Below are 57,281 nucleotides of genomic sequence, written 5' to 3'. Positions count from 1 at the left end.
CGCGTCCGCCGACCGCCTCGAAGGCGAGGTCGACCTTGGAGGACTCCGCGATCCAGCTGCGGCCGGCCCGGATGCCCTCCTGGATGGCGGTACGGGAGAGGTCGTCGGCGAGCACCACCGTCTGGGGCAGGCCCACGACCTGGGGCTCGCGGTGGGCGTCGCTGTGGCCGACGGCGGGCAGCCAGCGGCCGTCGCCGCGGGAGGCGGCCACCAGAGTGTTGTCCCACTCGGAGATCGTGACCTCGTCGTCGGGGGTGAAGTCCGCGTTCCACACCTCGACCGCGTCGGCCTCGTTGAAGCCGAACTTCCAGTTGCAGCCGACACAGGTGCCGTGCGGATGGGCCGGGATCACCAGGCCGCCGGCCTGCCGGACCTTGCGGGCGAACTGGCCGAAGCGGTTGTCCCGGGCGCGGTAGCGCCAGTCGATGAAGACGCCGGGGTCGGTGCCGAGGGCGACCACATGGCCGTTGCGCGTGGTGATCTCCTCACCGGTGAGGATCAGCAGGTCATCGCCCCACAGGCCCTCGAACGCGGCATGCGCCGACGTCGTGTTGTGCTCGGTGGTGGTGATGAAGTCCAGCCCCGCGGCGCGGGCGGCGGCGACCAGCTCGGCCGGGGTGCGCTTGCCGTCGGAGTACACAGTGTGCAGATGCGAGTCGCCCCGGTACCAGGCGCGGCCCCGGCCCTTCGCCCGCTGCGGCGGGTAGACCGGCTTCGGCGTGGTGCCGGGCGCGCCGTACCGCAGGGTGACGGTGACCTTGTAGTCCAGGCCCTGCGGGGCGACCGTGTACGGCCCCAGCACCACATGCCAGGTGCCCGCCTTGACCGGCCCCGCCAGATAGCCGGGGGTGGCCTCCTCGGCGCTGATGGCGAACTCCGTACGCGCTCCGCCGGACCAGCCGCGGAAGCCGCGGCCGCCCAGCTCCGTGCCGCGCTCGTCGAAGATGCCGATGTCGCAGGCGTTGCCCTGCGTGCCGGCCGGGACGGTCGGCTTGTCGTACGCGTACGACACGGCGATCTCGCGCACCCCGCGCGGGACCTCGACCGGCACGTAGACGAAGTCGGGCGCGCCGGTGGGCAGATGCCCGCTGAGGGTCTTGGTCTGCTCCGGGCCGTCGGCCGTGCTCGCCGCGTCGGCCTCGGTGAAGGTCATGGGATCGAGTGTCAGCACACCCGCCGCGCCCGCAAGCGCGGAGAGCCTGAGTACATCGCGTCGCTGCATGAGGTGCCCCCCCAGAGTCGAGAGTGCCGTCCGACACCCGCGTGACACCGTTGTACGCGTGGGTGACACGCGCGGAAAGCCCTGTGGATAACTCCATGGCCGAGAGGGAACGGGCACCCCCGCCCCCGCCCCGCCGCCCCTCAGCGCGTCGGGCGAAGTCCGCTACGGTTCGGCAGCGCCCCGAAGGAGCGCGGGGCTGTGTCGATGTGCGGCGCCGTCGTGGGCGCGACCGGCCACGACGGCGCCGCAGACGGCCGACGACGCATCGCGGCGCTTCCAGCGGAGCGCTTAGCCCGGCGATCCGCCCGCCCCCGCCCGGCTCTTCGAGCGCCGCCCGCCCGGCGATCCGCGTGCCCCCGCCAAGTCCCTTCCGGGCGAAGGCCGTCGGCGCCCAGTGCGTGTAGCCCGCACGTTCCACCGCGCCGTATTCCCGCCCACGGCCCGCGGCCGCCGTGATCAGACCCACAAAACCGCAGGCCCGGGCCGTCTGGCGGTGTCCCATACCGCTCGTATGCTCGGAGGATGACCACGAGCGCGCAGGGAAACGAACCGGGTGCCCCGACTGGCTCCGCCGCCCCCACAGCCAACGCGATGCGCCGTGCGCTCAAGCGCGCCCGCGACGGCGTGGCGCTGGACACCGCCGAGGCGGCGGTGCTGCTCCAGGCGCGCGGCGACGACCTGCGGGAGCTGATGGCCTCCGCCGCCCGGGTCCGCGACGCGGGCCTGGAGGCGGCCGGTCGCCCCGGGGTCATCACCTACTCGCGCAGCGTCTTCATCCCGCTCACCCGGCTGTGCCGGGACAAGTGTCACTACTGCACCTTCGCGACCGTCCCCGGCAAGCTGCGCCGCGCGGGTCACGGAATGTATCTGTCGCCCGACGAGGTCCTGGCCATCGCCCGCCGGGGCGCCGAAATGGGCTGCAAGGAAGCGCTGATCACGCTCGGCGACCGTCCCGAGGACCGCTGGCCCGAGGCGCGCGAATGGCTGGAGGCCGAGGGGTACGACGACACCATCGCGTACGTACGGGCCATGGCCATCCGCATCCTGGAGGAGACGGGCCTGCTGCCCCACCTCAACCCCGGCGCGATGACCTGGACCGACTTCCAGCGGCTCAAGCCCGTCGCCCCCTCCATGGGCATGATGCTGGAGACCACCGCCGAGCGGCTGTGGAGCGAGCCCGGCGGCCCCCACTACGGCTCGCCCGACAAGGAGCCGGCGGTGCGGCTGCGGGTGCTGGAGGACGCCGGGCGCAGCTCCGTCCCGTTCACCAGCGGGCTGCTGATCGGGATCGGCGAGACGCATGAGGAGCGGGCGGATTCGCTGTTCGCGCTGCGCCGCGTCTCCCGCTCGTACCACGGCATCCAGGAAGTCATCGTCCAGAACTTCCGCGCCAAGCCGGACACCGCCATGCGGGGGATGCCGGACGCCGAGCTGGACGACCTGGTGGCCACCGTCGCCGTCGCCCGCCACATCCTGGGCCCGTCCGCCTGCATCCAGGCGCCGCCCAACCTGGTGGACGCGGAGTACGAGCAGCTCATCGGGGCCGGTATCGACGACTGGGGCGGCGTCTCCCCGCTCACCCCGGACCACGTCAACCCCGAGCGCCCCTGGCCCCAGGTGGACGAGCTGGCCGAGCGCTCCGCGGCGGCCGGCTTCCGGCTGCGCGAACGGCTCGCGGTCTACCCCGAGTACGTCCGGCGCGGCGAACCCTGGCTCGACCCCCGGCTGCTGCCGCATGTCACCGCGCTCGCCGACCCCGAGACCGGCCTGGCCCGCGAGGACGCGATCCCCACCGGGCTGCCCTGGCAGGAGCCCGACGAGGCGTTCAGCGCCTCCGGCCGCACCGATCTGCACCGCGCCATCGACACCGAGGGCCGCACCGGTGACCGCCGTAAGGACTTCGACGAGGTCTATGGCGACTGGGAGGCGCTGCGCGAGGCCGCCGCCCCCGGGATGGTCCCCTCCCGGATCGACGCCGACGTCAAGGCCGCGCTGGCCCAGGCCGCCGACGACCCGACCCGGCTGACCGATCCCGAGGCGCTGGCCCTGCTCCACGCCGAGGGCCCGGCGCTGGACGCCCTGTGCCGCATCGCGGACGATCTGCGCCGGGCGACCGTCGGCGACGACGTCACCTACATCGTCACCCGGAACATCAACTTCACCAATGTCTGCTACACCGGCTGCCGCTTCTGCGCCTTCGCCCAGCGCCGCACCGACGCCGACGCCTACACCCTCTCCCTGAACCAGGTCGCCGACCGTGCCCAGCAGGCGTGGGACGTGGGCGCGGTGGAAGTCTGCATGCAGGGCGGCATCCACCCGGATCTGCCCGGCACCGCGTACTTCGACATCGCACGCGCCGTCAAGGAGCGCGTGCCCGGCATGCACGTCCACGCCTTCTCCCCTATGGAGGTCGTCAACGGGGCGACCCGCACCGGAATGTCCATCCGCGAATGGCTGACGGCGGCGCGCGAGGCGGGCCTGGACACCATCCCCGGCACGGCCGCCGAGATCCTGGACGACGAGGTGCGCTGGGTCCTCACCAAGGGCAAGCTGCCGACGGCCACCTGGGTCGAGGTCGTCAAGACGGCACATGAGCTGGGCATCCGGTCCTCGTCCACGATGATGTACGGCCATGTGGACCAGCCCCGCCACTGGCTGGCCCATCTGCGGCTGCTCGCCGAGATCCAGCAGGAGACGGGCGGCTTCACCGAATTCGTCACCCTCCCCTTCATCCACACCAACGCCCCCGTCTACCTCGCCGGTATCGCCCGCCCCGGCCCCACCACCCGCGACAACCGCGCCGTCACGGCCATGGCACGCATCCTGCTCCACCCCCACATCCCCAACATCCAGACCAGCTGGGTGAAGCTGGGCACGGAAGGCGCCGCCGAGATGCTGCGCTCCGGCGCCAACGACCTGGGCGGCACCCTTATGGAGGAGACCATCTCCCGTATGGCGGGCTCCTCCTACGGCTCCTACCGCTCCATCCAGGACCTGGTGGCCATCGCCGAGCTGGCCGGCCGCCCGGCCCGCGCCCGCACCACCACCTACGGCCCCGTCCCCGAGGACCGCCAGGCCGCCGCCCTCGCCTCGGACGGCCATCTGCCGGAGCTGCTGCCGGTGCTGGGGGACTGACCCCCGGGCCTGCGCTTCCCGGGCGCGCCGCGCGGATACTTCGCGGCGCGCCGCGCGGATACGCTGCCATGGGGCGCGTGGGGAAGGTGGACCCATGGCAGGGCGGCGAGCACCGGGCGCTCACCGCCTCCGTGGACGAGTCCGTGCACAGCGTCCCCGAGGTGATGGCCGCCATCAGCGCCCAGTTCGCGCAAGCGGGCCATCCGCTGAAGTCCTTCGACAAGCTGCCGGCGACCTACCGGCAGCGCCGCCACGAGGCCGACGCGGCGGCGCGGCAGCCCGCGCCGCAGCCGCCGGAGGGGGCGGCGGGCGGCCCCCAGCCGTCGGCGTCGAGCGCGTTCGCCGTCCGGGCGGGTCTTGCCGGGCTCGGCATGGTGCCGGGCGCCGGGGCGTTCGCCGGGGCAGCCGAACCGGACCGGATCGCCCAGGCCGCCGACCGCGCGCGGGCCAGGCTCAGCGCCCGCCTCCGCGGCCATGACGATGTGGACCTGGTGATATCGCCCCTGGACGCGCTCACCGGCCGGACGGAGCTCGGCCGGACGGCGCTCGGATAAGGGCTTTCGGCGCGCGGCTGACATTCGGTGAGGGAATTCGCATTCTCGGAATGCGACCGTCCGTCGTCTTCTCCGTGATGACGCCTTCACAATCCGCCGCGGCCAAGAGGCGATCATTAGGTGTCCATTACAGTTCAAAGACAGTTCAGGGCCATTCACGCAGCGAAGAAAAGAGGCATAGGTCGTGACCGCAACCGCCAGCGCAGCGACCGGCGTATGGGGCCGCGCCGAACAGCAGGACTTCCGCAGCCGGGTGCGCGGCTGTCTGCTCGGCGGGGCCATCGGGGACGCGCTGGGGGCGGCCGTGGAGTTCGCCTCCCTGGACGAGATCAGGGCGGCACACGGACCCGAGGGCGTGACGGACTTCCTGCCCGCCTATGGCGGCCGCGGACGGGTCACCGACGACACCCAGATGACGCTGTTCACGGTGGATGGACTGATACGGGCGCAGGTGCGCCGCGACACCGGGGCCTGGCACCCGCCCACCGACATCCACTCCGCCCACCGCCGCTGGTACTCCACCCAGCGCGACTGGGGCCCCGATGAGCGCCGTAAGGACGCCGGCTGGCTGGCCCGCGAGGAGTGGCTGTACGCCCAGCGGTCCCCGGGCCGGGCCTGTATCACCGGGCTCGCCGACGAGACCATGGGCACCCTGGAGCGGCCCAAGAACCCCGACTCCAAGGGATGCGGCGCCGTGATGCGCTCCGCGCCCTTCGGACTCCTGGTGGGCTGGGAGCCGCAGCTGGTCTTCCAGCTGGCCATCGAGTGCGCGGCCCAGACCCACGGCCATCCCACCGGCTATCTCTCGGCCGGTGCCTTCGCCCTCATCGTGCACGGCCTCGCGCGCGGCGAGGCGCTGGACGGAGCCGTCCAGCGCGCCCTCGCCCACCTGGCCACCCGCCCCGGCCACGAGGAGACCAGCCATGCGCTGCGGCACGCCCTCGGCACCGTACGGCAGGGCCTGCCGACCCCCGAGCGCGTCGCCTCGCTCGGCGAGGGCTGGACCGGGGAGGAGGCCCTGGCGATGGGCCTGTACTGCGCCCTGGTCGCCGAGGACGTCCGCCATGGACTGCTGCTGGCGGTCAACCACGGCGGGGACAGCGACTCCACGGCGGCCATCTGCGGCAATTTGCTGGGCGCGCTGCACGGCGAGACGGCGCTGCCGCCCGCCTGGCTGGCGGAGGTCGAGGGGCGCGGCACGATCCTGGAGCTGGCCGACGACTTCGCCATGGAGATGACCCAGGGCCCGGCCCTGCACGGCCCCGGCAGCTCCTCCCCGGCCTGGCTCACCCGCTACCCGCGCGCGTAGGTCCGATCCGCGCCCGCACCGGCGGTGGTCCGCCGGTGCCCCAGGGCCCCGGTCCCCTCCCAGGGACGCCATGGACGCCTTACGGCGCGCAGCGTCAGATACGCGGCCACGCCCAGGAAGGCGACGCCGATCAGTGGATAGACGGCGGTCAGCAGCATCTGGGCGGGGTTCTGGTGGAGCTCCACCCGGGCGGGTCGGCTGTGGGGCGCGTACCAGAGCATGAAGGAGCAGAACAGCAGCCCGGTCACCACCGTCCAGCCCGTCCACCCCGCCGTGCGCCGCCGCACCGCCTCCACCGCGAGCAGCAGGACCATCGGGACGGCCCACACCCAGTGGTGCGACCAGGAGACCGGGCTGACCATGAGGGCGGTCACCGCGCAGGTCAGGGCGGCCCAGGCGCGGGCGTTCGGCAGGCGGCCGTCGTCGGTCAGCTGGGCGGCCACCGCCGTGGCCAGGCCCACACAGCCGATCAGCGCGGCCGCCGCGAGCCACCACATGCCCGGGTCGGGGGTGTGCAGCACACGCGCGAGGGCGCCCTTGAGGTTCTGGTTGCCCGCGCCCTCGACATCGCCGGGGCGGTCGGTCGCGAAGACGACCTCGGTCCAGAAGCGCCGGGAGTCATGCGGCAGAGCCAGGGCCGAGAACGCGACCGTAAGGACGAAGGCGGCGGTCGCGACGGCCGCGCGCCGCAGATGGTCGTTCAGGAAGCGCCGCGGCGGCGGGCCGCTTCCGGGCCCGGTGCGCCTTAGGGCCGCCCCGGCCGCCCGCAGCCGCTGGAGGCCGAGGAGGAGTCCGGCCAGTCCCAGGAAGACCACGAAGAGACCCGGGGTGAGCTTGATGCCGGTGGCGACGCCCGTCCCCACCCCCGCCCAGCGGTGGCCCGCCCGGCGGGTCAGATCCCACAGCACCAGCGCCGTGACCAGCAGATTGATCTGCCCGTAGCGCAGGGTCGTCCACACCGGCTCGCACCACACCCCGACGGCGGCCAGGGTCAGGACGGCGGCCGGTCGTGGCACCCGCGCGGGCAGTCCGGTCAGCCGCAGCGACAGATGGGCCACGGCGACCATCAGGACGAGATTGACGGCCGTCCCGAAGGTCCGCAGGACGCCGGTGCTCATCACGGTCAGCGGGGTGAAGAGGAGGGCGGCGAACGGCGGATAGGTATTGGGGAGATTGTGCTCAGTCGCCCGCATGTCATACAGATCCACCGCATTGCGTACGGTCCATCCCTCGGCCCGGTAGACCAGCAGATCGACCATCGACACCTGGGCGGCCCGCTGCGCGATCCAGAACCCGGTGAAGGAGAGCAGGCAGAAGACCGCCGCGCACAGGACCGGCCGGCGCAGCACGAGGGCGCGGGCCCGGTGGATCCGGGAGTCGGTGATCGTCTGGGTGGCGGTCACGGGGGCTCCAGAGGTCCCTGAGGACGGCGGCTCGGTGGGGCGGGGCGAGTCGGGTCCGGGTGGTGCGGTCGGTGCGGTTGCTGCGGTCGGGCTCGGACGGCCGACCATAGTACGTTCCGGATGAGAACCGCAGGTGAGCAAAAGGTTGCCTGGACTGCCGGGATCGCCCCACCCCCACCCCGGCCCCGCGTTCCACTTCCGCTCCGCCGGGGGCGTACGGCCGTAAGGTGGGCCGGTGCCTGCCTCCGCTGCCGTCATACGCGATGCCACCCACGCCGACCTGGACGCCATCGCCGCGATCTTCGGTCACTACGTCACCGAGACCGTCGTCACCTTCGAAGAGACCCCGCCCACCGTCGAGGACTGGGCGCGGCGGCTCGCGGAGCTGACCGACCGGGGCCTGCCGTTCCTCGTCGCCGAGGTCGACGACGGCCGTACGGCCTCCGAAGACGACAGCCTTACGGTCGTCGGATACGCCTACGCCGGGCCCTGGCGCCCCAAGCCCGCGTACCGCCACACCGCCGAGGACGCCATCTACCTCGCCCCCGGGCGGACCGGCGCGGGGCTCGGGGCCGCGCTGCTCGACGCCCTGCTCATCCGCTGTGCCGAGGCGGGCGTACGGCAGGTCGTCGCGGTCATCGCCGACTCCGGCAGCGACGCCTCGGCCGCCCTGCACCGGCGCTTCGGCTTCCGCCCGGCGGGCCTGCTGGCCGGGGTCGGTCACAAGCACGGACGCTGGATCGACACCCACCTCATGCAGTGCGACCTGACGGCCCGCGCCAACACATAGACGGCACGCACCCATAGACGGCGCGCGCCGACGAACAGACAGAACCGGGCCGCCGGTCACCCCACGATGGGTGGTGACCGGCGACCCGGTTCAAGGCCGCCGCGCGGAAGGCATCAGTCCGTGGCGCCCGCGACCGACTTGCGGCCGTCCGCGTCGCCCTGTTCCGGCACCGACAGCGCGGCACTCGCCGAACCCGGCCCGTCGTCATCCGAGTTGAGCGAGGCGAGGATGGCATCGCGCTCCGGGGTGTCCTCCGGCTTGATGTAGCCGATGACGATGAAGAGCACGAGCGAGACCGCGAGCGGGACGGAGATCTGGTACTCCAGGTTGACGCCTCCGTCGATCGCGTCGTTGATCGGGTAGTTGACCAGGTAGAAGGCGATCAGCCCCATGGCCCAGCTGACCAGCGCCGCCGTCGGACCCGACTTGCGGAAGGTGGCCAGCATGCCGAGCATCAGCGGGATCGCGATCGGTCCCATGAGCCCGGCGACCCACTTGATCACGACGGTGATGATGTCCCCGAAGAAGTCCGAGTTGACCTGGGTGGCGATGGCCATCGACAGGGCCAGGAAGAGCAGCGTGGTGTAGCGGGCCGCGAGCAGCCCGGTGCGGGAGGACCATTCCCGTACGGACTTGAAGACGGCGGGCATGATGTCCCGGGTCACCACGGCCGCGATCGCGTTGGCGTCCGAGGAGCACATCGCCATGGTGTGCGAGAAGAAGCCGACGATCACCAGGCCCAGCAGACCGTGCGGCAGCAGGTGTTCGGCCATCTCGGCGTACGAGTCTGCGGGCTTGTCCGTCTTGATGATCAGCGGCGCGACCCACATCGGGAAGAACAGCACCAGCGGCCAGACGAACCACAGGACGGCCGACAGCCGGGCCGAGCGCTTGGCGGAGTGGGCGCTGTCGGTCGCCATGTAGCGCTGCGCCTGGTTCCACATGCCGCCGTTGTACTCGAAGGTCTTGATGAAGAGGTACGCGAGCAGGAAGACCAGGGTGTACGGGCCCACGGTGGGCTGGTGGTGGCTGTCGGGGAGGTCGTCCCAGACGGTCCAGAAAGTGCTGAAGCCGTCCAGCTCGTTGAGCACGGCGATCAGCATCGAGATGCCCGCCACGAACTGGATGATGAACTGGCCGAGTTCGGTGAGCGCGTCGGCCCACAGACCGCCGACCGTGCAGTAGACGGCGGTGACCGCGCCCGTGATCAGGATGCCCTGGTTGAGCGAGACACCGGTGAAGATGGAGAGCAGGGTGGCGATGGCCGCCCACTTGGCACCCACGTCCACGATCTTCAACAGCACCCCGGACCAGGCCAGCGCCTGCTGCGTGGGCAGGTTGTAGCGATTCTTCAGATATTCGAGCGGCGAGGCCACCTTGAGCCTGCTGCGCACCCGGTTCAGGCGCGGCGCGAAGAGGCTGGCGCCGATCGCGATGCCGATGGCGATGGGGAAAGACCAGGTGACATAGGAGGTGATGCCGTATTGGTAGGCGATGGCCGCGTATCCCGTGAACATCACCGCGCTGTAGCCGGACATGTGGTGCGAGATTCCGGACAGCCACCAGGGCATCTTGCCGCCCGCGGTGAAGAAGTCGCTGACGTTGTCCACACGCTTGTGGGACCAGAGGCCGATGCCGACCATGACACCGAAGTAGCCGATCAGTACGACCCAGTCGAGACTGTTCATGTCCCCTCCCAGGGGTCCGCCATATGAACGGGAGCGCACTTCGCCGCGACGTTCGTCATGGGCGGTTCCCCCGAGCGGGAGCGGGGTACTTCCGGGATTGAACCGCTCGTTCGGGTGACCGGTCAAGGGTTCTATAGGTCACGAATGTGAACGCAGATCAGAAAGAGAGACGATTTTACGTTTTCTTGACCCGGTGGAGTGTTGTCGTGCGCATCGTCACGAACCCACCATGATCTGGCACTTCGTCAGACGCACGCCCACCGATCGCTGGGTCGTACGGGAGCGGGATCCCGAAAGGCCGGACAGGAGTCGCGCTAACGCATCAGTTCACCGGCGTTCACCAGCAGCGACTGCCCGGTGATCGCCCGGGCCCGGTCGGAGGCCAGGAACACGGCGGCCTCCGCCACATCGCCGTCCGTCGCCAGCTCCGGCAGGGCCATCCGGTCGGTGAGCCGGCTCAGCACCTCGGCCTCGCTCACGCCCTCGGTCTGCGCGGTGAAGGTCACGTACGCCTGCACCGGCGGCCCCCACATCCAGCCGGGCTGCACGGTGTTGACCCGTATCCGGTGCGGACCCAGCTCACGCGCGAGCGCGTACATGGCGGAGGTCAGCGCGCCCTTGGAGGCGGCGTACGCGGTCTGGCGCAGCTCGGTGGGGGCGGCGGACGACGACTGGGTGCCGATCAGTACCACCGAGCCGCCGTTCCGCTTCAGCGCGGGGAGGCAGGCGCGGGTCATCCGGAGCGTCCCGAGCAGGTTGATGTCCACCACCCGGGCCCAGGAGGCGAAGTCGGCGTCCTCCAGCCCGCCGAAGTGGCTGTCCAGCGCGGCCACATGGACCACGGCGTCGATCCGGCCGAAGCGGTCGAGGGCGAGTGCGGCGAGGGCCTCGCACTGCGCCTCGTCCGCGATGTCGGTGGGCCGCCAGGCGGTGCGCTCACCGCCCGGATCGACGTCCTCCGCCACCTTCGGCAGCCGCTCCTCGGTCCGCGCCCCGAGCACCACCCGGGCCCCGTCCCGGACGCACGCGGCCACCACCCGGGCCCCCAGCCCGGGTCCGACCCCGGAGACGACGACGGTCTTGCCCCGCAGCGGCATGGCGGTCCCTCCCGTATCTGGCGTCGCGTCAGATTAGGGGTGCGGCCGCGAGATGGCCAGAGCGCCACCGGCCCCGTTTCGCCGTCCGATTCCGCGCACTTGATGCGGACGCACCCCTCCCCAACTGACGTCACGTCAGCTACACCTGGGGGACATGACGAGCGACGCGTACGCGGAACTGGCCTCCGTCGGCCCGTACGGGGTGCGCCCGGGCCATGCCCTGATCACCCTGGTCGAGCCGCATCCGGGCCATGAGTACGCCTACAACCGCTGGTACGAGGACGACCACTTCATCGCGGGCGCGATGGCCATGCCGTGGATCTACGCGGGCCGCCGCTGGGTCGCCACCCGCGAGCTCCAGCTGCTGCGCTACCCCGAGAAGTCGGCGATCGCCCAGCCGGTGACCGCCGGCTGCTACCTCTCCGTCTACTGGCTCACCGAGGGGCGCTACGCGGACCACATGCGGTGGACGGTGGGCATCAACAAGCGGCTCCTCCGGGACGGGCGGGTCTACCAGGACCGTACGCACATCTTCACGGCCTTCCAGGACCACGAGGCCACCGTCTACCGGGACGGGGCGGCCGGGCCGCGTGACCACCACGCGCTGGACCACCCCTACGCCGGACTGGCGCTGGAGGTGATCGAGAGCGAGGGCCCGGAGCAGCGGGAGGAACTGCTCGCATGGCTCCGATCCAGACATCTGCCGCGCCGGCTCGCGGGCTCGCCCGCCGCGATGGTGACGGTCTTCCGGCCCACCCCGCTGCCCTCGGACCGGATGTCGTATGTGAAGCAGGTCGAGGGGGTCGACACCCGGCTGACCCTCCTGTGGTTCCTGGAGTCCGATCCCCGGGAATGCTGGGACCCCTGTTTCACCGGTCTGGACGGCGAAGTGGCCGAGGCCGGTCTCGGCCGGGTGGAATTCATGGCGCCGTTCATTCCGACGATTCCCGGTACGGACCAATACGTGGCGGAACTCCGCTGAGGCGGCGACGCGGGAAAGCGCCGGAAACGGCGAGAGCCCTCTCGGCAGGGACGGCGACCGGTCGAGAGGGCTCGGGTGCGGGCTTGGCGCTCCGCGCCGCCGACCGCGCTACCACGGCCGGGTGTCGCGGAGATCAGTCGAGGTCGAAGGCGCCTCGGCTGACGTCGGACACAAAGGCCGACCACGATGCGGGGGCGAAGCTGAGCGTCGGTCCGTGGGGGTCCTTGGAGTCGCGCACGGCGATCTCGCTGATGACCGGGGAGGAGATTTCCACGCAAGCGCCGTTTCCGGCCGAGTACGAGGATTTCACCCACATGCTCGTCTTTCCCTGCTGAATGGACACGATTGCTCCGATGCATTGTGTAGATGAGACGCACCCCCGATTGGAGGCGTCACCGACGTTACTCGGCAACATCGTCTGGAAAGCGGGCCATTCACTCGACCGGGTGGCATATTCCCGTGGCCTCTTCCACGGCGAGGCACGGAGGTGTAGCCTCCACCCTTCGCCGTTCGCGCCGGAGCGTTTCCGCGCCTCCTCAGTCCGCCGGAGCCGCCTCGCTCTCCGCCCGGTGCCGGCGGGCGTGCTCCTGGGCCACCTCGGTGATGAACTGGCGGCTCTGGTCCGCGTTCAGCGCCTGGGCCCGCAGATGCTCGTACATCATGCTGTAGCTCTGCACATCGCTGAGCTTCTCCAGATACAGGTCGCTGGTCACGCCCTCGAGATAGACGACGCTGGTGTCCGACTCGTCCGAGAACTCCAGGATGGTGAACTGCCCGCTCATCCCCGGGTGCGACCCCATGTCGAAGGGCAGCGCCTGCACCGTCACATGGGGCTCATGGCTCATCCGGACCAGATAGTCCAGCTGATCGCTCATGATCTTGGAGTTGCCGACCACCCGCCGCATCGCCGCCTCGTCCACCACCGCCCACAGCCGCAGCGGGGCCAGCGGATCGGTGATCCGCTCCTGGCGCCTGAGCCGGACCTGCACCCGCTGGGCGATCTGGTCCTGCGGGGCCTCCGGCAGAGCGCCGCTGATCACCGCCTCCGCGTACTCCGGGGTCTGCAAGAGGCCCGGCAGCACCTGGGGTTCGTAGACCCGCAGCGACGCCGCGTCCGTCTCGAAGCCGATGTAGACGCTGTACGGAACATCGCCGAAGGCGTTCCACCAGCCCTGCTGGCGCGACTCCTTCGCCATTTGCATCAGCGAATCGACCAGCGCCTTGTCCTCCACCTTGTAGGTGCGGCACAGGTCGCGCACATCGCGCTGACTGATGCTGCGGCGCCCGTTCTCCAGTCGGCTGATCTTCGACTGGGAGACCATCAGCTCCTCAGCCACCTCCTCCGCCGTCATGCCCTTCTCCTGGCGGAGCCTGCGCAGTTCCTGGCCCAACCGGCGTCGCCGGACAGTGGGGCCGACGTTCGATGTCACGGGACGTGCACCTCCGGCTTCGTACTGCTGATTTATGCTGCTCAGCAGCCTGCCACTACCGGACGGGGCCGCGCTGGGAAATGGCCGCACAAGGGCGGCCGCACATCGGTGGGCGAACGCGCGCGCGGGGCGGTGGGACGGCCGGTCGTCCAAATCGGCCGTCCCACCACCCCGCGCGCTTCAGCGGCTCCCGAACCGGGTCAGTGGGGACTGCGGTGCGGTCGGTGGAGCGTCAGTGGTGCTCGGTGCTGCTCGGAGCCGGACGGTGGCGCTCCGCCCCGGACGGTGCCGGGAGCGGTCTCCGCCGCCCCGCTGACGGGCTGTTGGTGCGTTCGACGGGCTGGGTGGTGCGTGATGGTGCGATGGTGCCCCGAAGGGGCCTCAGCGCGCTCCGACGCGGGCCATGTTCCCGCGACGGGACGGCTGGGCCGGAACGCCGGCCGCGGGCTCCGCCGCGGCGCGCGTCCCCGCCTGTCGGCCCGCGGCCGGTGCGCGCCGTGGCTGCGCCGCGACACCGTTCTGCACGTCCATCACGGCGTGCGCCACGAGACCGCCCATCGGGTCGTGCCGGATCAGATCCCGGAGCCTGGAGCGCGAGGAACGCCCCTCGTTCCCGGGATACAAGTGCTTGCCGAGCCCGACCGCGTGGGCCAGGGCGGCGAGCGCGGCGGTCCGCGGGTCCGGCGGTACGCCGGTGCGGATCGCGCTGTCCAGCCGGGCCCTGATCTCCCGGCTGATCGCCGTGTCCGTCGCCTGGTAGCGCGTCGTCGGCAGTACGCCACACATCTGGCCCGCGACGGCATGCACCATGCCGCAGCGCTCCAGGTGCGTGAGGTACGTCTGGCGCAGCCCCAGCCGGGGCCCGCCGATCCAGTGGACCGCGCGCACCGGGCTGCCGCGTCGGCGCAGCAACTCCAGTGCGGAGTCCAGAGTCGGATCTCCGGTCGGCCGTGGCAGCACCACGGCGATACGATCCCCGTCAGGGGCTATCCGTCCGGCCAGGGCCAGCTCTACTAGCTGTGCCCCGGCAAGACCGAGGTCGAGCGACTGCGGCTGCGCCGTGGTACCCGTGGTCGGGTCCAAAGCGAGCAGCAGAAGCTCCTCCGGAATTGTTCTGCGGCTCCTGCCCATCCATGCCTCCCCGCGTGGATGAATGACAGGGTGACCCCTCTCACATTGGTCTGTCGAGAGTGCCTGGGGGGTTTGGGTGGGAACCAGTAGGTATGTCGTTCTCGTCTAGCAGGTGGGCGGGCACCTGAAGACGCTCTCCGGCTGTGGCGATGCGCGATCGCGTGCCGGACACACAGGACACTGGTAGAGGTTGGGCTGCGGGACGTGACGCCATGGGGCGTAGGGCGTCCCGCGACACATATCGAGGAGGCATCGGTGGCGGGCGAGTCCCCCGGCAGGTCGGATCAGCAGAAGTCGTCGGGGGAGACGGCTAGGGGAGAGAGCGATCCGAGGCTCGCGATCTCGCGCGAAGCGGAGGCGGGCCAGGGCTCGACGGCGGTCGCCGTCGTGTCCGACGACCTCCGGTCGGGTTCCGAGGAGCCGGAGTCGGCTCCTGACGAGCTCGGGGTGACCTCCGAGGCGAAAGCCGAAGCGGAGGCGGAAGCGGAACCGGAGGCACCGGCGGTCGACCGGGGCGACGCGAAGGTTTCTGGTGTTCGCGATAGTGAACAGGGCGAAGGTTCCGGGACGTCGGAGGCGAAGGTAGAGCCGGAGGCGGACGGCGGTGGGCCGGACGGATCCCCCAAGGGGGGCGCGGCCGGGCCCGACGCGGAGCGGGAAGCGGACGAGGACGGTGCGGACGGCGCCGATGACTCCAACGGCTCCGATGGCGCTGACGACTCTGATGACGCGGATGCCGACGCGAAGGTTGAGAGCGCGTCCGAAGCCGGGGCGGACGAGGGCGGCGACGAGCCGTCGAAGTCGTCGGTGGATCAGCGGACGGCCGTCTTCCGTACGGTGAAGCCCAAGGAGGGCGCCGACGCGAAGGTTGAGGGTGCGTCCGAGACCGAGACCGAGACCGGGGCCGGGGCGGATGAGGGCGGCGATGAGTCGTCGAAGTCGTCGGTGGATCAGCGGACGGCCGTCTTCCGTACGGTGAAGCCCAAGGCGGACGCCGAGGGCAAGGACAAGGGCAAGGACAAGAGGGGCGAGTCCGAGAAGGGCGAGCCTGAGAAGGGCGAGGCCAAGAAGAAGGAAGAGGCCGAGGCGGACGAGCCCAAGGGTGAGTCCGGTAAGGCCGCCGCGTCCGACGCGGACGACGACGCGCCCGCCAAGCCGATCGACCGCCCGACGGCCGCCTTCGGCGTGCTCCCCGAGAAGCCCGGAAAGGGCGACAAGGGCGACAAGAAGGGCGTCGACCAGCCGACCACCGCCTTCAAGGCGGTCAACCCCCCGGCCGACAGCAAGACGGCCGACAGCAAGACGGCAGACAGCAAGACGACCGGCGGCAAGACCGCCGACAAGGCGTCCGACGCGAAGGCGTCCGGCAAGAAGCCCGTCGGCGAGTCGGACAACGAGCGGACCAGCAAGTTCGTCCCGCTGCGGTCCCCCGACGACCCGGCCCCGCCGAAGCCCTCCGCCGCGCCCGCCGCCCCGAAGGCCCCCGCCGCCCCGCCCGCGGCGCTCCCCGAGGCCGAGCGGACCAAGCAGCAGCCGCTGCCGCCGCTGACCCCGGACGGCAAGCAGCCCGCGCCGCTCGACCTGCTGGCGCAGCTGACCAACACGCCGCCCAAGCCCGAGACGCCGCTGCGGACGGCGGTTCGCCGGGTCAAGATCTGGACGCCGCTGGCCGTGCTGCTGGTGATCATCCTGGGCGTCGTCCAGGCGCTGCGGCCGCTGCCGGATCCGTCGCTGAAGCTCACCTCGGACGCCAGCTACCGCTTCGGCGGCGGCGCGCTGTCCATGCCCTGGCCCGACCAGGGGCAGTCCGCCGCCGAGGTCGAGGGCGTGGGGAGCCTGGGCACCTCCGGCGAGCAGAAGCCCGTGCCGATCGCCAGCGTCACCAAGGTCATGACGGCCTATGTGGTGCTCAAGGACCATCCGCTGAAGGGCGACGCGGAGGGCCCGAAGATCAAGATCGACGGGCAGGCGGCCGAGGAGGCGAAGTCCGCCGACGAGTCGCGGGCGGAGGTCAAGGAGGGGCAGTCCTTCACCCAGCACCAGCTGCTCCAGCTGCTGCTGATCAACTCCAGCAACAACATCGCCCGGCTGCTCGCCCGCTGGGACGCCGGATCGCTCGACGCGTTCGTGAAGAAGATGAACGACGCGGCCGAGAGCCTGGGGATGAAGCACACCACCTACACCGACCCCAGCGGTCTGAAGGAGTCCACCAAGTCCACCGCGGCCGACCAGCTGAAGCTGGCGAAGGCGGCGATGCAGTCCGACGCGTTCCGCGCGGTCGTGGCCACGCCCAACACCGAGATCCCGGGGCTTCCGGACCGGATCTACAACAACAACAATCTGCTGGTGAAGCCTGGCGTGATCGGTATCAAGACCGGTTCGTCCACCCCGGCCGGCGGTGCCCTGATGTGGGGCGCCGTGCGGACGATCGACGGCAAGAAGCAGCGGATCCTCGGTGTGGTCCTCGAGCAGCGCGCGACCACCACGCTGGACGCCAGCCTCCAGCTCGCGCAGACCAACAGCTACAAGCTGATCACCGCCGTGCAGGACGCGCTCACCTCGGCCACCGTCATCAAGAAGGGTGATGTCGTCGGCCAGGTCGACGACGGCCTCGGCGGCACCACGCCGGTCGTCGCCACCAAGGATCTGAAGGCGGTCGGCTGGTCCGGTCTGACGGTGGACATCAAGATCGGCGACGGCGGTAAGACGGTGCCGCACTCGGCCAAGGCGGGCACGGTCGTCGGCGAGGTGACCGTGGGCACGGGCCCCGGACAGCTCACGGCGCCGGTGGCCCTTCAGGATGACCTGTCCGAGCCGTCGTTCGGCGCGAAACTGACCCGTATCGGCTGACCCACTGGGGAAGTGGGATAGAGGGGACGAGAGGAAGCGGCCCCGGCGCGAAACGCCGCCGGGGCCCGAGCCGGATCGGGGCCGCCCGAGCGTGCTAGCGTCGCCTGGGTCCCCGGCCTGGACCCACCGCGGAACCGGAGTGACCCGGCGCGGGGTTGAGGACGATGGGGCAGACCTCGGGGGAAGACGGGGAGAGCCGCAGTGACCACCGTGGATCCGACACGGGCCGATGAAAGCGGGGGCTCGGAGGAGAGCACCGCCGCACGAATACGCGTACCCACACAGCGCTGGCCGGCCGAGCCGACCGGCCCGGCGGAGGCGGAGCGCGAGAGCCGCCAGGCCGCTTCGGGCGGGCTGCTCCAGCGCGCCCGGACGGCCCTGCGCCATCCGGTTCCGGCCGCCCATCGCCATCCGGTTCTGGCCGCCCTGGCCGCCGCCGCGCTGCTGCATCTGCTGTGGGTGGCGCTGCTCGCGAACAGCGGCGGTGACCTCGCCGCGCAGGACGCCTGGGCGGAGTTCGCCCTCCAGCACCCGGACCTGGCGTACAACCTGGCCTGGTACGGCGGGATGCACCCGGTCTCGTACAGCGTCATCTCGCCGTATCTGATGGCGGTGCTCGGGGTCCGCTCGACGATGGTGATCGCGGGGACACTGTCCGCCGGGCTGCTCGCACTGCTGCTGGTGCGCAGCCGTGCCGTGCGGCGGCCGATGTGGCCCGCCATGTACGGCGCGTTCGCGCTGACCTGCAACGCCATCTCGGGCCGGGTGACCTTCGGGCTCGGCGCGATGTTCGGGCTCGCGGCCGTGGCCGTGATCTTCGCCTGGCCCCGGCGGTGGCGCTCCCGGCACTGGCACCACAAGACCGGACGGTTCGTCCTGGCCGCCGTGCTGTCGGCGCTGGCGACCATGTCCAGCCCGGTGGCCGGTCTGTTCGTGGGCGTCGTGGCCGCCGGGCTGTGGCTGACCAAGCGCCGCCCCGCGGCGTACGCGCTCGGGGTCACCCCGGTCGTGGTGGTCGGCCTGTCGGCCTGGCTGTTCCCGTTCTCCGGTGAGCAGCCGATGGGCATCGGGTCGGTGATCCTGCCGTTCATCACCGGTGCCGCCGCGCTGATGTGCGTGCCGCGCACCTGGTCGACGGTGCGGGTCGGGGCCGGGCTCTACTGCCTGGGAGTGGTGCTCACCTGGGCGATCCCCTCCCAGATCGGCACCAATATCTCCCGCCTCGGCATGATCTTCGGCGGTGTGGTGCTGATCGCCGCGCTGCCCGCGGTGCGCAAGCCGCCGCGCGCCGAGCTGCGCACGACGCGCGCGGGCCGCCGCTGGACCGTTCTGGTGCTGGCGCTCGCGACCGTCACGGTGTGGCAGGGGGTCAAGACCGCCGACGACGTGATCCACACCGCCCCCTCGGCGTCCTGGGCCCGTGAGCTGGCGCCGCTGGTCGACCGGCTCAAGCGGGAGAAGGCCGACCGGGGCCGGGTCGAGGTGGTTCCGGTGCGCAGCCACCGCGAGTCCTCCGCGCTCGCCCCGTACGTCAATCTGGCGCGCGGCTGGAACCGGCAGCGCGACCTGGACCGGAACCCGATCTTCTACGGCGAGGACACCCTCACCCCGGTCAGCTACCACGAATGGCTCAAGCGCTGGGCGGTGCACTATGTGGTGCTGCCCGCGGACGACCCGGACACCGCGGCGGAGCAGGAGGCCGAGCTGCTCGGCACCAAGCTGCCGTATCTGCGCGAGGTCTGGTCGGACGCCAACTGGAAGCTGTACGAGGTCAAGGACCCGACGCAGATCGCCGACCCGCCCGCCACCGTGCGGCGCGCGGGCGCCGACCAGCTGGTGCTGTCGGTCCGCGCCAAGGGCCCGGTGCTCATCCGCATCCCGTACTCGCCGTGGCTGGGCCTGGTGGACAAGGACGGGCACAGCGTCCGGGCCCCGAAGGGGGAGGGCGACCGGCTGCCGATCAACCGCGAGGGCTGCCTCACCAAGCAGACCGAGGGCGGGGAGGAGGGCCAGCCGGAGGACGAGTGGACGGTGCTGCACGCCCCCCGGCCCGGCATCTACCGCATAACGGGCAAGTACCAGCTGCCGCGCGGCACGCCCTGCCCGGACGAGATGGCTCCCTGAGCACGGCCGACGGCAGATCGGTTCCCTGGCCCGGTCAGTCGCGGACCGGCATCATGCGCGGCGCCCTGGTCAGCCTCAGCCGCAGACCGTCGACAGCCAGGGCTGGTCGGGGGTGTCGCGCAGGCTCTGGCGGATCCTCTCCAGGCTGCGCAGCAGCCCGTCCGGCGGCTTGCCGGTGTCGCTGAGGTAGGCCAGCGCGGCGCGCTGGAAGGCCACCCGCATCCGGGTGGGCATGGCGTCGGAGGCGTCCAGGCACAGCGACGTCGAGTCCTGGAGGGTCGTCGCGATCTTCCGGCCCACGGCGTCGTCGCCCTGGGCGTCCAGCCGGACGTCGCGGTTGGCGAAGAACGGGTGGGTGCTGTTTTCTGCGGTCTTCTCGCCCCACGCCCGCTGGGCGTCGGCCGAAATCAGATAGCGCATCAGCTCCTGGGCCTGCGGGGTGTCGCGGAACATCGCGGCGAAGTCCCCCGATACCTCCCGGGCGGTGGATCGCCGGTCGGTGCCGGGGAGGAGCCCGGGGGAGAAGGCGAAGACCGCCTCGGTGGGATTGGGGTAGCCGCTGCGGATGAACGACCCCTGGTGCTCCAGCGCGCACGGCGGGTGCGCCCCGAACAGCTTCGCGCCCGCCTCGCGGAAGTCCGTGATCAGCGCGGTGCGCGCGGTGGCCTTGCCGAAGAGCGAGCCCCAGCTCCGCCAGGCCCGCTCGACCCGGGGGTCCGTCCACGGCAGTCCGCCGGTGGCCCAGTCCTGGTAGACGGATCGGCCCTGCTGCTGGAGGAGCAGATCCTCGATCCAGTCGGTGCCGGGCCAGCCGGAGGCCGCGTCGTCGCCCATGCCGACGCACCACTGGCGGCCGTCGGCGGCGAGGGCGGGCAGCGTGCCCGGGCGGCGGTCGCGGTCGTACCACACGATGCTCTTCAGATCGGCCTTGACCGCGATCCCGTACACCGGCCCTCCGGCGCTCAGCCGGGGCTTCCACAGCTCTCCGTAGGCCCCGCGCTCCCGGCTGGGGATCACTCCGTCCAGCGGGGTCAGCTGGCGCTGCCGGGCGTACGCGGCCAGCTCGCCCGTGCTGGGCAGCACGGCGATGTCGGGCGGGGTCCCGGAGGCCACCTCCGAGGCCAGTACCTCGCGCAGCGCGGTGGTGCCCTGATAGTCCACATGGATGCCGGTACGCCGGGTGAACGTGTCCAACAGCCCCCGGAACGCCTCGCCCTCTTTGCCGGTCCACGACGCGAGCACGCTGACGCTGCCGCGCGACTGCCAGCCGCTCGTATCGCCCGCGCCCACGACACACAGCAGCACCATCCACAGCCCGAGGACCGTGGCCGTGGCGTGACCGGACCGCTTCGCGGCGCTCATCGGGGCTGGAACCGGTACTCGTCGATACGCGGCTGGAGGCCGACCAGGATCAGGGCGGCCAGCACGGCGCCGCCCACGGGTATCCAGCCGACCGCACCGGCCTGCCAATGCGCGTTCCGCATCGTCCTCGCGACCTCCCTGGCGGTGGGGCCGCCGGTGCGGCCGATGTCCGATTGCGTCAGGCTGGCCCGGGCCGACTCCAGCCGGTCCTGGGTCTGATACGTGAACACCGCCAGCGGCAGCAGGGCGACGAGCAGCGCGGTCGCCGCCGCCAGCCAGGGATTGACCAGTCGCCGGAAGCGGTGCCGCAGAAAGCGCTGGGTGTGGACCAGCAGCGCCGCCAGCGTGAGGAACAGCCCCGGCACCAGCAGCCACCAGGCGAACGCCAGCAGCCAGCCGAACGAGGTCTGGTCGTCGAGCACGTCGAACTGCCGCTGCTGCACCGCCTTCAGACGGTCGAGGACACCGCTGTGGTCGTGCCGCAGTATGGAGTAGGCGTACCGCAGGTAGGCGTCCCTGAGCGTGGGGTTCTCGCGGTTCGCGTACGCCTGCTCGACGGTGTCGCCGTAGGACGTCACCAGCGCCGTCGAGGTGCGCAGGGCACCGCGCGCCGACTCGCCCCCGATGGTGCTCTTGGACACCTGGGTCAGGCTCTGCTTGGCCGTGGACAGCTTGTCGCGGTACTCCTCGCTGAGCCCCTCGAACTCCGCCGTGGGGCTGGAGATGCTGCGCCGCGCCTCCTCGTACGAGGCGTTCAGCGCGTCGATGGCGGCGGCCACCTGCAGTATCGCCGGGGTGGACCGGTCGGTTACCGCCTTGGAGTTGCGGCTGACGCCGTAGTACGCGGCCAGCAGCGTGGCCACGGCCACCGCCGTGACCACGAGCAGGGCGATCAGCCGACGCACCAGGAAGGCCCGGGTGGTGCTCATAACGCGCCGCCCACGCCGTCCGCTTGACCCACTTGACCCGGTTCGCCCGGTTCGCCGTCCAGGGGAGCGTTGCACTGCTGGCAGAACCCGGCGGTGGCGGGCGACCGGCGCCCGCAGGCCGGGCAGAGGACATCCGCGGCGGGCGGCGCGACCGGCTCCGGGCGGTCCCTCCCCAGGAAGGGGGCGCTCTCCTCCGACACGACGATCACCGAGTTGAGGTCCAGCGGCCGGATGGGCTCGCGGATCCGCACCTCACCGGTGGCCGCGTCGACGATGTGGACCAGCCCGCTCAGCCGGGCCAGCATCTTCTCGCTGCCCAGCTGATGGGCCAGCTGGACGGCGCGCCCCCACTGGCGGCGGGCCCGCTCCCGGTCACCCGCCTCGTACGCGTCGCAGCCCGCGGTGATCGCGTGACCCAGCTCGGAGTCGGCGTCGTAGTGCGCCAGCCGGGGGTCGATACGGGACGACAGCAGCACATCGTCCGTCCACTGGACCAGCACCGACTCCGGCTCGGGCGGCGGCAGCGCGGTGTCGCCCTCCACCGCCAGCTCCACGGCGGCCAGCTCCACGTCCTCGCCCATCGGATCGCGCCGCGGATCGGCGAGCACGGACACCTGGTACTCGCGGGTCTCGTCGCCCCACGCCCTGGTGGTCCACTCCCAGGTGCGCTCATCGGGGCGGACGCCCTCGTCGGTGAGGTCCGCCCGGGTGGGGTGCACCTGCTTGACGAAGCCGACCCGGCTGCCCGCCCGGGTGCGGATCCGGATCCGCACCCCGGCCAGCGCCTTGGCCATCGAGGCGGAGACCATCTCCTCGAACTCGGCGTCCAGCGCCGAGTCCTTCAGGACCGCGTCGGCCCGGCCGTGCAGCCGGTGCGCGATCCGCTTCAGCTCGGTGGCGTCCCAGCCGTCGCCGATCCCGCGCGCGTCACAGGTGAAATGCGGGGCACAGGCGTCCAGCACCTGCTCCAGATAGCCGGGCGGGTCGTGTTCGTTGCGGCCGTCGGTGAGCAGCAGGGTGTGCCGGATCGCGGCGGGCTGCCGCAGGTGGAGCCGCCGGGCGAGGTCCAGCCAGGAGCCGATCGCGGTGCCGCCGACCGCGGGCAGCCGGGCCGCCACCCGGGCGGCGGCGGCCTTGGTGTCCGGCCCCGCCACCGCCATGCCGCCGGTGAACGGATAGACCACCTGGGCCTGTTCGGTGCCCTCGACGATCGCGAAGCGGGTGCCGTCGCGCAGTATGCCGACCGCCGTGGCGGTGGCCCGCCGCGCCGCCGCGATCTTCGTCGGCGGCCAGCTCATCGACATCGAGCAGTCGATGACGATGACCTCCGAGGTGGCGGTACGGGCCGCCGCCGGGCCCAGGCCGTGGGCCCGCACGCTGACGATGGCGTGCATCTCGGTGCGGCCCGCGGAGGCGGGCAGGTACTTGTTCTGGTGCACCCGCAGGGTGAGGGCCGGGCCCCCGTCCGCGCCCCCTGGGCCGTACCGCCTTCTGTGGTCCTCGCTCATCTGATCCCCCTGTCAGACGCGGCTCATGGGCCGGATGGCATTCGCGCGGTCGATCAGCACCCCGAGCGCCTCGGGGCTGTCCGCCTGCCGGGCCAGCCGGCGCAGCGTCAGCTCCAATTCCCCGCGCAGCGCGTTTTCGTCCTCCCACTCCCCATACACCAGCGACGCGGGTTCGGTTCCCCTCCGGGGCGCTTCCGCCGCCAGATCGGCGCGCCCCTTCCGTACCCAGCGCCCCTTCCGTACGCGCTCCTTCCGTACGCGCCCCTTCCGTACCCAGCGCCATGAACGGGCCTGCCCAGCGGGCTCACCCATCCGCTCCCCGGCGCCGGACCGCCGCTCCGCCCAGTCCAGCGTCACCTCCAGCGACTCCGCCGTCAGCCGGTCCCGGGCCGGGCCGGACTCGCGCCCCTCGTCCAGATACAGCCGCGGCAGCCGCGTGCGGACCTCCGCCAGGTCCTCGGCCGTCGGCAGGGCGTCGGGGTGGCCCAGCCGCCCCGACAGCACCCGCACGATGGCGATCCGCGCGGCGTCGTAGTGGCGGGAGACCTTCGGCACCCCGCCGAGGATCTCCACCGCGCCGCCCCGGTCGCCCGCCGCGAGCCGGAGCCGGGCCAGCCCGAAGGCGGCGCTGCCCTGCGAGCGGTTGCGCTGCCACACCGCCTCGTAGAACCGCTTGGCGGCCTCATGGTCGCCCAGGTGCTCGGCGCAGTACCCCAGCGCCAGCTTGGGCGCGTACTCCCCGGGCAGGGCGCTGTACACCTCGTCGAACTCCCGCCGGGCGTCGGCCACCGCGCCGTCCGCGAGCCGCAGCAGGGCGCGGTGCCAGGACAGCCGCCAGTCGTACGGGGCGGCGGAGCCGATCAACTCGACGGCGATCGCCAACTCCTCCGCCGCCGCGTCCCGTTCGCCCAGCTCCAGATAGGCGCGGCAGACGCGCAGCCGGATCTCGGCGGAGGGGCGGGGGAAGGCGTGCAGCTGCTCGATCAGCCGCCGGGGCCCGCTGTCGGTCGGGACGCCCAGCAGCGCCGCGCCGGGATCCGCCGCGTCCGGGAACGGCACCGGCAGCCCGAGCGGCACCCGCTCGGGCCGGGGCAGCCCGGACGCCAGCAGCGGGCGCGGCTCCTCGTCCAGCCAGCGCTCCAGGTCCGGGATCCGGCCCAGCGAGGAGTCCAGCAGCGCCGAGGTCGGTGCGAAGAGCGTGGACGGCTCCGGCTGCTCCCGGCTCAGCCGCAGCGAGTGGATCTCCCGCAGCACGCCCCACAACTGCTCGGACATCTCCGCGGCCGAACCGAACCGCCGCTCCGGGTCGGCCGCGGTGGCGCGGGCCAGCACCCGGCGGTAGGACTCGGCGCCCAGGCCCGGCGGCCGCTGGGCCGGCCGGGCGGCCTTGTCCGAGAGCTCCTCGAGCGTCCTGCCGACCCCGAAGAGGTCATGCCGCTCGGTGAGGGCGGAGGCGCCCCGGGCCAGCACCTCGGGGGCGGCGAACGCCTCGGTGATCACCGGCGGCCCGCCGTCCCGCTGGCCCAGCCGCCACACCGCGCCGAGGTCGATCACCTTGATCCGGTCCTCGTAGTGCATCACATTGCTCGGCTTGAGATCGCAGTACAGCAGCTTCTCGCCGTGCAGATAGCCCACCGCGCGCAGCACCAGACAGCCGTAGGCCAGGATGTGCTCGTACAGCCGCGGCCCGTCGTACGGCTTCACCGCGTCCGCGATGTGGTCCTTGATCTGGGCGAGGGTCATCCCGCCGACGAACTCCATCACGATGTAGCCCGTCAGCGCGCCGTCGTCGCGGGGATCGGGCTGGGTGACGTAGTTGATGATCCGGACGATGCCGGGGTGGTCGAGCATGGTCAGATAGCGGCGCTCCTCGACCGCCGTCCGCAGGGCCGCCTCGTCCTCGTTGTTGATCAGGCCCTTGATGGCCACGGGCTGGTCGTCCAGCTGGGTGTCCTCGGCGAGATAGACCCAGCCGAGCCCGCCGTACCCCACGCAGCCGACTACCCGGTACTGATCGCCCAGCAGATCTCCGGGGCTCAGCCGCGGGGTGAAGTCGAACGGGTGGCGGCAGCGCGGGCAGTAGCCCCGGGAGAGCGCGGACTGCCCGGCGTAGGGCGCGCCCACGATCTCGTCGCACCCCTCCCAGCCGCAGGTCTGGCCGCGCGATGGCGGATGCGGATCGTCCATCACCAGGTCGCGCAGCGAGGGCAGTTCGACGCGGGGCAGGTCCAGCAGGCCCTCGCCCGCCGGCCGCACCGTGAACTTCCGCGCCACATCGCGGCGGCGGGCCCGGGCCGTGGTCGCGGTGGACTCGGACGCCAGAACAGCCGTCCCGGCGGGCGGGGGAGCGGGATCCGGGGCGGCGGGCAGGGGTCTGCGGCCGCACTCCGAGCAGAACCCCCGGGCGTTGATCCGGCCCAGGCCCTCGCCGCGGCAGTCGGTGCGGCCGCAGACCGTCCCATCCGTCGGGTCCGTCATGGCGCCTCCCCCTCCGGCGGTGTGTGCACGGCGGCCACGAACCGGTCGACGGCGCGGCGGGCCTCCGGCAGATCGCAGGGCACCTCGGCCAGCAGCCGCACCGCGGCGCGGTGCAGCGGGATCAGCTCGGCCCGCTCGGATTCGGCCTTGGTCCCGAGCATCGCCGTGTACGACACCAGCTGCCACTTCAGCTCCTGGACCGCGGGCTGCTGGGCGTCGATCACCCGCAGCGTCTCCTCGGCCCGCTCGGCGACCGTCCGCACCGAGTGCTCGAACGCGGCCAGCTTGGCGACGATGCGGTGGGAGCGCAGCTCGGGGTCGGAGCGCAGCCGGGTCAGATTGATCCGCAGGGCCGTGGCGTCCTCGGCGTCCGATAAGGACGAGCGGCGCGCCCCGCGCTCGGCCGTCTCGTGCTCGCGGTCGGCGGCGAGCGCCACCCGCCCGGCGAGTTCGTCCAGCCAGGCGTCGATCCGGGCCGCTTCGGGGCGGAACAGCCGCTCGGCCAGCCGCAGTCCGCTCGATTGGGGGTCGCGGAAGACCAGCAGCAGCCGGCTGCCCCGGTCGGCGAGCAGCTTCATGAAGCCGACCAGCGCCTCCGGGTCGCGGGCGCGGTCCACGCCGACGGCCACGATGGTGAGCGGCACCGCGTTGGCCCGGACCCGGCTGAGCGGGGAGGTGTCGCCGGGCGAGCGCAGATCCATCCGGTCCGCGACCCGCAGCGCGACCTCGGTGTCGGTGCGCTTGGTGACGTCGATGGCCAGGTCCACGCTGCCCAGCGGCGGTACGGTGCCGTGCGGCGCGGCCGAGACCGCCTCGTCGGGGCCGCCGCCCGACAGCTCGCGGTCGGCGAGCGTGATGGCGCGGCTGAGCGCCTCGTACCGCGCGTGGTCGTCGTCCTCGATGACCACGGTCTCCACGTCCGTGATGCCCGGGCGCCCGGTCAGGGGCTCCCGGCGCAGCCATACGGCGAGCCGCTGGGCGAAGCCGATGTCCTGGACGCCGGTGGTCAGCGGGGAGACCAGCGGCCGGTCCACCCCGGGATCCCCGCGTACCCAGCGGTGGACCACCGGCAGATGGCGCACGATCGTCTCGACCGGGATCATGTAGGAGACGCTGAGGCGCTCGGCGGAGGGCACGTCGACCGGATCGTCGTACCGGCTGACGACCATGCCGATGACATGCCGCGTCGCCTCGTCCTCCACCCCGGCGCCGCTGAAGCCCTTACGGACCACATCCCGGGGCGACTTGGGGTCGAGGCCCACCCACTCCGCCCGGGGGCCGACCCGCCCGGCGGTCTTCGCGCGCAGATAGTGGCCGTTGTCGAGCCCCTTGGGGAAGCCGCCCATCCACACCGGCCGGCCGAGCACCGGCGGCAGCCGGTAGAGCGGCGCGGCGTGCTCGGCGGGCTGCGGCCGGCCCAGCCGCAGCAGTGCCACATCGCCGCATCCGTCGGAGCGCTGGGGCACCCAGCAGCCGTCGGCGACGCGCGCGGGGACGGGCCGGGCCTCGTGCACCTCGACCAGCTCGACCAGCACCTCGGTGGCGGGCACCGGGAGCCCGTCGTCGGGGATCACATGGGCGCACGTCAGCACCGTCTCGCTGCCCAGGAGGATTCCGGCGCCCAGGACGTCACCGGCCGAACTACGGATCCTCACCCGCCATGTGCCCCCGTTGGAGGTCGCATCGGCGGTAATGCCCATTTCCGCCCCCATGCGGCAAGAGCATACGCCCGAGAGGTACGGAAGTGACCCGTCCGTCCGATGGGTCACGGGAACGGGTGAGGGACGGGGCCCGGGGCCGGAGAGGGGCGGGGCCCGCGCCGGAGAGGGGCGTGCCGGGGCCGTACGGGGCGGGACGGCAGGCCCCGCGCGTCCGGTGCGCGGCGCCGCCGGTCCCGCGCGCCCGGCCAATCGGGTGACGTGGCGTTACCTCTCCTTGTGGCGGGCTACGTCGGATGGATTACTGAAAGTGTGCGGTGGAACCCCCGTCGTTTCTTTCGGCGCTGGGGGCGCCGCGTCCTCGCCGGAGCCGGGCGCCAGGCGTACCGCGAGGAGGACCGGGCGGGTGCCCCAAAGCCCGCGGTCGCGCGCCGGACTCCCGTGAGCGCGAGCGGGTCCAGCCCGCCCGGTCCCGTCCACGCCCCGCCCTCACCCAGGAGGCAATGCGCCATGCCCATCACACCCAATCAGGGGTCCAGCGCCGGCGGACAGACCGTCGTCATCACCGGCAGCAACCTCGGCGGTGCCACGGCCGTGCACTTCGGCAGCAAACTGGCCACCATCACCGCCAACAACGCCACCTCCGTGACGGTCACCACGCCGTCCGGCAGCGGGGTGGTGCCGGTGACCGTGACCACGCCCGGCGGTACCAGCAACCCGCTGAACTTCTACTACGTCGGCCCGCCCTTCAAGTCCTCGCTGAGCGACAGTTCGGGACCGCTCGCGGGCGGTAACGTCGTCACCATCAACGGCACCGGGCTGTCGACCGCGAGCGCCGTGCACTTCGGCGCCAACTCCGCGACGCCGACCGTCGTCTCCGACAGCCAGATCACCGTGGCCGTACCGGCCGGTGCCGCGGCAGGGGCGGTCGGGGTGACCGTCACCACCGCGGGCGGCAGCAACAACGGCTTCTCCTACACCTATGTGGCCACCCCGACGGTCTCCGGCTTCACGCCCGCCTCGGGCCCGCCCTCCGGCGGCACCTCGGTGACCATCAGCGGCACCAACCTGACCACCACCCAGTCGGTGACCTTCGGCGGCAACGCGGCGCCGTTCACCGTGATCAGCGACAGCAGCGTGTCGGCGGTCTCGCCGCCCACCGCGGACGGGGCGCCCGGCCCCGCCGACATCACGGTCACCACCCTGGCCGGCAACGCCACCGCCCCGACCCCGTTCCAGTACGTGGCCGGTCCGGGCATCTGATCACCGTGGGACGACCCGCCAGAAGGAGAACCCCCTTGAGTACCCCTCAAGCCACAGGTACAGGCACCGGTCCCTCGACGGCCATGGCGTCCCCTCCTGTGATCAGTTCCGTGAGCCCCGCCGCCGGTTCGCCCGGCGGCGGGACCCAGGTCACCCTGACCGGAAGCAACTTCACCCAGGCCACGGTGGTCCGCTTCGGCCCGAACCTCGCCTTGTCGTTCACCGTCGTCTCCGCCACGCAGATCACGGCGGTGGCGCCGCCGGGCAGTGGCGTGGTGCAGGTCACGGTGACGACGCCGGGTGGGACGAGCAATGGGGTGGCGTACAGCTATGTGGTGGCGCCGGTGCCCGTGCTGACGTCCGTCTTCCCGGGGCAGGGGCCGGTCGGTGGCGGCAATATGGTCACGTTGACGGGGAGTGGCTTCACGGGCGCGACGGCGGTGCGCTTCGGTTCGACCCCCGCCTCGTCGTTCACGGTGCTCTCCGCGACGCAGATCACGGCGGTGGCCCCGCCGGGCAGTGGCACGGTGCAGGTCACGGTGACCACGCCGGGTGGGACGAGCAATGGGGTGGCGTACAGCTATGTGGTGGCGCCGGTGCCCGTGCTCACCTCCGTCTCCCCGGGGCAGGGTCCGGTGGGTGGTGGGAACACGGTGACGCTCACCGGTAGCGGCCTTACGGGCGTCACGGCGGTCACCTTCGGCGCCACGCCCGCCTCGTCATTCACCGTGGGCTCGGCCACCCAGATCACCGCGGTCGCCCCGCCGGGGGCCGCCGGGCCGGTGCAGATCACCGTGACCGGGCCGGGCGGCACCAGCAACGGGGTCACGTACTTCTACGTCGGCGTCCCCACCCTCACTTCCGCCGCACCCGCCCAGGGCCCCACCCCCGGCGGTACGACCGTCACCCTCACCGGCACCAATCTCCTCGGCGCGACGGCGGTCAGGTTCGGGGCCGTCAACGCGACCTCCTTCACGGTGGTGTCGGCCACGCAGATCACGGCGGTGGCGCCGCCGGGCAGCGGCACCGTGCAGATCACCGTGGTGACGCCGGGCGGCACCAGCAACGGCGTCCCGTACACGTATGTCGCCACCCCCGTTCTCACCGGCCTGTCGCCGACCGTAGGGCCGCTCGACACCGGGACCACGGTCACGCTCTTCGGCAGCGGTCTCACCACGACCGGCTCGGTGCTCTTCGGCTCCACACCCGCCTCCTTCACCGTCGTCTCCGACACCTGGGTCACCGCCATCGCGCCGTCCGGGCCCGCCGGGCCGGTGAACGTGCGGGTCACCACGCCCGGCGGCAGCAGCAACAGCGTCGTCTACACCCGTGTGGGGCCGCCCGGGATCTAGGAGCCAGGAGGAGTTAGGAGCCAAGGCCCGGGGCCGCCGCGCCGGCGCGCAGTGGCCGGTCGGCGCACGGCCGGGACCACCACACGCCCTCGCCGTGCGTCAGCCGGGGCAGGACCCGTTCGAAACCGTGCACCCGGCGGACCGGGATCTCGCCCCGCAGCAGCCACCCCGTGGCACCGTCCACGCTCTCGCCGATGTCCGCCTCGGCGGCGGCGAGATGGGCGGTGACCGCGGCGAGCGTCGCGGCCGGAAGCTCCAGCTCGAAGGCGTGGTACGGCTCGTAGACCCGCCACCCCGCCCGCTCCAGGGCCTCCCCGAGCACCACCGGGGTGAGGTCGCGGAAGTCGGCCGCGGTGCTCAACGGACCGATGAACCCGGAGCGGACGAGGACGACCCGGCAGTCCGTCACCGAGCGCCCACGGGGGCCGTGGAACAGCGTCTCGTACACGGTCTCCTCGATCGCGTTGTGGAACGCCCGGGGCAGCGCGCCCAGTTCGGTCTCGTAGCCGAAGACCACCCCGGCACCGCGCTCGGCGGGCTCCACGCGCAGCCCGACGGTCGCCCAGGGCCCGGTGTGGCCGACCCGGGCGATCTCGCGGACCGCCTCGCCGACCCCCGAGGGGCGCTCGACCAGCACGGGACGGCTCGGTTCGAAGTCCGCCTCGATGCCGTAGTCCTGGACCAGCGTGGCCGCGATGATCTCCTTCTGCACCTCGCCGTACAGCAGCACCGAGGTGGCCCCGCCGGGCATCGCCCGCGCGTGGATCAGCGGGTCCTGGTCGGCCAGGTCGAGCAGCGCGGTGTGCAGCCGGGACGCGGCGGCGGCGCCGGGCTCGCGGGCGCGGACGAGGGTCTGGAGGCTGGGCGCGGCGAAGTGCCGCCGGTCCGACGCGACGTCGTGGACGGGCCCGAGCCGGTCGCCCACCCGGACCCCGGGCAGCCCCTTGATCCTCGCGATGTTCCCGGCGGTCAGCGGCCCCCGCGCGGCCCCCGGGTCTCCGATGACCTCCAGCGCGGTGATCTGCCCGGTGTGCTCGGTGAGGGCGCCGCCGGGCCCGCGGCGGTGCAGGGTCACCCGCTGCCGCAGCGCCACTTCACCGGAGAACAGCCGCAGATACGCCGTACGGCCACCACGGGCGCCTGCGCTGGCCTTGCCGCCCTTGCCGCCCTTGCCGCCCCTGCCGCCTCCTGTGGCGCCTGTGCCGCTTCCGCCGTCCCTGCCGCCTCCGCCGCTTCCGCCGCCTCCGCCGCGCTCGACGGCGAAGACCGTGCCGCGCGGCTCCGCGCCGCCCGGCGCGGGCGGCACCAGCCGCGCGACCCCCTCGACCAGCGCCCCGACGCCCTGGCCGCTGAGCGCCGAGCCGAAGAAGACCGGATGCACCAGCCCCTCCGCCGTACGGGCCGCGAGCGCCGCCGCCACCTCCTCGGCGGAGGGGAGCGGACCGTCCACGACCCGCGCGAGCAGCGCGTCATCGGTCTCGGCCAGCACCTCGGCCGCCTCGGCGCGCACGCCCGGATCGTCCAGGGAGCGCGGCCGGACGTGGGCGTTGCGCGTGCCCAGGTCCCGTACCGACGTCAGCGGGACGAGATGGGGCGCCAGGGCGCGCCGGATGTCGGCGAGCAGCCCCTCGTCGCGGGCGCCCGCCCGGTCGATCTTGTTGATGAAGAGCAGCACCGGGAGCCGCAGCCGCCGCAGCGTCTTCATCAGCACCCTGGTCTGCGCCTGGACGCCCTCGACGGCGGACAGCACGAGCACCGCGCCGTCGAGCACCCCGAGGGCGCGCTCGACCTCGGCGATGAAGTCGGAGTGGCCGGGGGTGTCGATCAGGTTGATCCGGGTGTCCCCGGCGGTGAGGGACGCGACCGCGGTCCGCACGGTGATACCGCGCTGCCGCTCGATCTCGCCGGTGTCGGTCTGGGTGTCCCCGGCGTCGACGCTGCCGAGCCGGTCGATCACCCCGGCGTCGTAGAGCAGCCGCTCGGTCAGGCTGGTCTTACCGGCGTCGACATGGGCGAGCACACCGATGTTGAGGGTCCGTGAGACCCGTGGAGAGCTGGGCATGGATGCTGAGGTCCTCGAAAACGGTCGTCCGGTGGGGGCGCTGAGTCGTTCCGAGGAATCGGCGCATCGGTTGCTCCTGCTCGTAGACGTTCGTAGACGTGCGTAGACGTCCGTGGACGTCCGTGGACGTCCGTGGACGTGAGGTCGCGGACATCCTGGACACGGAGGCGGTCGGAGGCAACCGATTTACGGGCGGACCGTCACGTGCCCGTCTCCGCACCCGTCCGTAGAAAGCGCTGTCACGCCTCTCGACAACGCCCGCCGCTGCCCCGACCCTTCGTAAGCGACGGGGGCCGGTGCGGCGGAGGGGACTGACGATGCGGCGCAGAACGCTTCTGGCGGCGGCGGGCACCACCGTGCTCGGCACCGCCCTTACGACGGGCACCGCCCGGGCCGACGAGACCATCGGCGTCGACCCCGGTACCGACCACGGGGCCTGGGAGGGCTGGGGGACCTCGCTCGCCTGGTGGGCCAATCTCTTCGGGCAGCGGGACGACTTCGCCGATCTCTTCTTCACCACCAAGTCGGTGGGCTACGGCGGCCGTTCGCTGCCCGGTCTCGGGCTGAACATCGCCCGTTACAACCTGGGCGGCTGCGCCTGGACCAGCGTGGGCGGCCAATCCATGGTGGCCTCGCCCAACATCCCCCGGTTCAAGCAGATCGAGGGCTACTGGCACGACTGGAACAGCGAGGACCCCGCCTCCGCGGCCTGGCACTGGAACGCCGACGCGGTCCAGCGGGCGGCGCTGGGCAAGGCCGTCCAGCGGGGCGCCGTCAGCGAGCTGTTCTCCAACTCGCCCATGTGGTGGATGTGTCTCAACCACAACCCGTCGGGCGCGGCGGACGGCGGCAACAACCTCCAGTCCTGGAACTACCGCCAGTTCGCGCTCTACCTCGCCACCACCGCCCGCTACGCCCAGGACCACTGGGGCGTCCGCTTCGCCACCGTCGAGGCGTTCAACGAGCCCTCGTCGGCGTGGTGGAAGGCGGACGGCACCCAGGAGGGCTGCCACATCGACGCGGCGGTCCAGCGGACCGTCCTCGGCCACCTCCGCACCGAGCTCGACGCGCGCGGGCTGACCGGCACCCGGATCTCGGCGTCGGACGAGACCTCTTACGACCTGGCCCGCACCACCTGGAGTTCGTTCGACACCGCCACCCGCGCGCTGGTCGACCAGGTCAACGTCCACGGCTACCAGGGCTCGGGCGGCCGCCGCGATCTGCTGTACGCGGATGTGCGCGCGGCGGGCAAGAAGCTGTGGAACTCCGAGACCGGCGACAAGGACGGCACCGGCCTCACCCTGGCCACCAACCTCTGCCTGGACTTCCGCTGGCTGCACCCCACCGCGTGGTGTTACTGGCAGGTCATGGACCCCAGCGCGGGCTGGGCGCTGATCCACTACGACCCGGCCACCGCCCAGCCCGGCGCCGTGCAGACCAAGTACTACGTGCTCGCGCAGTTCACCCGGCATATCCGCCCCGGGATGCGGATCCTGGAGACCGGCTCGGACCACGCGGTCGCCGCGTACGATCCGGGGGCGCGGCGGCTCGTGCTCGTCGCCGTCAACCCCGGCGCCGCGCAGACGCTGACCTTCGACCTGTCCCGCTTCGGCCAGGTCACCGGGGGCGCGGGCGGGCTGGTGCCGCGCTGGTCCACCCAGACCTCGGGCACCGGCGATCTGTACACCGCGCGCCAGGACACGGCGCTCGCCGGCAAGCGGCTGAGCGTTCCGTTCGCCGAGAAGTCGGTGCAGACGTTCCAGATCGACGGGGTGACCGAGTGAGCAGACGGTAGGGCGTAGGGCGTGGGCGTGCGGTTACGGGTAGGGGCGTGCGGTTACGCGGCGAGGTGGCGGAGGATCCGGCGCAGCTGCTCTTCCCACCGCTCCCGGAACTCCGCCGAGTCCGGCTCGATGCCGAAGATCTGGCGGACGGCGTGCGGCATCGTGGCCGGTGCGGAGACCACGGCGTAGCACATCAGCAGCACGGCGGCCGGGTCGAGGTCGTCCGCCAGCTCGCCCGCCGCCTGCCGGCGCCGCATGTCGGACAGGTCCTCGCGCGGCTCGTCCCCCGCCTCGCCGGTCAGCGCCTGCCAGATGGCCAGCCGGATGCCGCGGGGGTCGTCGAACGCCTCCCGGAGGTAGCGGACGACCAGCTCCTCGAAGGGGAGCGCGGGGTCGTTGAAGGTCGCCTCGTGCCGCAGCCACTCGCGGCCCAGCTCCCGGTAGAGGCCCTCCTTGCCGCCGAAGTAGTAGGTGATCAGCTGCTTGTTGAGGCCCGCACGGTCCGCGATGTCCTGGACGCGCGCCCCCGCGAACCCCTTCTCGGAGAACTCGTCCATGGCCGCCTCCAGCAGCAGCCGCCGGGAGCGCTCCGGGCACTGCTTGCGCTCCTCGGGGGTGGGGGCGCGGCGGGGCCTCTTGGGCGTCCCCTGCATGGTCGTCATCTCCTCTTCCTCTTCCTCGGCCCGGACAGGCTAGCCGGGGTACCCGCCATGCTCTCATCTAACTGTTTGACAACGTCATCCGTTTGGATGAACCTCGGTTACGTACGGGATCGCAGGACACACAAGGAGATCGATCATGTTCGTGGTGACCGGAGCCACCGGAAACGTCGGCAGCCATGTGGTGAAGCACCTGGCCGACGCGGGCGCCGAGGTGCTCGCGCTCACCCGCGACCCCGAGGCGGCCCGGCTGCCGGAGGGCGTGCGGGCGGCCCGCACTGATGAGCTGCCCCTGGACGGCGCCACGGCGCTGTTCCTCAACCCCGCGGTGGTCTGGCAGGTCGGCTCCGAGAAGATCCTGGAGCGGGCCAAGGAGAGCGGGGTGCGGCGGATCGTGATGCTCTCCTCGTCCTCCGTCCTGTCGGACCTCGATCCCCAGGAGAACCCGATCGGCGTCCGTCACCGCGCGCTGGAGGAGGAGGTCGAGCGTACGGGGCTGGAGTGGACGTTCGTCCGCCCGGGCGGCTTCGCCGCGAACGCGCTGCAGTGGGTGGACCAGATCAAGGCGGGGGACGTGGTGTACGGGCCGTACGCCGGGGCGCAGATGGCGCTCATCCACGAGGCCGACATGGGCGCGGTCTCCGCCCGTGCCCTGCTCACCGACGACCTCGTCGGCAAGACCCCCGAGCTGACCGGGCCGGAGTCGCTGAGCTTCGCCGACCAGGTGCGCGTCATCGGTGAGGTCATCGGGCGGCCGCTGCGGTACGAGGAGATCCCGCACGAGGCGGCGCGGGAGCGGATGTCCGGCGGGTTCGTCACACCCGAGATGGCGGACTCGCTGCTGCGGGTCTTCGCGGAGCTGGTGGACCGGCCGCAGGCGATCTCGCCGGAGGTGGAGCGCATTACGGGGCGGCCTGGGCGGACGTTCGCGGAGTGGGTGGAGGACCATGTGGCGGCTTTCCGCTGAGGCGCTGAGGCGCTGACCGCGCCGGGATGCGGCTGCGTGCCGGGGTGGGATCCGGCCGTGCACCCCGGCCGTGCATCGGGGCGGGGCCCCGGGATCCGGGCCCCCGGGGCCGGGTGGCCGAGCCCAGGGGCGAGGCGGTGCCCTCGCTCTCCGAGGCGGAGCGGCGATGGTCGGCTGACCGCGATCGCGCCACGGTCGCGCCTGCGGCGGGCTGTCCCAGGGGCGGGTCCTCGGAGTCGCGGTACGTGGGTCCGCGGCCTGGGGGTCGGGGTGTGGGGTCGCGGCCTGGGGCGGGCCACGTGGGGTCGCGGCCTGGGGCCCGCTCGCGGAGGAGGCCGTCCGGGCCGCTGTCGACGAGGCCGGCTACGAGCTCGTGGGCACGGCCTGATCCCCGGGCCACGGAGTACGGGGGGCCGCGGCCCGAGGGGGCCTCCTCGGGCGCCTGGATGGCGCGCGGAGCGTTCCGCGCTCACTGGCGCCAGGCCCGCCTCAGGAGGCGGTCCGCGTGCCGCGCTTCCCCGCCTGCTTCTTCGCGGTGGTCTTCTTGGCCGCCGTCTTCTTCGCCGCGGCCTTCTTCGTGCCCGTCTCCTTCTTCCCCGTGGCCTTCCCCGCGGCCTTCCCCGCAGGCGCCCCCTCCGCGGCCTTGGCGGCTCTCGCCGTCTTCGTCCCGCCTCTCTTCGCCGCCGTCTTCTTCTCCGCCGCGGGCGCCTTCTTCGCCGACGCGGCCTTCTTCGCCGGTGCCTTCTTGCGGCCGCGCAGCTCGTGGACCGTCGCCTCCGCCTCCTCCTCGCCCTCCTCGGCCTCGGCCTCGCCCTCCCCGGCCCCCTCGCCCCCGGCCCCCTCGCCCCCGGCCCCCTCGCCCCGGGCCTCCTTTGCGCTGCGTACGCTCTCCTTCAGCGCCGCCATCAGGTCGACCACCTGCGCGCCCGCGGGCCGCTCGCCGGGCTCGGCGGTGGGCGTGGCGCCGGACATCTTCGCCGCCACCAGCTCCTCCAGGGCCTCGTGGTACTCGTCGCGCAGATCGTTCAGATCCACCTCTCCCAGCGTCTCCATCAGGGTGTCGGCGAGGTCCAGTTCCGCCGGCTTCACGGTGACCTTCTCCTTGGGGGCCACCCCCGCGGGCTCGCGCACCTCGTCCGGCCAGAGCAGCCGGTGCAGCGCGATCGTGTCGCCCACGACGCGGAGCATTCCCAGCCGCTCGCGGCCGCGGTGGGCGTATTTGGCGATGGCGACCTTCTCGCTGCGCTTGAGCGCCTCGCGCAGCAAGGTGTACGGCTTGGCCCCGGCGGCGCCGCTGGTGCCCAGGTAGTAGGCGTCGCCCATCTGGAGCGGATCGATCTCGGAGGCGGAGATGAACGCCTCGATCTCCAGGGTGTGGGTGGTCGGCAGCGGAAGCGCCGCCAGGTCCTCCTCGGTGATCGGGACCAGCGCGCCGTCCGCGTCCTCGTACGCCCGCCCGATCTCGCTCGACTCGACCGGCTTGTCCTCGAGCTCGCAGACCTTGCGGTAGCGGATGCGGCCGCTGTCGCGGGTGTGGATCTGCCGGAACGAGATCGAGTGGTCCTCGGTGGCCGGATAGATCTTGATCGGAATGCTCACCAGCCCGAAGGAAATGTTCCCATTCCAGATAGATCGCATGCTTGATCCCTTTCGTGAGATTCTTATCGTATGTCCCCGATCGCGGAGGTGGAGGGGCGGCGGATCACGCTCAGGAACCTCGACAAGGTCATCCATCCGGCCACCGGCACCACCAAGGGCGAGCTGCTGCACTACCTGGCGTCGATCGCGGACGCGCTCATCGGCCATCTGCGCGGGCGGCCGCTGGCGTTCCTGCGCTACCCGGACGGCCCCGACGGCCAGAAGTTCTTCACCAAGAACCCGCCTCCGGGCACGCCTTCCTGGGTGACGACGGCCGAGGTCACCCGCCATAAGGGGGAGACCGCGCGGCAGGTGGTGATCCAGGACCTGCCCTCGCTGATGTGGTCGGCCAACCTCGTGGTGGAGCTCCACACCCCGATGTGGCGGATCGACCAGGGCGTGGGCATCGCCGACCGGCTCGTCTTCGACCTCGACCCCGGGCCGCCCGCCACGATCGTGGACTGCCGCGTCGTCGCCGTATGGCTGCGCGAGCGACTGGCCGACGACGGCCTTACGGCGTACGCGAAGACCAGTGGCTCCAAGGGGCTGCATCTGCTGGTGCCGGTGGAGCCGACCCCCTCCCGGCAGACCACCGCCTACGCCAGACGGCTGGCCCTGGAGGCCGCGAACGCCCTGCCGGACCTGGTCATCCGCAAGATGACCCGCTCGCTGCGGCCGGGGAAGGTGTACGTGGACTTCAGCCAGAACGCGGCCGCGAAGACCACCGCCGCCCCCTACACCCCCCGCGCCGTCCCCGAACCGGCCGTCTCCGCGCCCGTCACCTGGGAGGAGGTCGAGGCGTGCGGCGACCCGGCGGCGCTGTCCTTCCTGATCGACGACATCCCCGCGCGGCTCGACCGCCACGGGGATCTGCTCGCCCCGCTGCTGGACCCGGCGGAGGCGCGCCCGCTGCCGAGGGGCGCGGACGCCGGGGAAAGCAATAGCGGCGCCGACGTCGAGAGCGGTGGCGGCGCCGACGTCGAGGAGGGCGAGGACAACGGCCGAGACGACGACGAGAGCGCGGCCGGCCGATGACGCCGTCCTCCCCTGAGCCGCCCCTTCAGCCGCCCGTTGAGGTGGCCCTGGCCCGCGTCGTCCCGATCCTGCCCACCGCCCCGCCCGGCCGGCGGCTGGCCTACGAGCCCAAGTTCGACGGCCATCGGCTGCTGATCTTCCGGCTGGGGGACACCGTAAGGATGCAGGCGCGCTCCGGCCGCATCGTCACCCGCGCCTTCCCCGACCTGGCGGCAGCCGCGCGGCCGCTGCCGCCCGGCACGGTCCTCGACGGCGAGGTGGTGGTGTGGGCGGGCGGCCGTACGGACTTCGCCGCCGTCCAGAAGCGCGCCTTCGCCGCGTCCGAGTCCCGGGCGGGGCGGCTCGCCCGGGAACTGCCCGCCTCCTACGCCGCCTTCGACCTGCTCGCGATGGGCGCGGAGGATCTGCGGCCGCTGCCGTACGAACAGCGCCGCGCCCGGCTGATGGCGCTCCTCGAACCGCTCGGCCCACCGCTCCAGGCCGTGCCGATGACGACCGATCCGGAGCTCGCCGCCACCTGGTACGAGTCGCTTCTGGAGATCGGTATCGAGGGCCTGGTCATCAAGGAGCTGGACCAGCCCTACCGGCCGGGCCGCCACTGGCGGAAGGTGCGCCATTCGGAGACCCGGGACGCCGTCGTCGTCGGCGTCGTCGGCCCCCGGCTCCGCCCGCGCGCCCTCGCGCTGGTGCTCCCCGGCGACGACGTGCCGTTGATCTCCGCCCCGCTCTCCACGGCCGTCCGCGCCCAGCTCGGCACGGCCCTGCGCGACCTGTCCGACCCCCAGCCCCCGCCCGCCGAACTCCCCACCGCTCTGGACCGAGTCGGCGCCGAGATCGCCTACCGCCCCATCGCCCCGGACCTGACCGTCGAGGTCCGCCAGGAAGGCACGGTCCGCCACGCGGCGACGAGGGTCATGCGCCTCCGTATCCCCGACTGATCACCTTGTCCCCGACTGATCACCTTCGGCCGACCCCGTGCCCTGTGCGCCCCGGCCGTGCGACGATGCGCGGATGCGGGTGACGGTCGTGGGCAGCGGTGACGCGTTCGGCTCGGGCGGGCGGTTCCAGACGTGCCTGGCGGTGGCCCCCGACCCGGCCGAGCCGCCCCACGTCCTGGTGGACTGCGGAGCGACCAGCCTGACGGCCATGCGCCAGCAGGGGATCGAGACCAACGACATCGACACGGCCCTGGTCACCCATCTGCACGGTGATCACTTCGGCGGTCTGCCGTTCCTCGTCCTCGACGGGCAGTTCCGGCGCCGCACCCGTGATCTGACCGTGGTCGGCCCGCCCGGGACCGGTGACCGGCTGACGCGGGCTATGGAGGCGCTGTTCCCCGGCTCGAGCGAGGTGCGACGGCGCTTCGACGTCCACGTCGTGGAGCACGCCGACCGGTGCCCCAGGGAACTGGGGCCCCTGCGGGCGACCCCCTTCGAGGTACGGCACGCCTCCGGTGCTCCCGCCTACGCGCTACGGGTGGAGGGGCCGAGCGGGGCGATGGCCTACTCGGGCGACACCGAGTGGACCGATGCCCTGCTCGACGCGGCGGACGGCGTCGGGCTGTTCCTGTGCGAGGGCTACAGCCCGCGCCCCATCCGCTGGCATCTCGACCTCGACACGCTCGCGCGCCACCGTGACCGTTTCACCTGCCGACGGCTGCTGCTCACCCACCTGTCCCCGGCGGCGCTGGCCGAGGACCTGGGCGGCTGGGACGTCGCCCACGACGGGCTGCGCCTCGAGCTGTGACCGCCGCGGCCCCGGCCGGAGTCGGCGGGGAACGCCGGGAGTCGGGCGGAGACGCCGGGAGCGGGCCGGGAGTCGGCCGGGGACGCCGGGAGCGGGCCGGGAACGCCGGGAGTCGGCAGGGACCCCCGGATCCCGCCGCTCCTACGGCCCCCCGGATCCCGCCGCTCCTACGGACCCGGCGGGCCCGCCGGGTCCGGGGGCCCGGTCACCACCGCCGTCACCCTGCTGCCCGGAGCCAGTTCACCCCGCTCCACCAGCCCGTACACGCCCCACAGCAGCTTCGCCACATACCGCCGCTCCAGCCGGACCCCGTGCCGCTCCTCGAACCCGGCCGCGAACGCCTCCAGCTCCGCCGGGACCCGTCCGTAGCCGCCGCCGTGGTAGCCATGCTCGATCCGCCAGGTGCTGAACGCCCGCCCCCACCCCCGCTCGTGCAGCCGCGCGACCTCGCCCTCCAGGTAGCCCTCCGCCCCCTTCAGGACGGCGAACCCCACCGCCCGCGCACCAGCCGGGAGCCCGGCCGCGATCCCGGCCAGCGTGCCGCCCGTGCCCACCGCGCAGCACACCACGTCGCCCGGCCCCAGGTCGGGCAGCTCCGCGACGAGCTCCGCCGCCCCGCGCGCCGCCAGGACGTTCGTACCGCCCTCCGGGAGCACGTAGGCGCGCCCCCAGCGCTCCTCCAGTGCCCGCAGGGTGCCGGGGTCGTTCTCGCCCAGGCCGCGCAGCGTCTCGCGGTAGGCGGAGCGGGTGACGAAGGCCAGCTCCATGCCGTGTGCCTCGGCCCGCGCCAGCGACCAGTTGCGCGGCGCGTCGGCCAGCTCGTCGCCCCGGACGACCCCGACCGTCGACAGCCCGTACGCGGCTCCCGCCGCCGCCACCGCGCGGATGTGGTGGGAGTACGCCCCGCCGAAGGTGAGCAGCCGGGTGTGGCCGCCTTCGACGGCCGCGCGCAGATTCGGGGTCAGCTTGCGCCACTTGTTGCCCGGCACCAGCGGGTGGATGAGATCGTCCCGCTTCAGCCGCAGCTCCACGCCCCGGTCGGCGAGCCATGGGTCGGCCGCGTCCCGTACGGGGGACGGCAGCCGGGGCCGTATCGGGCCGGTGGTGTCTGGCGGGCGTCTCACCTGTCCATTCTCCTCGCTGTCCCTCTCTCCTCGCTGTCCCTCGTTCACCGAGCCGTGCCGCCAGTGAGCCGGGCGGACCACCGGCCGCCGGTGAGTGTTCGTCCCCAGGGCGTCACAGCTCCACGATGACAGCGCCCAGATGGCGTCCTTCGGTCAGCTCGCGGAGCGCCTGGGGCGCCTGCTCGATGCCGCGCAGCCGGGCGTGCGGGAAGGAGAGGGTGCCCGTGCGCAGGCCCTCGGCGAAGCGGCGGTTCCACTGGGGGATCAGGTCCAGGTGGCTGTAGAGGGCGATACCCCGCAGGGTGATGTTGCGGGAGAGCAGCGAGAGCGTGTCGATCTCGGTCTTGGCGGCTTTCGTGGGGTCCGTGGCGAGCTGACTGGCCAGCGCGCCCACGATGGCGATCCGGGCGCCCGCGTTGGCGACGGCGATGGCCGCCGTCAGCTGCTCGCCGCCCACATTGTCGAAGACCGCGTCGACGCCGTCCGGGGCGGCCTCGCGCAGCTGGTCCTTGACGGGGCCCGCGCCGCGGATGACCACCGCGTCATAGCCCAGTTCGCCGATCAGCCGGTCGGCCTTCGCCCGCGAGCCGGTGCTGCCGATGACCCGGGCCGCGCCGAACTGCCGAGCGATCTGGCCCGCCAGGGAGCCCACGCCACCGGCCGCCCCCGTGACGAACACCGTGTCGCCGGACCGCACTTCGGCGCCGCGCTCGATGCCCATGAGGGCGGTGGGGCCCTGGGAGAGATAGGCGGCCGGGTCGGGCATCAGGCCCGGTTCGAGGCGGTGCGCCTGCTCCGCGTCGAGCAGTGCGTACTCGCGCCAGCCGAGCCGGTGTTCCACCAGGTCGCCGGGGGTGAGCTGGGTGCCGGGAGCGGCTACGACCTCGCCGATCGCCGGTCCGCCCAGCGGTGCCCCGAGCTCGAAGGAGTCCATCGGCACGTCGGTGTTCTCGTCCATCAGCGTGCGCATCACGGCGGCGACGCTCATATGGGTGTTGCGTACGAGGACCTGGCCCGGTTCCGGCTCGGGGACCGGCACCTCCGCGATCTCGAAGAGGTCATCCTCGACCGGTCCCTCGGGACGGGCCGCCAGCCGGACTTCGCGGTACGTGTGGTGCGTCATGGACCCAACCAAACGTGCGGCATGCGGCAAGGTCAACCGGACCCGACGCGTCGGGGAATGTTGACGCGTCGGGAATCTCCGACGTAATCTCCGGGCCGTGCCCACAGACGTCTTCAGCGCGCTCGCCAACCCCGTGCGCCGCAAGCTGCTCGACTGCCTCCGGAACGGCCCCCGCGCCGTCAACGACCTCGCGGGCGAGTTCGAGCTGAGCAGACCGGCGATCTCGGAACATCTCCAGGTGCTCCGGCAGGCCCGGCTCGTACGGGAGGAGCCCCGGGGGCGGCAGCGGTACTACCACCTGGAGCCGGATCCGCTCGCCGAGGTGCACCAGTGGCTGCACCCCTTCGAGCACTACTGGCGCGCCCGGCTCCGCGCGCTGCGCGATGTCCTCGACGAGGAGAACCCATGACCGAGCCCGATGCCATCCACCGCGACCAGTTCCTGCCCCATCCTCCGGCCGTCGTGTGGAAGGCCCTCACCGATCCGCGGCTCCACGCGCGGTGGTGGGCCGCGGGCGATGTGCGGGCGGAGGTCGGCCACCGCTTCACGCTCGACATGGGGTCCTGGGGGGAGCAGCCCTGTGAGGTGATCGCCGTCGAGCCGGAGCGGCTGCTGAGCTACCGCTTCGCCGAGACCACCCTCGACACCACGATCACCTGGCGCCTCGAACCGGAGGGCGCCGGCACCCGGCTCTTCCTCGAGCACGCCGGGTTCGACCTCGACTCCCCGCTGGGCAGGAAGGCGCTGGACGGCATGGGCCGCGGCTGGCCCTCGGTCCTCGAGCGCCTCGCGACGGTCCTCGCCGAACCGGAACCGGAGAGCCCGGCGGGCTGATCGACAAGCCTTATGAGAAGCGCGCTATCGCCGTCATCGTCGGCCGCAGGTTCCGTACCGCGGGCAGCCGCCGCATCAGCGGCGCCAGCGCCCCGTAGGAGAAGCCCCGCCCGCGCGGCGGCGGCACCTCGCGCACGTCCGTGATCGCCGGATGGGCCGTCCGCACCTTCGGCAGCTCACCCGCGTCCATGCCCCACGGCATGGGCGGCGCTTGATAGCCCCGCGCGGTGCGCATCTCGCCGCGCATCGTGCGGGCGCTGAACCACCGCGGCACCGCGTCGAAGACCAGCGCCCCGCCCCGGAACCGCTCGGCGCACCCCGCGATCAGGTCCTTCACCTCGGTCGGCCGCAGATACATCAGCAGCCCCTGCGCGGTGATCAGCACCCCGCGCGCCGGATCGACCTCGTCCCGCCAGGACAGGTCGAGCGCCGAGCGGGCGAGGGTGCGCCGCCGCTCCTCGTCCGGCAGCAGCGCCCGCCGCACCTCGGCGGTCTCCGGCAGCTCCACGCACAGCCAGCGCGCCCGCCCGTTGTCCACCCGCCAGAACTGCGTCTCCAGACCCTCGGCGAGCGTGACGACCGTGCCGTCGGGATGTTCGTCGAGGAAGGCCCGTACGGCGGTGTCGAAGGTGCGGACGCGCAGCGCGTGGCCCTGCGCCAGCAGCGGGCTTGGCGTCCCGAAGGTCTCCTCGAAGGGGTAGTCGACGCGATCGACCAGCTCCACGGCCTTGGGGTCGTCCAGCACGGTCCGCGCCCGGCGGGCCTCGGCGGCCCGCATATAGAGGTTCCACAGCAGGGTCTCGGGCACCTCGCTCAGCTCGACGCGCAGGCCGCCCTCGCCGTCCCTCGTGCCGTTCCCGTCCCCGTCCCTGTTCATCGCCTCCATCGCCTCCACCGCCATTCAACCTCACCCGATCCCCCATCCGGAACGGCGAACGCCCCGGCCCCCGGACGAATCCGGGGCCGGGGCGTTCAGGCGGTACGGCGGTCCTTCAACCCGCCTCGGCCGGAACCGGGCCGATCGCCCGGCCCGCCCACTCGGGGGCCTTCTCGAGCAGATCCGCCAGCCGCTCCTTCACCTCGTCGGGGAACGGGGCCGAGCGGCTCTCCTTCTGGTCGATGTGGAGCGCCAGCAGCTCGGTCGTGGCCACGGGCGCGCCGTCCGGCTCGCCCACGTGCATCTCGTGGGTGAACCGGACCTTCTTCTCGTCCACGCCGATGACGCGCGTACGGATGGTGAGTTCGGCGCCCTCCTCGACCTCGCTCAGATACCGGATGTGCGACTCCACGGTGTAGAGGGAGCAGCCGGTCTTGGCGCGGTAGGCGGAGTCGAGTCCGGTCTCCACCATCATCTCGTCGGTGCTGTGGCCGAAGACGAGGACGTAGAACGCCTCGCTCATATGGCCGTTGTAGTCGATCCACTCGGGACGTACGGTCTGCCGGTAGTCGGGGAGCGTGCTGCTCACTTCTGATCTCCCGTGGTGCTGGGGGTATGTGCGATGCCGTCCGTCCCCTCGGTGCGCTGCCGCGGCAGTCGGCCAGTCGCCCGCAGGACGTCGATGACGCCCTGGTCCCGCTCCGCGACGAGCTGCGCGATGGTACGGCTGCCCGCCGCCTCGTCACAGCCGTCGACCATGGCCGCACGCAGCGTGTCGTCCAGCTCAGGCGCCTCGAGACGGGTCCACGGAGACTTCAACGAGGGTCCGAAGTGGTCGAGCATATGTCCCATGCCTCCGTCGCCGCCCGCCAGGGCGAACGTGAGGCAGGGACCCATGAACGCCCACCTCAGCCCGGGCCCCTCGGTGATCGAGTCGTCGATCTCCTTCACCGTGGCCTCACCGTTGGCGACCATGTGCAGCGCCTCGCGCCACAGCGCCTCCTGGAGCCGGTTGGCGATGAAGCCGGGCAGCTCGCGCTCCATGGTGATCACGGACTTGCCCGCCACCTCGTAGAAGCGCGAGGCCCACTCGACCGCCGCGGCGTCGGTCCGCTCCCCGCCGACGACCTCGACCAGCGGAATGAGATACGGCGGGTTGAAGGGGTGGCCGACGACGAGGCGGCCGGGGTCGGCGGCCTCGGTCTGCATATCGGTCATCGGATAGCCGGAGGTGGAGGAGGCGATGACGACGCCGGGCGGGGCCGCCGCGTCCAGCTGGGCCAGCAGCGACCGCTTGAGCTCCAGCTTCTCGGGGGCGCTCTCCTGGACGAACTGCGCCTCGGCCACGGCCTCCTCGGCGGTCGCGGTGACGGTCAGCCGGTCGGGGGAGGCGCCGTCGGCGAGGCCGATCTGCTCCAGGGCGGGCCAGGCGGCCGCCACCAGGCGGCGCAGCTTCTCCTCGGCGTCGGGGGCCGGGTCCCAGGCGGTGACGTCATAGCCGCGCGCCAGGAAGTGGGCGACCCAGCCGCCGCCGATGACTCCGGCGCCGACGCAGGCGACGCGGCGTACCTCTTCGGGGGTGCGGGGGGATGAGGGCATGGCGGTCCTAAGGGTGTGAGGGGGGAGAGGAGGAAGGGAGGGGAACCGGTGGGGGATTACGCGCGGGGCTTGAGGCCCAGCCGCTGCCGCGCCTCGTCCGGCGTGGCGACCTTCGCGCCCAGCAGCTCCGTGATCTGGACCGCGCGCTCGACGAGCTGGCCGTTGGTGGCCTTGACGCCCCGGCTGAGGTAGAGGTTGTCCTCAAGACCGACCCGTACGTTCCCGCCGAGCAGGATGGACTGCGCCACCCACGGCATCTGCGTCCGGCCCAGCGCGAAGCTGGCCCACTGGGCGCCCTCGGGCAGCATGTTGACCATCGCCTGGAGCACGCCCGGATCGGCCGGGGCGCCCCACGGGATGCCCATGCACAGCTGGAAGACGGTCGGGTCGTCCAGCAGCCCCTCGGCCAGCAGCTGCTTGGCGAACCACAGCTGCCCGGTGTCGAAGATCTCCAGCTCGGGGCGTACGCCCAGCTCCTGGATGCGCTTGGCGCCGGTGCGCAGCATGTCGGGGGTGGAGACGTAGAGGTTGCTGCCGTCGCCGAAGTTGAGCGAGCCGCAGTCCAGGGTGCAGATGTCGGGGAGCAGGTCCTCGACGTGGGGGAGCCGGTCCAGGCCGCTGACCAGGTCGGTGCCGGGGAGGTGGGTGAGCGGGTTCTCCGGGTCGATGACCAGGTCGCCGCCCATGCCCGCGGTGAGGTTGATGACGACGTCGGTGCCGGTCTCCTTGACCCGCTCCACGACCTCGCGGTAGAGCCGCGGATCGCGGGCGGGGGCGCCGGTCTCGGGGTCGCGTACGTGGATGTGGACCACGGCCGCCCCGGCCTCCGCGGCCTCGACGGCGGAGCGGGCTATCTGCTCGGGGGTGACGGGGACATGGGGGCTGCGGCCCACGGTGTCACCGGCGCCGGTGAGGGCACAGGTGATGATGACGCTGTCGTTCATGGGCATGGGCTTTACTCCCTCTCTCGCGGTGCGCCGCACTCTGGCGGTGCTTCAGCTACGGTCCTGGCTGGTCGGCGGTCGGCCCGGCCGCATCGGGGCCGGATCGGCGTGCGGTCAATTCGGTGTCCACGTACGCGTTGCAGGCGAGCTCCATGGCCTCGGCACTGGTACCGCCCGCGCCGGGCCCGGAGGCCAGCACCTGAATGGCGAGTCCGTCGATCAGCGCGGTCAGGCGCAGCGCGCTGAACTCCGGGTCGACGGCGCGGAAGACCCCCTGCGCGATGCCGCGCCGGATCACCTCGGCCACGGTCTGCCGCCACTGCCGGTAGAAGTCGGCGTGCAGCCGCCCGATGGCCGTGGACCGCGCGGCCTCGGCCCACAGGTCCATCCACACCAGCCACTGCTGCCGCTGCCGCTCGGTGTACGGCGCCTGGAGCGCGATCAGCTGCCGCAGCTCCTCGCGCGCGTCGTCGGCCTCGGCGATCCGGGCGGCGCGGCGCGCGGTGTCCTCGTCCATGCACCAGCGCACGGCGGCCTCGAGCAGCTCGGCGCGGCCCGGGAAGTGGTAGTGGATGGTGGCGGTGCTGGTGTCGCAGGCGGCGGCGATGTCGGCGACGCGTACGGCGTGGAAGCCGCGCTCGGCGATGAGCCGCACCGTCTCCCGCACGATCTGCAGCGGCCGCCCGCTGCCGGGGGGCGCGGCGAGGGCGGCCGGCCGCGGCGCCCCGGCGGCCCCGCCGGCCGCACCGCCGTCCGCTCCTCCGCCGTCCGCTCCGTCGGCTCCGCCGTCCGCTCCGTCGGCCGTCGTGGTGCCCAGCAGCCATCCGGCGTCCACGTTCCCGGCGTCGGCGATCCGCGCCAGCTCGGCCACGGTGAAGCGCCGGCTCCCGCTGAGCGAACGCGAGAGCTTGGACGGGTCCATCACGACCCGCCGGGCGAATTCGCGCTGGGTACAACCGGCCTCGCCGATCACCTGACGTACGCGTTCCGCCACGTCGAACTGTTGCCGCATGGCCGACACCGTACGGATGCGTTGAGATAAGCGCAATGAATGCGACGACGAGATGCCCGCTTCATCCATGAATCAAGGGGAATGTCACCCGGAAATTGCGATGCGGACTGACTGATGCATCAGTTGCGCTCGATGATGTTCGAACACTTCCGACTATGCTCACCGGGCGTGAGAACAGGAGAGATCGGGTGACATCGGGTGGGGACGACGTACGGCTTATCGGCGGCCGCTACCAGCTGGGCAACCGGCTCGGACGAGGCGGCATGGGCACGGTCTGGCGCGCGTACGACCAGATGCTGGCGCGCGAGGTCGCTGCCAAGGAGCTGAACGTCGCGAGCGACGACCGCGAGTACCACCGGCGGCTGCGCCGGGCGCTGAGAGAGGCACGTACCGTCGCCCGGGTGCACCACCCGCATGTGGTGGGCGTCCATGACCTGGTCGAACACGACGACCGGCTGTGGATCGTGATGGAGCTGATCGACGGCCCCTCCCTGGCCCGCCGGATCGCGGACGACGGCCCCCTCACGCCCCGCCACACCGCCGCCCTCGGGCTGCAACTGCTCGGCGCGCTGGAGGCCGTGCACGCCGCCGGGGCGCTGCACCGCGACGTCAAGCCCGCCAACATCCTGCTGCGCCGGGACGGCGGCGCCGTCCTCACCGACTTCGGCATCGCCGCCCTGGAGGACGACGAGTCGCTCACCACCACCGGCGAACTCCTCGGCTCCATCGGCTACATGGCGCCCGAGCGGCTGACCGCGGAGGAGGTCGGCCCGCCGTCGGACCTGTGGTCGCTGGGCGCGACCCTGTCCGCGGTCGCCTCCGGCGTACCGCCCTTCCAGCGCCCCACGGGGGCCGCCGCGCTGCACGCGGTCACCTTCGCGGATCCGGTCATCCCGGAACGGGTCGGCCCGCTGCGGCCCATCGTCGAGGCCCTGCTGAACAAGTCCCCGGGCCTACGCCCGTCCGCGGCCACGGTCGGGGCAGCGCTGCGCCGCGTGGCGGACGGCGCGGAAGACCCGGGCCCCCTGCCCCCGGCGGGCGCCCCGGGCGACTCCCCGGAGCCCCCTGCGGCCACCCCCGCGAACGTGGCGGACACCCCGACGCTGACCGCGACCCCCACGGTGACCGCACCCCACACCCTCACCGAACCCCCGACACCGACCACGCCCCACACCCCCACCGGATCCCCGGCCCTCGCCGGATCGCCCACCCTCGCCGGGACCCCCACCCTGGACCGGGAACCGACCGTCATCGACCAGGCGGCCGGATCGCGGCCCCCTCGACCCCGCGGCCGCGGCCGGGCCCGGACCTGGTGGTGGACGGCGGGCGCGGCGCTCGCCGTGTCGGCGCTGGCCACCGGGCTCTTCTTCGCCTTCGGACCCCCGTCCGACGGCGACGGCGACGACGACGCGGCGCAGCCTCCCGCCACCACCACCAGGAAGGTGACCGTGGACGCGGCCCGCGGCTGGCAGTCCGCGACGAGCACCCCGGTCCGGAAGGGCGACAAGGTGACGGTCCGCTACACCTCCGGCACCTGGACCGTGGACTCCGCCAACCTGCCCCTCGTCGGCCCGGTCGGCCACACCGCCGCCGACGACGAATCCCTCCGCTTCGCGCAGGACTGCAAGGTGAACCCCGACGTCCCCTTCGGCACCCTGCTGGGCCGCTACCCCGGAAACCCCGGCAACCCCCACGCCGTTGGCCGCGCCTGGCACTTCCAGGCCACCCGCCCGGGCACCCTGCAACTCCGCGTCAACGACCGCGAGGGCTGCCTCGACGACAACAAGGGCGCCCTCACCGTCACCGTGCGGATCACCCACTGAATCACCCACCGCATCACCCGCTGACCGGGCGATGCGGCGCGCCCGAGCACCCGGTTCCGCGAAAAACACGGGCCCCACGCCCATCGGGGTGGGCCGTATGCGTTACGCCGGAAGCGCATTCAGCCAGTCGACCAGCAGTCGATTGACCTCCTCCGGGCGCTCCTGCTGGATCCAGTGGCCGCAGTCCTCGAGGATGTGCGAGCCGACGAGCCCGGGCAGCGTGCTCGGGTACGCCTTGATCGCGTCGCCCATCCAGGCGGTCGAGGCGTCCAGGGCGCCGCCGACGAACAGCGACGGCTGGGTGATGGGCGCGCCGTCGTACTCGGCCAGGTCCTCCCAGTCCCGGTCCATGTTGCGGTAGCGGTTCAACCCTCCGCTCAGCCCGGTCCGCTCGAACTCACCGGCGTAGACATCGAGGTCCCCCTCGCTCAGCCAGGCGGGCAGCCGCCCGGCGGGGAACCGCTCGCGCAGCGTCCCGCCGCGCGTGACGAAGTGCGGGTCGGGCAGGTCGGGCCCGGGCATGGTGTCGGCGGACAGCGCCGCGTAGATCCCCGCCAGCCAGCCGCGGACCTCCGGCTCGATCTCCGCCTCGGCCCGGCCCGGCTCCTGGAAGTAGGAGACGTAGAACTCCTCGTCCCCGCCCATCCCGGCGAAGACCTCGGAGGGCCTGGGGCCGCCGCGCGGGGTGTACGGCACGCTCAGCAGCCCGACCGCCCGGAACACCTCCGGGCGCAGCAGGGCGGAATGGGCGGCGATGGACGAGCCCCAGTCGTGCCCGATCACCACGGCGGACTCCTCGCCCAGCGCCTCCACCACGGCGACGTTGTCCGCCACCAGCTCCCGCATCCGGTACGCGTCCACCGCCCCGGGCCGGGACGAGCGGCCGTATCCGCGGACGTCGACGGCGGCCACCCGATACCCGGCCGCGGCCAGCGCGGGCAGCTGGTGGCGCCACGAGTACCAGGACTCCGGAAAGCCGTGGACGAGCAGCACCAGCGGGCCGGTGCCCTGCTCCACGAGGTGGATCCGCCCGGCGGGTGAGGGCACCAGACGGTGGGTGAGGTCGGTCGTGGGCGGCGTCTGCGGCATGGTTCCCTCCCGGGGCGTGCTGGGCGTTCTCTGTGGCGGCCGATGGGTCCGAGCCTGCCGCGCGGCGGGGATCCGGACCACACCTGTTGCCGGTTCGGCAAACCGCTCCGGCCGCTCGCCGACGCACCAGATGTGCGGATTCGTGACGTTACGTCCAGAATTGATCGCACGGTGAGTCTTCTCGTGGAGGTGAGGGCCGTGGCGACCTACATCACGCTGCTGAACTGGACCGAGCAGGGAGTGCGGGCCTACAAGGACACCACGCAGCGCACCGAGGACTTCGCCACGGCGCTGAGCAAGCTCGGAGCGCGGCTCGTGGACATCTACTGGACGGACGGGCCGTACGACCTCGTCTGCATCGTCGAGGCCCCGGACGACGAAACCGCGACCGCGGCGTCGCTGCAGCTCAGCGCGTTGGGCAATGTCCGCACCACGACCCTGCGGGCCTTCGGCCGGGAGGGTATGGACCGCATCATCGCCAAGGTCGCCGGCTGAGGCGGTGCGTCGGCGTGTCCTTGCCGGCGCCGAGGTCGGTGGAGGCGAAGTAGCAGGTCCGGTCGGTGGTGTTGTCGTAGGTGACGATCGCCGTGTTCGGCCGGTGGCCCGACCCGGACAAGCCGGGTCGGGCCACCGAACCAACAACAACCTGGTGCTACTTCGTGGCGGGCCCGGACAGCTCCTTGCCGAAGGCGGCGTCGGTCGCCGGGGAGCCGAGATCGCCCGGTCCGATGAGGGCGGAGCCCTCGGCGGTGAGCCCGTCGGCGCCCGCGTACAGCAGGGCCACCGCGCCCGCGCCCTCGGTCCGGTTCGGGACCCCGACGGCCAGGTCGGGCTTGCCGTCGCCGTTGTAGTCGGCCGGCGAGATGGCGTCGCCGAACCAGTCGCCGCCCACCATGTCGCCGGGGACGCCCTCGGTGTCGAGGGAGAAGGTCTGCGCACCCGCGTCGGTCAGCCAGTCCTTGGTGCCCTTGAGCACCGTGATGGCACCGGCGTCGTTGTAGCCCCCGGGGGCCTCGGCGTCGGTGTCGCTGACGACGAGGTCGTCGTGGCCGTCGCCGTTGATGTCGGTGAGCCGGGCGGCGATGCCGTTCTGGGCCTTGCCCGTCCAGTTCACCGGATGGGCGGTGTCCAGCCCCTCGGCCGTGCCCGGGTACGTCCGCAGCCGCGCGTCGTCCGGACCGTCCTCGAAGCCGGTGTCCGTGACGACGTCGTCCTTGCCGTCGCCGTTGATGTCACCCACCACGGCCCGGTACGAGGCGAACGGCAGCGGTACGTCCTTGCCCAGCGAGGTGTTCTTCAGCCCCCCGGACGAACCGGGCAGCACGCCGAGCGTGCCCTCGTCGGCGGGGTCGTCCTGGTAGGCGACGGTGACCAGGTCGGCGAAGCCGTCCCCGTTGATGTCGCCGGAGGACAGGTGCTCTATGCCCGCACCGCCGCCGGGCGGGGTGACGCCGGTCATCTTCGGGGTGGCCGTCTCGCGCAGGTTCGCCGCGCCGTTCACGACCTGGACCTGGGTGCCGTCCGAGATGGCGATGTCGTCGCGGCCGTCGTGGTTGTAGTCGCCCACGGCCATCGTGTCGCCGAACAGCGCGTAGGCGGTGGCCTTGGGCGCGTGGAAGGCGATGGCGTCGCTGGAGAGGCCGTCCTTGGAGCCGAAGACGACCGTGACCGAACCGGCCCGCTTGGCGCTGCCGATGGCCTCGTAGTTCGCGGCGATGATCAGGTCGCCGTACCCGTCCCCGTCCACATCGCCGCGCACCACGGCCGAGCCGAAGTGGTCCCCGGCCTCGGGGGTCCCGGGAATCCCCGGGCTGGCCTGCGACAACGTGCCGTGCCGCCCGGTGTCCACCCCGGCCTTCGCCCCGTAGGTCACACCCACGTAGCCCGCCTTGGACTTCCCCGAAACGGTCCCGTCGGGCGCGCCCACGCCGAGATCGGCATAGCCGTCGCCGTCGATATCGCCCGGTGTGGTCTTGCCTGCCGCGGCAGCCGTGGGGGAGGGCTGCTTCTGGTCGGTCCCGTCGCCGTTCGACACTACGGCGCCGGCCCCGGCGGCCACAGCGGCGGTCACGACGGCACCCACCGCCACGCCCACCACACCTCGGGTTCTATTGCGCACAAATCCTCCATGAGTAAACGCATCGGTCGCCCTTGAGCCCCGACCGCCACCTGTCTCCCCCGGCGGCCGGATAAGGAAGGGTCATGGAAGGAGAGCTGTCCGGAAGCTGAACGGTTGCATAATCAAAGGAAAACGAGACAAGGTCGTGATCAAGCCCAGGCGCGGCCCAACTCCCGTGCTGGATGCGGAACTTGAGCCCAAAGGTGGAGAAGCCGGACGCATCGCGGACGGCCGCCGTTGTCCGCGTCAACGAGATGCCCCGGCCGCGTACGCCACCCTCCGTCGCTGGCCGTGAAGGCCCCCATGTCCCCCGGCCCGCGTGCGCCCCGCCCCGCACCGTCGCAATCTGGACGCATGAGCCGTCGGCGCCCGGCGAAGGGGGCCCATCGACCACGATGGGGGACCCATGGACCACGCCGACGGGCTCTCCCGCCCCCGCCGGTCCACCCCTGGAGGTCTCGCCATGTCGAGCGAAGAGTCGATGGCAGGCAGCGCCGAGAGCCAAGCGCGCTTGGCGGCGCTGAGCTCGGCGATCACCGTGCTGCAGTCGGCGAAGCCGCCGTTCGTGCCGGAGGGGGCGGAGGGGATGACGATCCGCGTCGACTACCCGCCCGGCGACCCCGGCCTTCCCCCGCACCGGCACTCGGGCCCCGCTTTCGGCTTCGTGCTGGAGGGCGAGATGCTCTTCGAGCTGGAAGGCGAGCCGGAGCGAGTGATCAGGGCGGGGGAGACGTTCTGGGAACCGGGCGGCGACGTCATCCACTACCAGGACGGGAACAACCGGACGGACGCCTGGAGCCGCTTCATCGTCACCATGCTCTGCGCGCCGGGCCAGCCCATGGTCACCCTGGTCGACGACGAGGAACTGGCCCAGCGCCAACACCTACGGGCTCCCCGCCCGGGTGCGTGATCGATCGCCGACGCCGCAGCAATCCGCTGCTGACGCCGCACTGGGGCGCCGAACACCGGGGTCAGTCGGCGCGGCCGGTCGCCGCCACGGTCACGCCCAGCCCGATCATCGCGAGACCACCCGCCCCGCCGACCATCGACAGCCGCCGGTCCGAGCGGGCGAACCAGGAACGGGCCGCCGAGGCGCCCAGGCCCCAGAGGGTGTCAGTGATCAGTCCGATGGTGACCGGGACCAGGCCCAGCACCATCATCTGCAGGGGCAGGTGGCCCGCCGAGTGGTTGACGAACTGCGGGAGCACCGCCGCGAAGAAGACGATGCCCTTCGGGTTCGTGACGCCGACGAAAATGCCGTCCAGGATCGTGCGCAGATCGCCGCGCCGCGTACGGGCCGGGGCCTCCACCATGTCCGGGTCCGTCACGCGCATGTCCCTGCGGTGCCGGAACGCCTGCACGCCCAGATGGACGAGATACGCCGCCCCTGCCAGCTTCACGCCCGTGAAGACCGCCGCCGAGCTCTCCACCAGCGCACCGAGACCCCACGCCACGGCGATCACGAGCAGGTAGGAGCCGGCCACGTTGCCGAGGACCGTCTCCAGGGCCGTACGACGGCCGTAGGCGAGGGCCCGGCCAACCACGAACAGCACACTCGGCCCCGGAATCACGATCACCAGTAGCGACATCGCCGCGAACGCGAGAATGCTCTCCGTGGACACCATATGTCTGCCCCTCCTGGGCCGGCTCAGTAGAGGAGGCATTCAAACAGAAGCCGGAGCGTCCGCTCCAGACCCATCCGCACGCGGACCACGGCGGTGGGCTCCGGCGCCCGGAACCCTCATTCACCTCGGAGCCCTCATTCCCTGGAGGCCGCGGGTGATCCCTCGCGCCGGACGATCCGCATCACCGGTCTGACCCGGCCGAGCGCGCCGACGGAAAGGGTGCTGGGTCCGCTCAATCCGGCTCAGGGACGGCCAGGCGGCACGCCGCTGCCTGGCCGCCGGGCTCGCCGCCGCCAAGGGCGTCCGCTGACGTCCCTCAGCCCAGCACCCGCCCGAGGAAGCCGCGCAGGTAACCCGCGACGACGTCCAGGTGGCTCTCCAGCAGGAAGTGACCGCCGTTGATCAGGTGCACCTCGGCGTCCTTGGCGTCGCGGGCGAAGGCCCGCGCGCCGGCCGGGCCGAAGATTTCGTCATTGCGGCCCCACACGGCGAGCACCGGGACCTCGCTGGTGCGCAGGAACTCGTGCAGCAGCGGGTAGAGCGGGCGGTTGTTCTGGTAGTCGCGGAACAGCGCCAGCTGGACCTCGTCGTTGCCCTCGCGGGAGACGAGGGCGAAGTCGTGCTCCCAGGTGTCCGGGCTGACCAGGCTCGGGTCGGGTACGCCGTGCAGGTACTGCCAGCGGATGGCGTCGATGCCCAGCGCGGCGCGGACGGCGGGTTCGGTGTCGGGGCCGGGGTTCGCCCCGTAGGCCCAGACGTCGGTCCAGAACGACTCGACAAAGCCGTCCTCGTAGCCGTTGCCGTTCTGGGTGACGAGGGCGGAGATCCGTTCGGGGTGCCTGAGGGCGAGGCGCCATCCGATGGGGGCGCCGTAGTCCTGGACGTAGAGGGCGTAGCGGTTCAGGCCCAGCTGGTCGAGCAGTCCGGAGGTGAGTTCGGCGAGGGCGTCGAAGGTGTAGGTGAACTCTTCTGCGCGGGGGGCGGCGGAGTGGCCGAAGCCGAGGTGGTCCGGCGCGATGACGCGGTAGTCGTCGGCCAGCAGCGGGATGAGTTCGCGGAACATGAACGAGCTGGTCGGGTAGCCGTGCAGCAGGACGATCGCGGGGGCGTCGGCGGGGCCGGCTTCGCGGTAGAAGATCTCGTGGCCGTCGACGGTGGCAGTCCGGTGGTGCACCGAGCTCATTATAACCTCTTTAAATGCTTGATCTGGTTAGGTTCTTCGCCATGCAAGCACGAGCTGAGCTAACCTGTCAAAGGATTCAATCTGGTTAGAGGGGGTGGCGCCCGATGGACGCGCTGCTGGACCTGCTCAACAGCAGGCCACTGGTCAACGGCGAGGAACAGGACGCGCTCGGCGACCCGGACAGCGGCAGGCGCTGGGCACGGGAGCACGGCGGCGACGGCAGCCTCGCGGAACTGGCGCTGCTGCGCGAGGCACGGGACGCCCTGCGGGACGTGGTGCGCGGAGAAAGCTCGCCAGCCGTGCTGAGCCCGCTGCTCGAAGGGGTCCACCAGGTTCCGGAGATCACGTCGGATGGTCTTCAGTGGACAGTCAAGACTCCCCCGCACGCCCGGCTGGCCGTCGAGGTGATCCTCGCCTGGGCCGCCACCGAGAAGCGACTGCCCGGCCGACTCCGCCCCTGCGCCAACGCCGAGTGCCAGCTGTTCCTGCTCGACCGCAGCCGCGCCAACCGCGCCCGCTGGTGCTCAATGGCTGTCTGCGGCAACCGCGAAAAAGCGCGCCGCCACTACGAACGCACCCGCTGACCTCGCGAGCCCGCAGACCGAGCGCCGCCGGGCCGATGCCGAGGAGCGGCCGAGGGGATACTCAGTGCCCTGGCGAGCGCATCAGTCGCGGTGGGCGACCGGCTCGGGATGCGCGTCGAGCGCATCGAGCACCGCGTCACCGTTCGCCCTCGCCCACTCGGTCAGCATGTGGATCGGATCGATCAGCGTCGCCCCGAGCGGGGTGAGCTCGTACTCGACGCGGGGCGGCACCTCGGCGTAGGCGTGGCGGCGGATGAGTCCGTGCGCCTCGAGCCGTCGGAGCGTCTGGGTGAGCATCTTGCGGGAGATGCCGCCGATCATCTCGATCAGCTCGCCATGGCGCACCGGGCCCTCGCTGAGGCCGTAGAGCACGACCGCCGTCCACTTGTCGGCGATCAGCTCGACCGCCAGACGCGCCGGACAGTCGGCGAGAAAGGGACCACCGGGACCGAAACCGCTCATGGCGCCAAGGTACCCGCGCCACAGGCACCTGCGGGTTCCTGTCGGAAACCTAGCCTGGGTTCTCTCCCCCCTCCCAAGCCAGGAGAGTCATGCGAGTCATCACCCAGCAGACGCTCGGCGGTCCCGAGGTGCTCACCATCGTGGACGCGCCCGAGCCCCAGCCCCTCCCGACCGAGGTTCTCGTCCGCGTCAAGGCGATCGGGCTGAACCCGCTGGAGGCGCGCCTGCGCGCCGGCGAGTTCCCGCTGATCGGCCGGCCGCCGTTCATCCTCGGCTGGGACATCAGCGGCGTGGTCGAGGAGGCGCCGCAGACGTGGCGGTTCAGGCCCGGCGACGAGGTGTTCGGGATGCCGCTGTTCCCGCGGGCGGCGAGCGCGTACGCCGAGGTCGTGTCGGCGCCGGCGTTGCACCTGGCGGCCAAGCCGGCGTCGCTCTCGCACGTCGAGGCGTCGGCGCTGCCGGTCGTCGGGCTGACGGCGTGGCAGGGTCTCGTCGACCTCGGCGGCGTGAGCGAGGGCGACCGCGTCCTGGTCCACGGCGGTGGTGGCGGGGTCGGCCACGTCGCGATCCAGATCGCGAAGGCGCTCGGCGCGCATGTGATCGCGACCGCCGGCGGGAGCAAGCGGAAGTTCGTCGAGGGGTTCGGCGCCGACGAGGTGATCGACTACACGGCGGTCGACTTCACCGAGGCGGTCCGCGACATCGACGTCGTGCTCGACACGATCGG

General features: G+C 72.2%; 48 protein-coding genes (1 of these 48 running past the window's edge). 21 read left to right on the top strand and 27 right to left on the bottom strand.

Annotation, left to right across the window (positions count from 1 at the left end):
• Positions 1–1,222, bottom strand: the 5' portion of a protein-coding gene (locus IEJ02_RS07745) for a CehA/McbA family metallohydrolase (protein WP_191064027.1). It extends 299 nt beyond the left edge of the window; only the first 1,222 of its 1,521 coding nucleotides appear in the window; it begins with the start codon at positions 1,220–1,222; its stop codon lies beyond the left edge, outside the window.
• A gap of 522 nt (positions 1,223–1,744) precedes the next feature.
• On the opposite strand from IEJ02_RS07745, the gene IEJ02_RS07740 reads away from it, so the two are divergent.
• The 3 genes from IEJ02_RS07740 to IEJ02_RS07730 all read left to right on the top strand — a co-directional run bounded on the left by IEJ02_RS07740 (position 1,745) and on the right by IEJ02_RS07730 (position 6,220).
• A complete protein-coding gene (locus IEJ02_RS07740) occupies positions 1,745–4,357 on the top strand; it encodes a bifunctional FO biosynthesis protein CofGH (RefSeq protein WP_191064026.1) in 2,613 nt (870 codons plus the stop codon).
• Positions 4,358–4,434: 77 nt separating this feature from the next.
• Complete coding sequence (locus IEJ02_RS07735) at positions 4,435–4,911, top strand: hypothetical protein (RefSeq protein ID WP_191064025.1); 477 nt, start codon at positions 4,435–4,437, stop codon at positions 4,909–4,911.
• Between the two features lie 184 nt (positions 4,912–5,095).
• The gene (locus IEJ02_RS07730; protein WP_137979145.1) at positions 5,096–6,220 is read left to right on the top strand and encodes an ADP-ribosylglycohydrolase family protein; all 1,125 of its coding nucleotides are present in this window, start codon (positions 5,096–5,098) and stop codon (positions 6,218–6,220) included.
• On the opposite strand, the gene IEJ02_RS07725 is transcribed toward IEJ02_RS07730, so the two are convergent.
• Positions 6,205–7,623: a glycosyltransferase 87 family protein gene (locus IEJ02_RS07725; RefSeq protein ID WP_191064024.1), complete on the bottom strand. Its 1,419-nt coding sequence runs from the start codon at positions 7,621–7,623 to the stop codon at positions 6,205–6,207. The two genes, IEJ02_RS07730 and IEJ02_RS07725, sit on opposite strands and share 16 nt — an antisense overlap.
• Positions 7,624–7,858: 235 nt before the next feature.
• On the opposite strand from IEJ02_RS07725, the gene IEJ02_RS07720 reads away from it, so the two are divergent.
• Complete coding sequence (locus IEJ02_RS07720) at positions 7,859–8,413, top strand: GNAT family N-acetyltransferase (protein WP_191064023.1); 555 nt, start codon at positions 7,859–7,861, stop codon at positions 8,411–8,413.
• Positions 8,414–8,526: 113 nt separating this feature from the next.
• Here the strand turns inward: IEJ02_RS07720 and IEJ02_RS07715 are convergent, their stop codons facing one another.
• Together IEJ02_RS07715 and IEJ02_RS07710 are read right to left on the bottom strand one after the other, a co-directional pair.
• A complete protein-coding gene (locus IEJ02_RS07715; protein WP_191064022.1) occupies positions 8,527–10,101 on the bottom strand; it encodes a sodium:solute symporter family protein in 1,575 nt (524 codons plus the stop codon).
• Between the two features lie 314 nt (positions 10,102–10,415).
• On the bottom strand, positions 10,416–11,198 hold the full coding sequence (locus IEJ02_RS07710; protein WP_191064021.1) for an SDR family oxidoreductase: 783 nt from the start codon (positions 11,196–11,198) through the stop codon (positions 10,416–10,418).
• 154 nt (positions 11,199–11,352) lie between these two features.
• Here IEJ02_RS07710 and IEJ02_RS07705 point away from each other — a divergent pair, with 154 nt between their 5' ends.
• Positions 11,353–12,180, top strand: coding sequence for a hypothetical protein (locus tag IEJ02_RS07705; RefSeq protein WP_191064020.1), 828 nt, complete (start codon positions 11,353–11,355; stop codon positions 12,178–12,180).
• 133 nt (positions 12,181–12,313) lie between these two features.
• Here the strand turns inward: IEJ02_RS07705 and IEJ02_RS07700 are convergent, their stop codons facing one another.
• The 3 genes from IEJ02_RS07700 to IEJ02_RS07690 all read right to left on the bottom strand — a co-directional run bounded on the left by IEJ02_RS07700 (position 12,314) and on the right by IEJ02_RS07690 (position 14,741).
• The gene (locus IEJ02_RS07700; RefSeq protein WP_060946291.1) at positions 12,314–12,523 is read right to left on the bottom strand and encodes a DUF397 domain-containing protein; all 210 of its coding nucleotides are present in this window, start codon (positions 12,521–12,523) and stop codon (positions 12,314–12,316) included.
• Between the two features lie 193 nt (positions 12,524–12,716).
• Complete coding sequence (locus tag IEJ02_RS07695; RefSeq protein WP_191064019.1) at positions 12,717–13,610, bottom strand: helix-turn-helix domain-containing protein; 894 nt, start codon at positions 13,608–13,610, stop codon at positions 12,717–12,719.
• Positions 13,611–13,991: 381 nt separating this feature from the next.
• Positions 13,992–14,741, bottom strand: coding sequence for a GOLPH3/VPS74 family protein (locus IEJ02_RS07690; RefSeq protein WP_191064018.1), 750 nt, complete (start codon positions 14,739–14,741; stop codon positions 13,992–13,994).
• Between the two features lie 255 nt (positions 14,742–14,996).
• Between IEJ02_RS07690 and IEJ02_RS07685 the strand changes: the two genes are divergently transcribed.
• Both IEJ02_RS07685 and IEJ02_RS07680 read left to right on the top strand, forming a co-directional pair.
• Positions 14,997–17,591, top strand: a complete 2,595-nt coding sequence (locus tag IEJ02_RS07685) for a D-alanyl-D-alanine carboxypeptidase family protein (RefSeq protein WP_191064017.1) — start codon at positions 14,997–14,999, stop codon at positions 17,589–17,591.
• A gap of 201 nt (positions 17,592–17,792) precedes the next feature.
• Positions 17,793–19,715 carry a DUF8823 domain-containing protein gene (locus IEJ02_RS07680; protein ID WP_191064016.1) on the top strand — a complete coding sequence of 641 codons (1,923 nt, stop codon included), beginning with the start codon at positions 17,793–17,795 and terminating at the stop codon, positions 19,713–19,715.
• A 75-nt stretch (positions 19,716–19,790) separates the two neighbouring features.
• Here the strand turns inward: IEJ02_RS07680 and IEJ02_RS07675 are convergent, their stop codons facing one another.
• From IEJ02_RS07675 to IEJ02_RS07655, 5 genes are read right to left on the bottom strand one after another with little or no spacing between them, the layout of a single operon-like run.
• Positions 19,791–21,077: an ABC transporter substrate-binding protein gene (locus IEJ02_RS07675; RefSeq protein ID WP_191064015.1), complete on the bottom strand. Its 1,287-nt coding sequence runs from the start codon at positions 21,075–21,077 to the stop codon at positions 19,791–19,793.
• A complete protein-coding gene (locus tag IEJ02_RS07670; protein WP_191064014.1) occupies positions 21,074–22,006 on the bottom strand; it encodes a GlnX family signal transduction membrane protein in 933 nt (310 codons plus the stop codon). Before IEJ02_RS07670 ends, IEJ02_RS07675 begins: the two co-directional genes overlap by 4 nt.
• Positions 22,003–23,514, bottom strand: a complete 1,512-nt coding sequence (locus IEJ02_RS07665) for a vWA domain-containing protein (RefSeq protein ID WP_191064013.1) — start codon at positions 23,512–23,514, stop codon at positions 22,003–22,005. Before IEJ02_RS07665 ends, IEJ02_RS07670 begins: the two co-directional genes overlap by 4 nt.
• Before the next feature lie 12 nt (positions 23,515–23,526).
• Positions 23,527–25,992 carry a serine/threonine-protein kinase gene (locus IEJ02_RS07660; protein ID WP_223863510.1) on the bottom strand — a complete coding sequence of 822 codons (2,466 nt, stop codon included), beginning with the start codon at positions 25,990–25,992 and terminating at the stop codon, positions 23,527–23,529.
• Positions 25,989–27,647: a S1 family peptidase gene (locus tag IEJ02_RS07655; protein WP_370466996.1), complete on the bottom strand. Its 1,659-nt coding sequence runs from the start codon at positions 27,645–27,647 to the stop codon at positions 25,989–25,991. The genes IEJ02_RS07660 and IEJ02_RS07655 overlap by 4 nt, the downstream gene beginning before the upstream one ends.
• Positions 27,648–28,160: 513 nt before the next feature.
• Between IEJ02_RS07655 and IEJ02_RS07650 the strand changes: the two genes are divergently transcribed.
• The gene (locus IEJ02_RS07650) at positions 28,161–28,913 is read left to right on the top strand and encodes an IPT/TIG domain-containing protein (RefSeq protein WP_191064012.1); all 753 of its coding nucleotides are present in this window, start codon (positions 28,161–28,163) and stop codon (positions 28,911–28,913) included.
• Positions 28,914–28,996: 83 nt separating this feature from the next.
• Positions 28,997–30,265: an IPT/TIG domain-containing protein gene (locus IEJ02_RS07645; RefSeq protein ID WP_191064011.1), complete on the top strand. Its 1,269-nt coding sequence runs from the start codon at positions 28,997–28,999 to the stop codon at positions 30,263–30,265.
• 13 nt (positions 30,266–30,278) lie between these two features.
• Here the strand turns inward: IEJ02_RS07645 and IEJ02_RS07640 are convergent, their stop codons facing one another.
• Positions 30,279–32,327 carry a GTP-binding protein gene (locus IEJ02_RS07640; RefSeq protein WP_191064010.1) on the bottom strand — a complete coding sequence of 683 codons (2,049 nt, stop codon included), beginning with the start codon at positions 32,325–32,327 and terminating at the stop codon, positions 30,279–30,281.
• 317 nt (positions 32,328–32,644) lie between these two features.
• Here IEJ02_RS07640 and IEJ02_RS07635 point away from each other — a divergent pair, with 317 nt between their 5' ends.
• Positions 32,645–34,111, top strand: coding sequence for a glycoside hydrolase (locus tag IEJ02_RS07635; protein ID WP_191064009.1), 1,467 nt, complete (start codon positions 32,645–32,647; stop codon positions 34,109–34,111).
• 53 nt (positions 34,112–34,164) lie between these two features.
• Here the strand turns inward: IEJ02_RS07635 and IEJ02_RS07630 are convergent, their stop codons facing one another.
• Complete coding sequence (locus IEJ02_RS07630; RefSeq protein WP_223863509.1) at positions 34,165–34,773, bottom strand: TetR family transcriptional regulator; 609 nt, start codon at positions 34,771–34,773, stop codon at positions 34,165–34,167.
• Between the two features lie 136 nt (positions 34,774–34,909).
• On the opposite strand from IEJ02_RS07630, the gene IEJ02_RS07625 reads away from it, so the two are divergent.
• The gene (locus IEJ02_RS07625) at positions 34,910–35,737 is read left to right on the top strand and encodes an NAD(P)H-binding protein (RefSeq protein ID WP_191064008.1); all 828 of its coding nucleotides are present in this window, start codon (positions 34,910–34,912) and stop codon (positions 35,735–35,737) included.
• A 489-nt stretch (positions 35,738–36,226) separates the two neighbouring features.
• Here IEJ02_RS07625 and ku read toward each other — a convergent pair whose 3' ends face one another.
• The gene (ku, locus tag IEJ02_RS07620) at positions 36,227–37,375 is read right to left on the bottom strand and encodes a non-homologous end joining protein Ku (RefSeq protein ID WP_191064007.1); all 1,149 of its coding nucleotides are present in this window, start codon (positions 37,373–37,375) and stop codon (positions 36,227–36,229) included.
• A 30-nt stretch (positions 37,376–37,405) separates the two neighbouring features.
• On the opposite strand from ku, the gene ligD reads away from it, so the two are divergent.
• The 3 genes from ligD (at position 37,406) to IEJ02_RS07605 (ending at position 40,156) form a co-directional block, all read left to right on the top strand.
• Entirely contained in the window at positions 37,406–38,410 is a 1,005-nt protein-coding gene (gene ligD, locus IEJ02_RS07615; RefSeq protein WP_223863508.1) for a non-homologous end-joining DNA ligase, read from the top strand.
• On the top strand, positions 38,407–39,348 hold the full coding sequence (locus IEJ02_RS07610; RefSeq protein WP_191064006.1) for an ATP-dependent DNA ligase: 942 nt from the start codon (positions 38,407–38,409) through the stop codon (positions 39,346–39,348). Before ligD ends, IEJ02_RS07610 begins: the two co-directional genes overlap by 4 nt.
• A 73-nt stretch (positions 39,349–39,421) precedes the next feature.
• Positions 39,422–40,156 (top strand): MBL fold metallo-hydrolase, encoded by a 735-nt coding sequence (locus tag IEJ02_RS07605; RefSeq protein WP_191064005.1) that lies wholly within the window; start codon positions 39,422–39,424, stop codon positions 40,154–40,156.
• Positions 40,157–40,323: 167 nt separating this feature from the next.
• Here IEJ02_RS07605 and IEJ02_RS07600 read toward each other — a convergent pair whose 3' ends face one another.
• A complete protein-coding gene (locus IEJ02_RS07600) occupies positions 40,324–41,280 on the bottom strand; it encodes a 1-aminocyclopropane-1-carboxylate deaminase/D-cysteine desulfhydrase (RefSeq protein ID WP_275561736.1) in 957 nt (318 codons plus the stop codon).
• A gap of 112 nt (positions 41,281–41,392) precedes the next feature.
• Positions 41,393–42,403, bottom strand: coding sequence for an MDR family NADP-dependent oxidoreductase (locus tag IEJ02_RS07595; RefSeq protein WP_191064004.1), 1,011 nt, complete (start codon positions 42,401–42,403; stop codon positions 41,393–41,395).
• Between the two features lie 97 nt (positions 42,404–42,500).
• On the opposite strand from IEJ02_RS07595, the gene IEJ02_RS07590 reads away from it, so the two are divergent.
• On the top strand, positions 42,501–42,812 hold the full coding sequence (locus IEJ02_RS07590; protein WP_191064003.1) for an ArsR/SmtB family transcription factor: 312 nt from the start codon (positions 42,501–42,503) through the stop codon (positions 42,810–42,812).
• Positions 42,809–43,237 (top strand): SRPBCC family protein, encoded by a 429-nt coding sequence (locus tag IEJ02_RS07585; RefSeq protein WP_191064002.1) that lies wholly within the window; start codon positions 42,809–42,811, stop codon positions 43,235–43,237. The genes IEJ02_RS07590 and IEJ02_RS07585 overlap by 4 nt, the downstream gene beginning before the upstream one ends.
• A 10-nt stretch (positions 43,238–43,247) precedes the next feature.
• Here IEJ02_RS07585 and IEJ02_RS07580 read toward each other — a convergent pair whose 3' ends face one another.
• From IEJ02_RS07580 to IEJ02_RS07560, 5 genes are all read right to left on the bottom strand, one after another.
• Complete coding sequence (locus tag IEJ02_RS07580; protein ID WP_191064001.1) at positions 43,248–44,114, bottom strand: class I SAM-dependent methyltransferase; 867 nt, start codon at positions 44,112–44,114, stop codon at positions 43,248–43,250.
• Positions 44,115–44,229: 115 nt separating this feature from the next.
• Entirely contained in the window at positions 44,230–44,703 is a 474-nt protein-coding gene (locus tag IEJ02_RS07575) for a thioesterase family protein (RefSeq protein ID WP_191064000.1), read from the bottom strand.
• Positions 44,700–45,713 carry a 3-hydroxyacyl-CoA dehydrogenase NAD-binding domain-containing protein gene (locus tag IEJ02_RS07570; RefSeq protein WP_191063999.1) on the bottom strand — a complete coding sequence of 338 codons (1,014 nt, stop codon included), beginning with the start codon at positions 45,711–45,713 and terminating at the stop codon, positions 44,700–44,702. Before IEJ02_RS07570 ends, IEJ02_RS07575 begins: the two co-directional genes overlap by 4 nt.
• Positions 45,714–45,769: 56 nt before the next feature.
• Positions 45,770–46,663, bottom strand: coding sequence for a beta-keto acid cleavage family enzyme (locus tag IEJ02_RS07565; protein ID WP_191063998.1), 894 nt, complete (start codon positions 46,661–46,663; stop codon positions 45,770–45,772).
• A 49-nt stretch (positions 46,664–46,712) separates the two neighbouring features.
• Positions 46,713–47,669 carry a TetR/AcrR family transcriptional regulator gene (locus IEJ02_RS07560; protein WP_191063997.1) on the bottom strand — a complete coding sequence of 319 codons (957 nt, stop codon included), beginning with the start codon at positions 47,667–47,669 and terminating at the stop codon, positions 46,713–46,715.
• Positions 47,670–47,857: 188 nt separating this feature from the next.
• Between IEJ02_RS07560 and IEJ02_RS07555 the strand changes: the two genes are divergently transcribed.
• Positions 47,858–49,492: a serine/threonine-protein kinase gene (locus tag IEJ02_RS07555; RefSeq protein ID WP_191063996.1), complete on the top strand. Its 1,635-nt coding sequence runs from the start codon at positions 47,858–47,860 to the stop codon at positions 49,490–49,492.
• 102 nt (positions 49,493–49,594) lie between these two features.
• On the opposite strand, the gene IEJ02_RS07550 is transcribed toward IEJ02_RS07555, so the two are convergent.
• Positions 49,595–50,581 carry an alpha/beta fold hydrolase gene (locus tag IEJ02_RS07550; protein ID WP_191063995.1) on the bottom strand — a complete coding sequence of 329 codons (987 nt, stop codon included), beginning with the start codon at positions 50,579–50,581 and terminating at the stop codon, positions 49,595–49,597.
• A gap of 198 nt (positions 50,582–50,779) precedes the next feature.
• On the opposite strand from IEJ02_RS07550, the gene IEJ02_RS07545 reads away from it, so the two are divergent.
• Entirely contained in the window at positions 50,780–51,076 is a 297-nt protein-coding gene (locus tag IEJ02_RS07545; protein ID WP_191063994.1) for a GYD domain-containing protein, read from the top strand.
• A gap of 157 nt (positions 51,077–51,233) precedes the next feature.
• On the opposite strand, the gene IEJ02_RS07540 is transcribed toward IEJ02_RS07545, so the two are convergent.
• Positions 51,234–52,700, bottom strand: a complete 1,467-nt coding sequence (locus IEJ02_RS07540) for an FG-GAP and VCBS repeat-containing protein (protein ID WP_191063993.1) — start codon at positions 52,698–52,700, stop codon at positions 51,234–51,236.
• A gap of 481 nt (positions 52,701–53,181) precedes the next feature.
• Between IEJ02_RS07540 and IEJ02_RS07535 the strand changes: the two genes are divergently transcribed.
• On the top strand, positions 53,182–53,610 hold the full coding sequence (locus IEJ02_RS07535; RefSeq protein WP_223863551.1) for a cupin domain-containing protein: 429 nt from the start codon (positions 53,182–53,184) through the stop codon (positions 53,608–53,610).
• Between the two features lie 61 nt (positions 53,611–53,671).
• Here IEJ02_RS07535 and IEJ02_RS07530 read toward each other — a convergent pair whose 3' ends face one another.
• Positions 53,672–54,325, bottom strand: a complete 654-nt coding sequence (locus IEJ02_RS07530; protein ID WP_191063991.1) for a LysE family translocator — start codon at positions 54,323–54,325, stop codon at positions 53,672–53,674.
• A gap of 316 nt (positions 54,326–54,641) precedes the next feature.
• Complete coding sequence (locus IEJ02_RS07525) at positions 54,642–55,508, bottom strand: alpha/beta fold hydrolase (protein WP_191063990.1); 867 nt, start codon at positions 55,506–55,508, stop codon at positions 54,642–54,644.
• A 104-nt stretch (positions 55,509–55,612) separates the two neighbouring features.
• On the opposite strand from IEJ02_RS07525, the gene IEJ02_RS07520 reads away from it, so the two are divergent.
• Entirely contained in the window at positions 55,613–56,092 is a 480-nt protein-coding gene (locus IEJ02_RS07520; RefSeq protein ID WP_191063989.1) for a CGNR zinc finger domain-containing protein, read from the top strand.
• 81 nt (positions 56,093–56,173) lie between these two features.
• Here IEJ02_RS07520 and IEJ02_RS07515 read toward each other — a convergent pair whose 3' ends face one another.
• Entirely contained in the window at positions 56,174–56,554 is a 381-nt protein-coding gene (locus IEJ02_RS07515; protein WP_191063988.1) for a winged helix-turn-helix transcriptional regulator, read from the bottom strand.
• Between the two features lie 89 nt (positions 56,555–56,643).
• Here IEJ02_RS07515 and IEJ02_RS07510 point away from each other — a divergent pair.
• The coding region (locus tag IEJ02_RS07510) for an NADP-dependent oxidoreductase (RefSeq protein ID WP_223863550.1) at positions 56,644–57,281 on the top strand (638 nt) is incomplete at its 3' end.

Origin of the sequence: Streptomyces sp. 5-10, from assembly GCF_014712245.1 — a bacterium.
Taxonomy (GTDB): domain Bacteria; phylum Actinomycetota; class Actinomycetes; order Streptomycetales; family Streptomycetaceae; genus Streptomyces; species Streptomyces violaceusniger.
The sequence above is the reverse complement of the archived record's forward strand: the minus strand, read 5'-3'. Positions and strand labels throughout refer to the sequence as shown.

Coding starts and splice junctions, on each gene's coding strand:
- IEJ02_RS07605 (WP_191064005.1), top strand. CDS start 39,422: ATGCGGGTGACGGTCGTGGGCAGCGGTGACGCGTTCGGCTCGGGCGGG.
- IEJ02_RS07705 (WP_191064020.1), top strand. CDS start 11,353: ATGACGAGCGACGCGTACGCGGAACTGGCCTCCGTCGGCCCGTACGGG.
- IEJ02_RS07570 (WP_191063999.1), bottom strand. CDS start 45,713: ATGCCCTCATCCCCCCGCACCCCCGAAGAGGTACGCCGCGTCGCCTGC.
- IEJ02_RS07535 (WP_223863551.1), top strand. CDS start 53,182: ATGGCAGGCAGCGCCGAGAGCCAAGCGCGCTTGGCGGCGCTGAGCTCG.
- IEJ02_RS07585 (WP_191064002.1), top strand. CDS start 42,809: ATGACCGAGCCCGATGCCATCCACCGCGACCAGTTCCTGCCCCATCCT.
- IEJ02_RS07525 (WP_191063990.1), bottom strand. CDS start 55,508: ATGAGCTCGGTGCACCACCGGACTGCCACCGTCGACGGCCACGAGATC.
- IEJ02_RS07515 (WP_191063988.1), bottom strand. CDS start 56,554: ATGAGCGGTTTCGGTCCCGGTGGTCCCTTTCTCGCCGACTGTCCGGCG.
- ligD (WP_223863508.1), top strand. CDS start 37,406: ATGTCCCCGATCGCGGAGGTGGAGGGGCGGCGGATCACGCTCAGGAAC.
- IEJ02_RS07640 (WP_191064010.1), bottom strand. CDS start 32,327: ATGCCCAGCTCTCCACGGGTCTCACGGACCCTCAACATCGGTGTGCTC.
- IEJ02_RS07665 (WP_191064013.1), bottom strand. CDS start 23,514: ATGAGCGAGGACCACAGAAGGCGGTACGGCCCAGGGGGCGCGGACGGG.
- IEJ02_RS07635 (WP_191064009.1), top strand. CDS start 32,645: ATGCGGCGCAGAACGCTTCTGGCGGCGGCGGGCACCACCGTGCTCGGC.
- ku (WP_191064007.1), bottom strand. CDS start 37,375: ATGCGATCTATCTGGAATGGGAACATTTCCTTCGGGCTGGTGAGCATT.
- IEJ02_RS07530 (WP_191063991.1), bottom strand. CDS start 54,325: ATGGTGTCCACGGAGAGCATTCTCGCGTTCGCGGCGATGTCGCTACTG.
- IEJ02_RS07645 (WP_191064011.1), top strand. CDS start 28,997: ATGGCGTCCCCTCCTGTGATCAGTTCCGTGAGCCCCGCCGCCGGTTCG.
- IEJ02_RS07625 (WP_191064008.1), top strand. CDS start 34,910: ATGTTCGTGGTGACCGGAGCCACCGGAAACGTCGGCAGCCATGTGGTG.
- IEJ02_RS07610 (WP_191064006.1), top strand. CDS start 38,407: ATGACGCCGTCCTCCCCTGAGCCGCCCCTTCAGCCGCCCGTTGAGGTG.
- IEJ02_RS07660 (WP_223863510.1), bottom strand. CDS start 25,992: ATGACGGACCCGACGGATGGGACGGTCTGCGGCCGCACCGACTGCCGC.
- IEJ02_RS07595 (WP_191064004.1), bottom strand. CDS start 42,403: ATGACGCACCACACGTACCGCGAAGTCCGGCTGGCGGCCCGTCCCGAG.
- IEJ02_RS07565 (WP_191063998.1), bottom strand. CDS start 46,663: ATGCCCATGAACGACAGCGTCATCATCACCTGTGCCCTCACCGGCGCC.
- IEJ02_RS07715 (WP_191064022.1), bottom strand. CDS start 10,101: ATGAACAGTCTCGACTGGGTCGTACTGATCGGCTACTTCGGTGTCATG.
- IEJ02_RS07580 (WP_191064001.1), bottom strand. CDS start 44,114: ATGAACAGGGACGGGGACGGGAACGGCACGAGGGACGGCGAGGGCGGC.
- IEJ02_RS07675 (WP_191064015.1), bottom strand. CDS start 21,077: ATGAGCGCCGCGAAGCGGTCCGGTCACGCCACGGCCACGGTCCTCGGG.
- IEJ02_RS07740 (WP_191064026.1), top strand. CDS start 1,745: ATGACCACGAGCGCGCAGGGAAACGAACCGGGTGCCCCGACTGGCTCC.
- IEJ02_RS07710 (WP_191064021.1), bottom strand. CDS start 11,198: ATGCCGCTGCGGGGCAAGACCGTCGTCGTCTCCGGGGTCGGACCCGGG.
- IEJ02_RS07630 (WP_223863509.1), bottom strand. CDS start 34,773: ATGACGACCATGCAGGGGACGCCCAAGAGGCCCCGCCGCGCCCCCACC.
- IEJ02_RS07550 (WP_191063995.1), bottom strand. CDS start 50,581: ATGCCGCAGACGCCGCCCACGACCGACCTCACCCACCGTCTGGTGCCC.
- IEJ02_RS07690 (WP_191064018.1), bottom strand. CDS start 14,741: ATGGGCAGGAGCCGCAGAACAATTCCGGAGGAGCTTCTGCTGCTCGCT.
- IEJ02_RS07650 (WP_191064012.1), top strand. CDS start 28,161: ATGCCCATCACACCCAATCAGGGGTCCAGCGCCGGCGGACAGACCGTC.
- IEJ02_RS07520 (WP_191063989.1), top strand. CDS start 55,613: ATGGACGCGCTGCTGGACCTGCTCAACAGCAGGCCACTGGTCAACGGC.
- IEJ02_RS07560 (WP_191063997.1), bottom strand. CDS start 47,669: ATGCGGCAACAGTTCGACGTGGCGGAACGCGTACGTCAGGTGATCGGC.
- IEJ02_RS07670 (WP_191064014.1), bottom strand. CDS start 22,006: ATGAGCACCACCCGGGCCTTCCTGGTGCGTCGGCTGATCGCCCTGCTC.